Consider the following 50676-nt stretch of genomic DNA (forward strand, 5'->3'; position numbering starts at 1 on the left):
GGCGGATAACCCTTCGCTTAACAAAGGCCATAATGCCCATAGTTTTTAGGCGATCATCGTAGGCATAACCGATGACGAAGCCCGAGAGCATGAAGAAGAAATCGACGGCCAAATAGCCGTGATTGACACACCGCGTGAGGCCGTTTGTGGCAAAATCTTCGCCTATATGATAACAAATAACCACGAGGGCGGCAACGCCGCGCAATCCGTCTAGCAAGTGATAGTGTGGCTTGGTATCGGCAAAAGCTGCCGCAGAGGTGTTGTTTGAGGTCATGGGGCGGTAATCGTGTGAAGATGGTGTGCGAGGTGCCGCGGATTGGGGCGGTTATCGCTTTTGGTCGAAGGCCACGAACTCTTCGTAAGTGGGCGTGCGCCCTGTTGTTACTTGCATCACCTTGTTGTAGATGGCGCGGCGCGAAGGGGCGTTAAACTCAATATGGTCGACATCCGTGGTGCGCATAATACTGTTTTCGCTAGGACGCCAAACGCCAGTGGCATAACGTGCGCCACCTCCTAGGAAAAGCCCTAGGCCTTGATTGGCATAGCGCGTGTCGGCCAAGAACTCGGCCCAAGGTGCCTTGGTGGCATCATTGGTTGTTGAAACGTTCATCAACCAACCCAAAGTGTGACCGTAAGCAAAACGTTCCCTACCGGCATCGTCGATGTCGAGGTTCTGCAAGTCGTATTCGTCGTCGAGCTTGCCGATAGCATGCCCAGCCGTTTCGTGTACGAGGGTGTGTCGGAAGTAGGGGCCATCAACACCGCCATAAAGCGTGGTATAGGCGCAAGCCAATGTAGAACCCCAACCGCCCCAGAATGTAATGCCGCCTGGTTTGGTGGTGTTCATCACCACGCTGATAACAGAGTTCTCTTCTTTATAACCAGGAACGGTCGAGGCGTAAAGCATGGTCTTGTAGTCTAGGTTGTCATCGTTGATAAATCCGCAAACCTTACCGTTCTTAATGGTGCTTGCCAAAGCCGTAGAACCACTTAGGTCGCTGCTGAGTGAAACCTTCTGGACGACGTAGACATTGAAATAAGGCCTAAGCGACTTCATTGGTTCGAGCGCGAACAGATGTTCGGCCGACTTCTTCATCACCTCTTCGTAGGTTCCGTTCTTTATCAAGTCTACGGTAAATCCGTCGCCCATAAGGATGATGTTGTAGCCATTGCCCTTTGTTGCCGTTTGCAACGTGGTTACTTTCCCGTCTAAGGCCACAATTTCGTCGTTCTGTTTAACGAGCGAAGTCTCCTCAACGTCATCGCCGCTTTCGTTACATGCCGTAAACGTTAGCGCAAGAAGGGCAAGGGCGATGTAAGTTAAATGTTTGAATTTATAAAGCATAAGTGTTGTTTTAGCGGTTGAAAAGCGGAGAGGCCAAGACGAAGGCCCCTCCATTGTAGCTTATTTTAGTTGGAAATAAAGGTAAACCCAACTCTCCTCTTCGCCTGTGCTGTACTTGGCATGCTCGATATAGATTTTACCCCAAGTGCCGTTTGAGCTGTAAGAAGAGTAATCGGGTCCTCCGTATAGTGTCAATTCGCTAATCCACGGCTTACCGCTAGCGTTGCCAAGCGGATAAAGGGGATAGGGTTTCAACAGCTTGTCTACAACTTTTTTGAAGTGATACGAGTAGCTGCCTGGTGCAGAAGTGTCTGCCACGATACAGCTTTTTGTCCACGAATCGCTCTTTACTCCGAGCACGCCTGTTGAACTGGTTATGAGCCAGAGGTTCTCTCCAGAGTGCATAAAGTCTTTGATGTAGAAGTTGTTGTTGCCTAAATCCATCACCATTTCTGTCCAAGCGTTGAACAGCGCATAGTTTTTCGAAGCAGGGTCGGCATAAAATTCGGCCTTCTTCGACATGGGGAAGTTAAGCTGTCCAGAGAATACCACGCCGCCATCCAGTTTAGAATAGGGGTCTACATCGTTGCCTTCTAGTTTAAGTTCGTAGCTGTACACATCTTTCAGGGCCACCTTTTCTGGGGCTTTGATGGCAAGCGTGGCGAGCGAGTCGCCAGCAGCGAAAGTCACTTCGGTGGGGATTGTTAGCCCAGCCGATTGCGAAACGATTTTTACAGGTGTGGTTAGTGCTGCGCCAGTGTTGTTTCGTTTAAGTGTTATTGTTGCCGTTCGGTCGTCGGTGTTGGCCGAATCTAACACGCAGATGGTATTGTTCGTGTCGGCAAAACGCACTTGCTGGCATCCACTGGCCACTTCGGGGCCAGGTGTGTAGTCGTCTTTATCGGAGCAGGCCGTGAACAATGCCACGGCAGTTAGCACCCCTATTAGACCTATATGCTTAAATGTTTTCATTCTAAAAGCTGTTATGTGTTATCAAAACAATGTCTTACTTCTTTTCCTCGTGAACGCCCGTGGGGTCGGGATTGTTAACGATGTTCGCGTTATACTGCCTTTCGTAGTGGCTGATGCAGATGTTCATGCGCGGTGCTACGAAACCCGCCTTGGTGTTCCACTGATAGTCTGTGGGATGGTTAGAACCTTCGTAGTGGCGGATGACTGCCTTTTCGAGCCGCTTGTAGTCGAAGAATACGATGCCTTCGCCCCAGAACTCAATACGTTTTTGGCGTAATATCTCATCGTTAAAGGCATCCATGGTTGTGGCGGTGCACTGATAAGAGTTGTCGTCGTAACGATAGGTGTTCAGGTAATTGGTCAATGCCTGCTTGCCAGCCGCCAATCCCTCGTAATGGGCTTTGGCCTCAGCCTCTATGAGGAACATTTCCTCGGCGCGCATTAATGGAATGTCGACGGCTGCCCCCACCTTGTAGTTCTTCATTTCACCGCTGCGTGGGTGGAACTTTAAGCCTGTATAGGCTGGTAGTTTTACCCAGTCGTCGGACTTGTAGAGCGTGGTGTACTTCGAGTAAGCCGCAGTTTGGCCAGCATCTGCGGGGGCAATCCACGTGTTTTTACGCCAATCGCCGTTCTCAATGCCTTTATACAAGCCTGCGTCTATCATGCGGAAAGCCTTGTATTCGAGGTTGTTCACACCGAAAGTGTTTTCGGAAGACATGTTGCCAACAAAGTTTTTCCAGTTCCAATCAGACCCATTCGTCATGTCGCTCGAGTTGATTTGCACGGCCAGCAGCCACGCTTCGTTGGCCGTATTAAAGCCCGTTGTGCTATTAAACCATTCGGCCTTGGTAAGCGGACGATGGCCTTCGCTAATGGCCAAGCGCGCATATTGGGCCGCCTTTTTAAAGCAATCGTTGGCCGATGTGATGCCCAGTTTGTCGTATTTGGCTAGTGCCTCATCGTTTTCGTGGCTCAGTTGCATTTGCAAATCATCGTTGTTTTTCTCGAACCGCGTACCTAGTTGCAACCACAGGCGTGCCTTAATACCAAAGATAACGCCTTGGTCCATCATGTTGGCACCGCTCCTTTTGTAGCCTTGCAGGTATTTCTCAGCCCGGTCTAGGTCGGTCATGATAAAACGATACATCACGTAGAAGGGCGCACGCCTATCTGTTGTCGCCTCTTGTTGCGTGGTGCTCTCGGTACGGATAGGCACAGTAAGGCCGTAGATTTTATCGATAGCAGCCTTTTCATCCAGTTTGCCATACCCCGTTTTCTTATACTCGTAGGCGAAGGCCATATCGTAATAGGCAAAAGCGCGATAGCCAAGTGCGTTGCCAACGTGGGCAAGTTCTTCGGCTGTTGTGTTTTCGTTGATGGCTACCGCGCCCACAGTGAGGTTGGCTTTCTTGATAAGCTCGTAGTAGAAAGGCCACCAATCTGTTGCCACATAATACTCGGGACTATAATTGCGGTCGAAACCCTCATCCTGATAAAAGTCGTAGAGTACATCGTAAACGGGCAGCTCGGCACACATAGTTTCTCTGTCCATTGCTAGGCCCGCATATCCGTAATGTCCGTTTCCTTTGCCCATGCGCAGCATTGCACCAGGTATGGCCTTGCTTAGAGCGGCTGCCGTATTGTCGGTTTCAAACAATTGTTCTTGCGTGAAACCCCGTCCAGGGTACGCTTCTTCTAGGCAGGCAGTTAAGACAGGTGCTGTTAGGCTGAGCAATATGATGTTTTTTATGAATCGTTTCATAAATGTTGTTCCTTTCTTTATTGTTAGAATTTAACAGATATGCCAGCGGATGTTGTGCGCATGGGCGAATAGGTACCGTCGCTTACGTTACCATTGAGACTTGTTCGGGGGTCGAATCCCTTGCGTTTGCTCCAATAGGCCACGTTGTCGCACGAGAGGAAGACGCGCAAACTGCTTAGTTGCAGCTTCTTGATAAGCTGTGCAGGGAAGGTGTAGCCTAGGCTTATCGACTTGAATGTAAGCGTGCTGGCATCGATTAAGAACCTATCAGAGAAGGCGGTTGTTTTCAAATCGCCGTATTGGAAACGAGGTATGTTGCTGTTGGGGTTCTCTCGTGTCCAAGCTTTGAGCAGGTCTTTGTGGTACGCTTGCGGTGCAATCGAGGGTTCGGGGTTGCGCATCATGCCTTCGTACCCGTTGTCGTAGCCCTTGCCACCGAGCGAGTAAATGAAACTAATGTTTAGGTCGAAGCCGTAGGCGCGTACCGAAGTGCCGAAACCTCCGTACACGTCGGGATGCGGACTGCCGCCCAAATAGTAGTCGGCCGAACTGTAATCGGTTGTGGGTTTTAGCTTGCCTGTTGCCTGGTCCGTATAATACCATGTGCTCAACCCTTCTTCGTTTACGCCTGCAAACTTCTTGATGTACCACGTATTGATGGGTAATCCCTCGCCGATATAGCGCGAACCGTCTGAATAACCTGCGTGCCCTTCTTTCTCTAACGTTTTATTTTCTTTGGGAAGATAGCTTATCTTATTGCGGTTGTGGGTGATATTGAAGTTCATCGACCATGTTATGTCCTTGGTGCGGATGATGTCGCCGTCGAGGTTTACTTCGATACCGCGGTTCATCATGTCGCCAACATTGTCGTAGTAGCCATCATATCCCAACGAAGGAGGCACCGAGAACCACAGCAACATGTCGGTGGTTTTGCGCTGATAGAACTCCACGCTACCCGTAAGTCGGCGCTTAAACAATTCAAATTCAAAGCCGGCGTTTATGTTGGTGTTGGTTTCCCACGTGATGTTTCGCTTACCTTTGTTGCTGAAAGCCAACGAACCCTCGCCGTTTACAGCCAACAAGTCGTAGAAGTCTGAGTAGTAGAAGTCGCCAATGGCGTCGTTTCCTTGCTGTCCGAAACTGGCTTTAAGTTTCAGCATGTCTACCCATTTAGGCTTGAACCACTTTTCCTTGGTCATTATCCAAGCACCGCCAAACGACCAGAAGTTACCCCAACGGTGTTTGGGATGGAAACGTGACGAACCGTCGCGGCGGAACGATGCCGATGCGAAATATTTGCTGTCGTAGTCGTATTGCCCGCGGAAGAAGAAGCCTTCGATGTTATAGAGGTCCTTGTAGCTATTTGCCGACACCAGCGTAAGCGCGCCCGACAGCTCGGTGTTCATCTTATAAGCAAAGATGTTGTTCTTTCTTCCCGTAAGGGTAGTGCTGCTGTTGCGTGTGTACTCGTGGCCTAACAGGGCCGAAACGGTGTGTTTCCCAAACTCCTTATTATAGTTGAGCAGCTGTTGCGTGTTGAAAGCGAAGGTGCGATAGTGCGAAACGCCAACCTGTCCGCCACGAGTTTTGTCGAACCCATAATATGGGTTGGCGGCATCGTTGTCGCGGTTTTCGGTGTTATAGATGCTTACGTTGGTTGTAAGCTTAAAGTCTTCGAGGAACGAAAAGTCTGCATACCCTTGCATTCCGTAGGCATTGCTGCTGTTGGTCGATATGTTCAGCAGGTCGTTTTGCAAGGGTGCATCGTTTAAGAAAATCTCTCTCGTTACGCCGTTAACCGCTCCGTTGCCATAGTCGTACATCTTTCCGTTGCGGTCGTACATGATATTGCCTTTGCCATCGCGAAGGTATAAGGGGTAGATGGGAGGTATTTGGTGGGCTGCACCGAATGCATTGCCCGACGAATTAGACTCAGAATGCGTGTAACTGATGTTTCCGCCGAAGGTTAACCACTTGCGTGCTTGGTACTCCGACTTTAAGCGAGCCGAGTAGCGCGTGTAGTCTGAGCCGTAGCAAATACCATTATTCTTCATGTAGCCAATGCTGGCGTAGGTCTTGAAGATGTCTGTTCCGCCATTGATGCCGATGTTATACTCTTGGCGGAAGCCTTTGCGCAGTCCTTCTTTCTTCCAATCGTCGGGATAAAGCATGTACTCTTTGCCGTTGTGCCGAACCACGTTGCCCAGCGTTGCATGTGGGTTTAGCTTGCCGTTTTGCCCAATAAGGTATTCGCCTTGTGGCACACTGTAAACGATGCTGCCCAGTCCACCTTGGCTTCCGGGCTTGTAAATGGTTTCGTTTGCTTTGAGATAGGCCGAGTAAGCATCCATTCCGTCGCCGTAATGAAACTTGTTGTAGATGGCTTTATAAAACATTTCGTAGTACTCGCCGGGCGATTTTACGTTGTCGTAATCAACTTTGGCATCTTCGTTAAAGCCCCACTTGGCGTCTACCGAGATAACGGCATTGCCGCGTTTGGCCGTTTTGGTGGTAATGAGAATTACACCATTGGCGCCGCGTGCACCGTAAAGCGAGTTCGATGCGGCATCTTTCAACACGCTGATGCTCTCTACATCGGCGGGATTGATGTCGCTGTAATAGCCCGAATAGGGAAGTCCGTCGACAACGATGAGCGGCCCGTTGCCGGCATTGAGCGAACTGATGCCGCGGATTTGGATGGTGGGCGACGACGACGGACCGTTTCCTTCGATCATCTGTACGCCCGAAACCTTGCCGTTAAGGGCCGACAAGGGGTTGTTCACTTGTCGCTCGGCTATCTTGTCGGCATTAAGAACGCCGGCCGAACCAGTGAACGCCTCGCGCTTTTGCTTACCGAAAGCCACCACGATAACGTCGTCGATTTGTTTCGCATCCGACTTCATGACGATGCGCATCTCGGACTTGATGGTTGCCGTTACCGTGTTCATACCGATGTACGAAACGATTAACTCGCGTGCCGTTCGTGGTACGTTGTCGAGCGTAAACTTTCCATCGAGGTTGGTGGCCGCGCCCAGCGTTGTGTCTTTAACCTTTACCGAGGCACCGATAATGGGTTCGCCCGACTCGTCTACCACCGTTCCACTGACCTTCATTGTCTGTGCTGCGGCGAAGAAAGCCACAAGGCACAGAATCATTAATGTTGCAGTTCTTCTCATCATAGAGTAAAGTCAATTGTTAATAGTATGTTTTTTGTTAGGTTTGAAAGGCTCGTTCTAAAAAGTTCCCTATGGTAAGGACGCATTGTAACCATAGTCCTCCAATGTCTTCTCTGCCGTGTCACGTTTCTTTCGCGGCTCTTTCAACAGCGTGGCCTTACCGTCAATTTCAACCAAGTCCGCAAAATAATGCCGTGATAAAACTCAAAATACATTGTTAGGTTATTTCCAAAACTTGCCAAGAGCTTTTATATTCATTTCACTCTCTGGATGGCAAATGTAATTAAATTCTGCAAATGCAGCAAAGATTTGGCGAGAAAAAAAGCTTGTTAGTTGAATTTTGTTGGCGTGGCACAATGTGAGTGTTTTTCTTGAAGTTACTTATGTTCAATAGTTTGTGCGGTTGTTAAGGCACACAGAAAGAACGGCCGCCCTGTAATATTAATGAAAATATATGCAGAAGTCGTCTTGACTTTTAATATTTCTAGAGATTGAGAGGAGTTTATGTCTTTGTGCTGTGAAACCAAGATAAACGCCCCGCTCATATACGAAGAACAGGACAACGATATGATGAAAACTGAAATTCTGCCCCATTCGCCTGTGGCAAGACATGGATCTGTCTCAAAAAGGTAACCTGGCGAGAGTTCTTTCAATACGTTCTTTACAAGTTGAAAGCATCTTTCCCATGGCACATAATGAGGAAAAAAATAAAGCGCAATTCTTTATGTTTCATCTGTTCTCATGTCAAAATGGACGTATTTATGTCAAAACACGAAAGATGAACGTTTTCGTTAAGCCAAATGAACAATGCCGAGCTTGCTCGAACATTGCCATGGCGAGAAAACACACTTTTATAGAAACGAGAAAAGAACGTTTTCGTTAAGCCAAATGAACAATGCCGAGCTTGCTCGAACATTGCCATGGCGAGAAAACGCACTTTTCGAGGAACGAGAAAAGAACGTTTTCGTTAAGCCAAATGAACAATGCCGAGCTTGCTCGAACATTGTCATGGCGAGAAAACGCACTTTTCGAGGAACGAGAAAAGAACGATTAACTTATTCACTTATCCACTTGTCTTCTTCTTAACCTGTTCACCTGTTAACTCATCAATCGCTGTAAGCTTTTCAGTAATAAATTTAACATTAAAAGTGCCCTTTTTGCTCACCAATTGCCCACCTTGCCCCAAAAAATCGATTCTCGCGAGGGTTTGTTTTGATGCAGAGAGGGGGTAGTATGCGGATGCGGGAAAATGAATTTTTATTTAACGGGAGCACCAGTTGCACCAGTTTTAGGGCTGTTTTCGGCTGATTTCACTGCGTTTTGGTACTAATTGCACTGCGTTTTGCCGCTAAATGCACTGCGTTTTGCCGCTAAATGCACTGCGTTTTGGTACTAAATGCAAGGTATTTTGGTGCTAAATGCAAGGCGTTTTGGTGCTAAACGCAGGGCGAAAAGCATAAAAATGCACTGCAAAAGTATAAATATAACCCTTGCGAGCCATGAAAAACAGGGCTAAAAAGGGTAAAATAGCTGCTAAAAAGCAGGATTTTAGGGGCTAAAAGCAGGTAATTGGGCCTGAAGAATTTCGATCCAGCAACCAATCTAGAAAAGCAAAATGGTGCAAAATGCAGGTGTTTTTCTTAGAACTGTACACTTTGGAAGACGTGAAAAGCAAAAAACAGTGGCAGTTTACCTACTTTTGAGCCTTTATTTTCGCTAGAACGAAGTAAGAATTAGAACGACTTTGTAAAAATAAAGATAACAATTTAAGTTTTTGAGTTGGTGAGTTTGTTAGTTGACGGGTTGACAAGTTAACGAGTTGACAAGCTGGCGAGATGTTTTTAGTTGACGAGATAACAAGATGACAAGTTGGTAGGCGCAGCCATCTTTTCACTTTTTCACCTTTTCACCCTTTCACTTTTAGGAGTTAGGGAGTCGAGCAGTCGGCAAATCATAGTCAAACAGAATTGCATTTGGAAAATTGTTGTTAGCAGCCTGCAAGACGTGCGTTGCATAGAATGAACAAACCCTTACGCGGAGGAAAAGGAGATTTTCTGTTTGTTTACGATGCTGCTGTGTCTTTTCAAATCCAATTCTGTTTGACTATAACAAGGTGACAAGTTGGCAAGTTGACGGGTTATAAGTTGACGGGTTAACAAGGTGGCAAGTTAACAAGGAGGCAAGGGGAAGGTGTGAAGAGGTGAAGGGTTGAGGAATTGGGGAGTTGAGGAGTTGGCAAGTTAACAAGGTGGTAAGTTGGCCTGTTAACAAGGTGGTGAGTTAACAAGATGGCGAGCTAAAGAGCGTTAGGTATAGGAGCAAGCGAGGATTGCTAGTATCTAGACTTGCTGGTTAAGCCATACCGCCTAGTTTACCAGGGTTACCAGTTATACGCCACTTACTTGTTATACGTAATTTACTTGTTATACGCGGTTTACTTGTTACGTTTGGCCTTCTTGTAATATTCGGACTAACAGCCTTTGCTGCCCTAACCTAAAAGGGGCTCACCACAAATGTGGTACGCCCCATGAAAGCATCGGTGTAAGTAACACGATGTTGCGCCTAGCACATCCGGCCAGGACGAACACACCATGCAAGCACGGTTGTGTATGTTAAGCCATTGGCCTAGCCTTTACGAAATACGTAATAGCGGCGACCTTATTCGGTAAATCCACTTCGGCGCGTGCCCGTTACGCGGTAGGTTTTGCCTGGGTAAGTGCTCAGTTGCACATTAAACACAATGCTGTCTGTGGGCAGGTTGTGCAGGTTATGCCCCTGCCCTTCTAGCACCTTTCCATCGGTAATGCTCACTGTTGCCCCGGCATCGTCGCTGTTATACACGGCTTTCACGTTTTGGCAAGCAAAGGTGCGCGCGCCATAATTAATGGGCGTAACAAGCAACAGGCTCCATTTCTTGCCTACACTCACGTTCACCCACATCTTATCGGCCGTGTTTTCTACCGTGTTATAGGTTTGCAGGTTATAAGTGCTGCCGCCAAACGCGTTTTGCGTAAGCGTTCCGTCGGCGTTCACCTCGTGCACACGCACATCCCAAAAGCCGGCCATCTGCTCCACTTCCGTTCCGCCTGGTTTCTCGTTGGTTTCTACGTCGCAAGCCGAAAGGCCCATCAGGGCGAACGCTGCTGCGGCCATCTGTATGATGTATTTCTTCATAATCATTGCTTTTTATCTGTTCAACACAATGTTGTAAGTGTCGCCTTTGTAGGTTACGGTCCATGTAAACACACCCTTCTTGGCGTTAAAAGTGGCATTGGAGAAAGCGTCTAGTTGGACGGGGGCGCCGTTTGCCTTTACCGAATAGGGCTGAAAAGTGCCGTCTTCGGCCATAAGCAGCAGTGCCTGTATGGTTACGGCGTCGGCCGTTGGCTGTCCTGTGGCTTTCATTGCCTGGTAATATCCGCCCAACAGGTCGTCTACCTTAACCAATCCACTGGCCAGTTGCGTAACGTTTACAACACTCTTGGCGTACGTTTGCTCCACGCCATTGGCATCTACACGCTTTGTGCCGGCAGCCGTGAAGAAGGTTCCGGCAGCCTTATACTTCACCTTGGGGTTGCAAACGGCCACCACACGCTGTGCCTCGTAGGTGTAGCCGTCGGGCGTTGTGCAAGAGTAGTTAATGGGATATAAGCCAGGCGCGTTGGTGTTTACGGCATCCAGCCCGTCCACTTCCATCTTGGCGGTATAGTCTTTTCCCATATAGGTGGCGGTGCAACCCGGGTCTTGGTACGTAGCACCCAATGCCACTTCAATCGTGGCATCGCCTGCCATGTCCATCAAGACGATGGGCGTAACCTTCGAGTCGGTGAAACTTTCATCGCCACATGCGCTCAATCCCACTACGAGTGCCAGTGCAGGCAACAGGTTGATGATATATTTGTTCATTGTTTTTGCAGTTTATACGTTATATAATAAGGTGTTTTGCTTCATTCCACGGCCCTCTCTCAGCGCGGAGAGAGAGACGTGTTGGGACAAAGGCCTCATATCATTTAACATCCCAGAAAACAGGGTCGCTCAGTTTCTTTTCGGGCGGCGTTTGCGCCGGGTTCAGCCTTCGGGCGTGGTTGGGATAAGGCACGCGCTTGGCCAAACCGCCCACTTGTATGTGGTTAACGGCCGGCACAATGAGGTCGCCAGGGGTATAGCCTTCGCCGTCGAACACCTGTTTGGCGGTAAACTTGCTGGTTTGCGGCACGTTGGTACGCCTTATTTCGGACCATGCTTCCATGTGGTTGCGCATAAAGAAGGCGGCCCACTTCTGCATATATATAAGGTGCAGCTGCTCTTCAACGCTCTTTCCGTCGAACTTCACTTTGTCGTTTGCCAAGAAAGCAGTTGCTTCTCCCACTTTCAAGTTCCGCCAAGCGAAGTCTGCCTTCACGCCTTGCTCATAGCATGCTTTGGCTTTGGCAGCATCGTTGTTGAACCTTAGCTGCACTTCGGCCAACAAAAATTGCAATTCGCTTTCGGTAAAGGCAAAGATGGGTTGCGCCTTCATGACGGAAAACTTGATGGCACTGACGTTTTTGTTTTTCCAATCCTGGTTGTTTCTCCATTCTTTCATCGTAGTTTTTGCGCCAGGCAACTGGCCTACATAGCTACCTGTCGCAGCGGTTACGCTTATGGCATAGCCCATGCGTGGGTCGTCGGTATCGCTGTAATATTCCACCAAAGGATAAGCCGCCACATAGTTGTTGGCATTCAACGCAAAGATGGACCCATACCAAGGATTGTACTGATTTTGCACAGGCGAAAACACATCAAACATGATGTCGCCCTTGAAGAAAGCGTTGGCCGCCACCAGGTCTTTCGCCTTTTGCGTATAGTTGGCCACGTCTACGCCGCCGTCTATGAAGCGCATGTAGATGCGCAGGCGCAAAGCGTTGGCAAATCCCTTCCACTGACTTAGTTTCTTATCCATCATGGGGTCGTCTACGGTCATGCTTTCACCGCCGACATTAGCCTCAGCCTTGTCCAGTTCGTCTAGCACGCCCATGAGAACGGTCTTACCGTCTTCCCATTTAGGCGTTGGGTTGGCCTTGCCTTTCAGGGCTTCAGAGTAAGGCGCATCGCTCATATTGTCTACAAGCAGCTGATATGCCCACGCCCTCAGCACGGTGCAGGCGTAGTGGTTGGCCTTGTTTGGGCTCTTCGCCATCACCTCTTGCAAGTCTTTCAGTGCACCGGCATATAGCGTTTGGTAGCACCTGTCGAAGAGATTGCTACCTTCATCAAGGTGCAATTCGGCCAAGTTGTTGTATTGGTTTTGTTCGGGGCGCTGCTCGAAGTACTGCGAGAAGAAGCCCGCGTAGGTGAACATCTGGTCGCCCAAGGCATCGGCGATAGCGTTCTCGGCAGACGGGAACAACTTCTCAGGCGTTACCTGTGCCTCCGACGGGTAGTTGGGATCGTCGTTTATGTCGAGGTTGCAGCCGCTTAACACCATCGTTGCGAGGGCTGCCAGTATTGTTATCTTTTTCATCATGCTGCGGGTTTAGAATTTAACGGAAACGTTGAAGCCGAACTTTCGCGAGCTAGGATTGGCCGACCACTCGCCGAAGTTGCCTCGCAAGTCGTTGCCGAACGATGTTAGCTCGGGGTCTACAAAGGTGTTTTCGGCAGGTGTCCAGAGGAAGAGGTTGTTGCCGAATGCCGACAGGCGCACATCGGTGAGGAAGGTGTTGGCCAGCCACTTCTTGGGCAAAGCCCAACTAAGGGTGATTGCGCGCAACTTAATGTACGACTTGTCGATAAGGTCGCCCGCCCCCAATTCCAATCCGCCATCGTCCCAGAACTTATAAATGCTCGTGGCATTGAGCGGCGTGTTGTTGTCAACATACACGGGTTTGCCTTGCGCATCGGTTCCGTTCTGCACCACAGTGTTGGGTATAATCCACGGGTTGCGGCTGTTGTAAGCCGTCTGCATGGCGTTTCCTGTAAAGTGAGTTATCCTTTTGGTGCGCGAGAACATCTTTCCACCTTGACGTATGTCCACGTCTACCGAAAGGCTAACGCCCTTATAAGTAAAGGTGTTGTTGATGCCCATGGTGTATTTGTAGTTCATGCTGCCCACTATTTGCTGCTTGGGATCGCGGACGGGCAGGCCTTGGTTGTCTACCACGACCTTCCCCGTTGCGGGGTCGCGCAGCGGCACGTAAGCCTTAAACACGCCAAGTTCTTCTCCCACTTTGGCGTAAAGGCCCGTTCCGCCAGTCAATCCGTAGATAGACGACTCGCCGCCTAGCTCTTCGGGCAGGCTGATTACCTTGCTCCAGTTCTTGGTAAAGTTCCAAGTAACGTCCCAAGCAAAGTCTTTCAGTTTCACGGGTGTGCCGCTAACAACGAGTTCAACGCCGCGGTTACGTATCTCACCCAGGTTCATATTCTGGTAAAGATAGCCCGAAGCGGCATCCATGTCGAGGCTAAATATCTGGCGGTCGCTGGTTCGGTTGTAGAACGAGGCATCAAAACTGAGCCTATTTCCAAAGAAAGCCATGTTCAGTCCCACTTCAAACTCGGTGGTCATCTCAGGACTTAGCTTGCTGCCGCCAAGCGTATTGCCCACGGTATAGGCGTTCCAACCGCCATTGGTGAAGGGGAACTTACTTGTTGCCCACCCGCTACTGCTGGCCGAACCTTGCGGATAGATGGTGTTTACCATGTAAGGCAGGGCGTCGTTGCCCGTCTTTCCCCATGCAGCACGCAGTTTGGCGTAGTTAACTGTCTTCTTTACGTTCTCCGGAAGCACCTCCGAGAATATCCAACTGGCCGTTGCGCCTGGGTAAAAATACGAGCGGCTGCCGCGCGGAAGCGTTGACGACCAGTCGTTTCGGGCCGTAAGCGTGAGGTAAACCATGTTTTTAAACGCCACCTCGGCTTGTCCCAACGCGCCCATCAGCCGCTGAGTGCGCTGGTAACTCTTTATCGTAGGCTTGTCGGCAGTGTTGGCAAGGTTGAGCCAAGTGGGTATGGTGAGGTTCGTTATCTCCGAACTCTGGTAGCTGTACTTGCGTTCGTTGCCGTTAAATCCCACTAATGCGTTGACGTGCCAACTGTCGGTAAGGTCTTTGTCGAACGTAACCAGCAGGTCTTGGTTTATCTCTCGGCGGCGTGTGGTTTGCTCGCTCACTCGCCCCGTGAGGCTACGCAGGGCGTCTTCCCAGTTGGGTGTGCCCTTAAACAGGGTCGACATGTTGGGTTCGCCCATATCATGATGCTCGGTACTTGTGTCAAGTCCGAAACGATAGGTAAGCTTAAAATACTTCAAGAAGTCGTAATCCAGTTGCAGCTTGCCGTAGAAACGCTCGCTTTCAAACTCGTTCTTAAAGTTGTTGAGCACGTAATAGGGATTGGTTACGCCGTAGGGCGTGTAGTAATAACCCGGTGTGTTGAAGGGGTTGTTCAGGTCTTTCAGCTCAACGAGGCTGATGTCGCGCGGCGTTTGCATCACATTGTTGTACATCGAGCTCGACTTCTGCCCCGTAGACACGAAGTTGTTGAGTTGGTAAGCATAGTTAAGCGACGTGCTGAACGTGAGGTTGTTCACCTTGTGGCTTGCCCTTGCCGAGAACGTGTACTTGTTATAGCTGTCGGCATTGGTGGGTATGATGCCGTCTTGGCTTATCTGCGACAGGCTGAGGAAGAAGTTGCTCACGTCTGTTGCGCCGTTAAGCGACACGCTATTGCTGTACCGATAGCCCGTGTCGAAGAAATCGCGCACGTTGTTTTTTATCGGCACGTAACTCTTAAAGTTCTGTGTGCCTTCGTAAACCGCTCCGTAACGCAACCACGAACCATCGAAACGCGGCCCCCAGGAGCCGTTCTCATTGTCGGTTTTGTTGCCATACCAACCCATACCAAAGTCGTTTTGCATCTGCGGCAGGCGCAACAGCGTTTCCCACTGCATGCCGCCGTTATATTCTATACCCAGTCCCTTTTGGGCTTTCTTACCCGTCTTGGTGGTGATAAGGATAACACCGTTGGCGGCTCGGCTACCATACAGCGCCGTTGCAGCCGCTCCTTTAAGGATGGTCATGCTCTCCACATCGTCGGGATTCACGGCACTAGCGCCGTTACCAAAGTCGTAACCGCGGTTCAAGTCCCTGTCGGTAGATACCGTGCTGTTGTTAAGCGGCACGCCATCGATAACGTATAGCGGCTGATTGGTGCTGCCCAACGAACTGATACCACGCACGATAACCGACTTAGACGAGCCTGGGTCCGACGAAGAACTGGATATTTGCACGCCCGCCACCTTACCTGCAAGGCTCGACATGATGTCGTTGGTGCGCGCCGCAGCAATCTCGTCGCCCTTAACAGCGGTGGCCGAAAAGCCCAATGCCTTGGCCGAACGCTTAATGCCCATCGCCGTAACCACCACTTCGCCCAGCGTAGTGTTCAGTGGTTCGAGCACAACACGCATATTGTCCTTGGCTGTTACGTCCACAGCCTTCATGCCTGCCGAAGATATATGCAGCTTAGCACGTTCGGGTACGGTAAGCGTAAACTGTCCGTCGAGGTTGGTAACGGTGCCCTGACCCGTGCCAGTAACAACGACAGAGGCCCCAATCACGGGTTGTCCGTCTTCCGAACTGATTACTGTTCCTGAGATTTTCATTTGGGCCAAGGCCGCTCCCATACACAAGAAGAGGCTGCCCAATAGCATAGTAAACCTTTTTCCCATAAAAAATTCTCTCATTAGTTATTATAAAAAACAACACTTTATGGTTGCCTATTGATTATTCAGCGTAGAAGGATGGCCAAAGCCTTATGTTCGAATTACAAACGTTTAATGAATATTGCAAAGCTATGAAAAATTTAAACACCTACCAAATATTTTGCAACTAAAATCGTTATTTTGATTAATATTCGGCAATAAATGCATAAATATATAACCAAAATACAATGTTTTCGCACACATTCGCTATCTTTTTGATAGCAAACGTTTTTGCAATTCTTTCATTTCGCGCGCTTTATTTACCACCAATCCTTTTGCATTTGCACAATAAATTCAGAACCATGCGCAACTTCTTCCTAAATGTTTTGGGCGTTCGGGCGCATTACCTTAATTTTGCATCACCGCTAACGGCAAGGCAAACGCCGCCCATTGGGCCTTCGGGCCACACGCGCCAAACATAAAGACAAAACGACATGGACAACAAAATACCGCAAGAGTGGAACGACATCCTACTCAAAGACGTCAACTTCATCGACCTGATGAAACACCGCATATATAATGTGCTTATCGTGGCCAACCCCTACGATGCCTTTATGTTGGAAGACGATGGCCGCATCGACGAGAAGATGTACAACGAATACGTTGAACTAGGACTGCGCTATCCGCCCACATTCAAGCAGGTTAGCACCGTTGAAGAGGCCGAAGAGGTGATGCAGGGCGTTAGCGTAGACCTCATCATCTGCATGCCCGGCAATGCCGACAACGACGCATTTGCCGTGGCGCATGCCGTAAAAGAGCGGTTCCCCGTGGTGCCTTGCGTGGTGCTTACGCCATTTTCGCACGGTATAACGCGCCGAATGCAAGACGAAGACCTCAGCATCTTCGACTATGTTTTTTGCTGGTTGGGCAACACCAACCTCATCCTCTCCATCATCAAGCTTATCGAAGACAAGATGAACGTGGAACACGACACCAAGGAAGGCGGCGTGCAGATGATTTTGTTGGTAGAAGACAGCATACGCTTCTACTCCTCCATCCTTCCCAACCTGTACAGCTACATCCTTGTTCACAGCAAGCGCATATCCACCGAGGCCCTTAACAGCCAGGCTGCCGCCTTGCGAATGCGGGGCCGGCCCAAAGTGGTTCTCGCACGAACATACGAAGAGGCGATGGAATACTACGACAAATACGCCGACAACATTTTGGGCGTTATCAGCGACGTACGCTTTCCCAAAGACGGCGTTAAAGACCCAGAGGCGGGCATCAAGCTGTTGCGCGAGATACGCCGCCGCGACGAGTTTGTGCCGCTCATCCTGGAAAGCTCCGAAACAAACAACCGCGAAAAGGCCGAGAAAGAGGGATTTCGCTTTGTAGACAAGAACTCGAAGAAGATGAACATCGACCTGCGCCACCTCATGGAAGAGCACATGGGCTTTGGCGATTTCATCTTCCGCGACCCCAAAACGCGCAAGGAGGTGGCGCGCATCGCCTCGCTTAAACAGCTGCAAGACAACATTTTCAACATCCCCTACGACTCGATGCTCTTCCACATCAGCCGCAACCACGTTAGCCGTTGGCTTTCGGCAAGGGCCATTTTCCCCGTTTCGGCCTTCCTCAAAGGCGTTACGTGGCACAAATTAAAGGATGTGGATGCGCACCGACAAATTATCTTCGAGGCCATTGTGCGCTACCGCAACATGAAAAACATCGGTGTTGTGGCCGTGTTCGACCGCATGAAATTCGACCGCTATGCCCACTTCGCACGCATCGGCGACGGCTCGTTGGGTGGAAAAGGCCGCGGACTGGCCTTTCTCGACAACATCATCAAGCGGCATCCAGAGTTCAACAGCTTTCCGGGCGTAAAGGTGCACATCCCTAAGACGGTTGTGCTGTGTACGGATTTCTTCGACCAATTTATGGAGCAGAACAACCTGTACCAAATTGCCCTAAGCGATGCAACCGACGACGAGATACTTCGCCACTTCCTCGCCGCAAAGCTTCCCGACAGCCTAAAAGCCGACTTCACCACCTTTTTCGATGCCACACGTTGCCCCATTGCCGTGCGTTCCAGCTCGCTACTCGAAGATGCGCACTACCAACCATTCGCAGGAATATACAGCACATACATGATTCCTTACACCGAAGATGCCGAAGTGATGCTCCGCATGCTTGCCGCGGCCATCAAAGGCGTGTACGCATCCGTGTTTTATAAAGACTCTAAGGCCTACATGTCGGCCACAAGCAACGTTATCGACCAAGAGAAAATGGCCGTCATCTTGCAGGCCGTTGTGGGTAAAGACTATGGCGGGCGATTTTATCCCAACATCAGCGGCGTGCTGCGCTCCATCAATTACTATCCCGTTGGCGACGAACAAGCCGAAGACGGCATTGCCAACCTAGCCCTGGGGTTGGGCAAATACATCGTGGATGGCGGTCAGACGTTGCGCGTTAGTCCCTATCACCCCAACCAAGTGCTGCAAACAAGCGAGATGAAAATTGCTCTGCGCGACACGCAAGCGCAATTCTACGCCCTCGACACCACACATCTCAACACCGACTTTGCCGTAGACGACGGCTTTAACATCCTGAAACTGGGCGTAAAGGAGGCCGAGGCCGACCAGTCGCTGCACTTCATCGCCTCTACATACGACCCCAACGACAACATCATCCGCGAGGGTCTTTACGATGGTGGGCGCAAGCTCATCACCTTTGGCGGCGTGCTTAGGCACGATGCTTTCCCGCTACCGCAGATTATGCAAATGGCCATGCGCTATGGCGAGGATGCCATGAAACGCCCTGTGGAGATTGAGTTTGCTTGCAACATCAACGCCGACCGTACGGGCGAGTTCAACCTTTTGCAAATACGCCCCATCGTAGATGCCAAACAAATGCTTGACGAGGACTTGTCGGCCATACCCAACGAGCAGTGCCTGCTGCGTTCGCACAACACATTGGGGCATGGCGTTAGCGACGACGTTACCGACGTGGTGTACGTTAAGTACGGCGACAATTTCTCGGCTGCCGACAACTATCGCGTGGCCGAAGACGTAGAACGCATCAACAGCAGCTTTCTGGGCACCGACCGAAACTACATTCTTGTGGGTCCTGGGCGTTGGGGTTCGAGCGATTTTTGGTTGGGCGTTCCCGTTAAATGGCCGCATATCAGTGCAGCACGTGTCATCGTTGAGGTGGCATTGAAGAACTATCGGATAGACCCTAGCCAAGGAACACACTTCTTTCAAAACCTCACCAGCTTTGGTGTTGGCTACTTTACGATAGACACGAACATTCCCGATGGCCTCTTCCGTAAGGATATTCTCGATGCCATGCCCGCCATCGAAGAGACACAATACGTGCGGCACGTGCGCTTTAACCAGCCCTTGCGCATACTGATGGATGGAATGAAGGGAGAAGGAGTGGTTGCTTTTTCTAAGTAGAAAGGAGAAAGTAGTAAGGAGAAAGTGGAAGGTAGCAAGGAGGAAGGAGGAAGGTAGTAAGGAGGAAGTAGAAAGGTAGTAAAGAGAAAGTAGAAAGGTAGTAAGGAGAAAGTAATAAGTAGGAAGGAGAAAGGAGAAGACAGTAAGGAGTAAGGAGAAAGTAGAAAGTTATAAGTAGGAAGTAACAAGGGGGAAGTAACAAGGAGAAAAAAGGAAACAGGGAAGTTTATAAGCGCACAAGACCATTGAGCCAAATTTACTAGCTTAGTTAGGCTGGCTAGATTAACCAGAAATACTAGATTTGCTAGGATTGCTAGATTTACCATGACCACTAGATTAACTAGATAACTTGGATTACTAGTTACTAGATTAGCTAGGATAACCAGTTACTAGATTAACTAGGACTACTGGATTAACTAGAATTACTAGATTCACTAGAATTGCTAGATTTACTAGGATTACCAGCCCATCTAGATTTACCAGCCCATCTAGAATTTCTAACCCATCTACTTTTACCAGGCTTACCAACCCCGAAATCTTACCATATCCTTTACAAATCACACCTTCTCTCCCACCCCATTCTAGCGAAAAACAAGGCTAAAAAGCATGCAATTAGCCACGATTTTCTGCTTAACGCGCTCCCGTTTCACCCCAAATTTAAGGGAATTATTTGCATTTTGCACCATTTTGCCTTTCTAGATTGGGTGCCGGCTCGTCATTTTCCAAGCCCAAATACCCACTTTTTACCCCCAAAAAACCATTTCTTAATGGCCATTTTGCCCCTTTTAGCCATATTTTTAACCATTCGAGAGGGTTGTATTTATACCATTCAAGCGCATATTTATGCTTTTCGGCTCGCATTTAGCACCATTTTGCTTTGCGTTTTGCACCATTTTACCTTGCGTTTTGCACCAAAACGCAAGGCATTTAGCACCAAAACACACTGCATTTAGCACCAAAACGCACTGCATTTAGCGGCATTTTGCACTATTTTTAGCAGAAAACAGCCCAAAAGCTGGTGCAAATGGCGTTCCATTGGAATAGATATTCATTTTGCATCATTCGCAGACTAACCCCATTTTGTACCAAAACAAACTCGTCTAAGAATCGATTTTTTGCGGCAAGTTGGGCGTTTGGTTGAAAAAAACGCAGTAATAACGTTAAAGTTTTTACTGAAAAACGGACAAAGATTGGCCGGTTGAGGAGTTAAGGAGTTAAGGAGTTAAGGAGTTAAGCCAAATGTTTAGGCAGCGTTAGGCTAATAGGATAGGTCAGACCAGTCGGACCAGTCTGACTTGTCTGACTTGTCCGACTTGTCCGACTTGTCCGAAAGCTAGAATGAACTAGAAATCCAGAAACCGCTAGACAACCTTAAAGGGCGTTAGCCATCTTTTCATCTTTAACGCGCAAAAGCCATATCTACGCCGTTATCGCGGCAAGATATGGCTTTCGCTTATGATGTAACTAATGCTACATTAATAGGAGCCTAAGAAAGTGCGGCAAGGCACTTGCCTTGCCACACTTTAAGGCAGCCTGCGCTGCAAAGCAAAGCTAGAAGGCGTAACCTATGCCAACCATCAGCGCATCTACGCCGTAATCGGCGAAGGCATGGTGGTAGGCCACGTTGAGTTTGAAACCCGACAACTCGCCACCAGCACCAAAAGTAAGGGCATTAGAGCCCTTGTCGGCATACTGATAGCCCACCCTTGCAGAGAGCATGCGGTTGTAAGTGTACTCCAAACCACCGGCAAGCAAGGTTTCGCTAGCATCTTTCGGGGTGAAATAACGACACGAAAGGGCGTAAGTAAGCGCGTGTTGCGGGGCGAAATTTACGGCCCAGTCGCCGCCTACGACCACCGAAGTGGGCAGACTCTGGGGTATGCCCGTATCGTTAAACTTCACCGACTTGCCGAAATCCAACAGTCGTGCGCCAACGGTTAGCGTGGTAGGAACAGTTGGACAGATGTTGAAACCCTTTTGATAGGCTGCTCCAACCGAGAAAGCATAAGCGTTGGCACTGGTTGCGGCATGACTTCGGGCGTAGGTTGCAGTGGCATACACGGCCACTTCGGGCGTTACGGCGAACGAATAGCCTAGGTCTAGGGCCATATCGTAGGGCGAAACCTTATCCGGTTCGCCCGTAGCACCCACCGAGGGAACCGTTAGGCCGCCAAGGTAACGCACGCCTGCCATCAATGCCGAACGATTGGCAAAGCGATAGCCCGTGGCAAAGTTGTATTGCATCAGTCGGCCCTCATCGGTTTTAGGCTGTGCCTCGGCAGAGAGGTCGGCCACAAAACGTTTTTCGCCAAAGGTAAGGGCGGCGGGGTTTGTGTAAATGTGCATTTGGTTGGCATTGCCAAGCAAAGTGCCACCCAGGGCTGCGGTGCGCGCATCGGGTGTAGCTTCTAGCACAGGTAGTATGCGACTTTGTGCCGTGGCCTCCATTGCCAGGCTTGCGCCAAGCGCGAGGAATGCCATTGATATCTTATTCATAGCGTGCTGTTTATTTCTTGATGAAGGTGTGTTTGCTTGTTATGCGCTCGGTTTTGAGCAGCAGATAATAGGTGCCAGGGGCAAGGCGGTCGATGCCCAAAGTTACTTCGTGCGTGCGACTGTCGGGCGTTAAGGTTTCGTCGATAAGCTTTTGGCCACGCAAAGAGGTAACGATAACCTGCACCTTACTTACCCCACTGCGCATAAGTGCCTTGATGTAGCTGTGCGCCGGTATGGGATAGATGGTGTGCACGTCGGGTGCGTTCTTGTCGGTAACACGCACCAGGATGGTTGTTGTGGTGCGTTTGCCACCATCGATGGCGGTTAAGGTTATCGTGGCCGTGCCTTTTTGTCCAGGGGTTAGCGTTAGTTGCGTGCCCGTTACCGAGGCTTTTACCACCGCATCGTTGCTAGATGTGGCCGAGAATTGCATCTCGCCACCGCTCATGGCCGTGAAAGCGTTGGCCAAATTGATTTGTGCGGCCTCGCCCTGCTCGAACAGCGACACGTCGCCGAGCGTGTTGTTGGGCGTGGGAGCCGTGTGCGAAACCACCTTATAGGCGAATTTCTGTACCGTCTTACCGCCAAGTTGGTCGGTGAGCGTCACTTCAAAGCCATACGTCCCAACGGAACCTACCTTTATAAAGAGGTCTAAGGCGTTGCCAACACGTTTCATTTCAACGCCGCTGGGCAGCGCGGTGGTGGTGTAGGTCCAGGTGTGGCCGTCTTCATCGGTTACGGGTAGCACCTTATGGAAGTAAGGTTGCGTGTCGAGCAGTCGCAACGTGTCGGTCATTGCGCCGCCAAGTACGGGCGCATGGTTAAGGCGCGTTTTGAAACTAGCCGTTGCATCGGCCGAAGTATTGTTGAAACGGTCGCGCGCCGACATCTTCACCACATAGTCTACATCAGTATCCAGCTCCGTAAACATTTGCTCCAACTCGGTGCCAACAGGCTTATCGTACGAATAACGAGTAAGGCTTTGCACGGGTTTGCTCATGTCGGCCTTCTTATATAGGTGTATGTCGTAGGCAAAGGCCGTGCGTTGTTCGTTCAGCGCATCGGCATCGGCGGTTACTTTCCACGTTATGCGGGCATCGTAATAGCCACGAGTGGCATCCGCAGAATAGTCGGTAACGGTTATTTCTGGTGCGTCGGGTTTCTGCGTTTCGGGGTCGGCCAGGGCAAAATCTGCATCAATAAAGCCCACACCCATCTTGCCTGCGAGGTTGGCATCGGTCTTTACGGCGTAGGGACTAGTGGCCTTTACGGCTCCTAGCAAGCGGCGGCGAAGGTCCTCGTTGGTGAAGTTGGGGTTGGTTTTACCAAACTTCGACACAATCAGTGCGGCGATGCCCGTTACGTGGGGCGCCGCCATAGAGGTGCCTTGGGCGTATGCGTAGTTGTTGTCGTTGGGCAAAGTAAAGTCGGTATTGGGCGTGCCGCCAGTGCTCATTTGGGCAAAAGCCTTGGGCACGGTGCTTAGTACGCCCCTCATTACCTCACCCGTTTCGGTGGTTCCACCCGGTGCAAGGATGTCTACCCACGGCCCTTTGTTCATATAGTCGGTGGGAATACCCATGCTGCTGGTTGCGCCCACGGCCACCACGCGCGGATAAGAGGCGGGTATCATGTCAATGTCGTATTGCGAATCGTTACCCGATGCAAAGATAACAAGACCACCTTTCATGTAAGATTCGGGCTTTTTGTTGCCCTTCGAGTCGCATCCGGCATAGTCGGTAAAATAGTTGATGCCGTCTTTCAGCAAGTCGAACTGCGCTTTGAAGATGCTTTGGAAGTTTTCGTTGTTGAGGTATTTGCTTCGGTCGAAGGCGTAACCCCACGAGCAGTTGCATACGGATGCCCCGTTTTCGGCAGCAAATTCGAAGGCCTTAACGATGTAAGCAGTAGATGCAGTCTCTTTGGTTCCATCGCGCCCGTATATTTCGCAGCTCATCAGTCGCACGCCCGAATCGTCGCTGCCGTTGCCACCGGCCACGCCACAAACGCCCAGGCCGTTGTTGTTTCGTGCGGCAATGGTTCCTGCCACGTGCGTTCCATGTCCGCCGGCCACGATAACGTTGGGGTCGCCCTTACCGCTTTCGGCTGCATAGAAGTTACGTCCGTGTATCTTCTGGCCCGTATTCTTGTCGACACCTTGCCAGGCAGAGGCGGCCAAGTCTTCGTGTTCGAAGTCGACACCCGAGTCCATCACGGCCACCACCACGTGGGGGCTGCCCGTTTCTTTCTGCCAAGCAGGGAACAGGTTTACGTCTGCCCCAGGCTTAAACATGCCATATTCGTTTACGGTTGTGGTGTAATGCCACTGGTATTGTAAGTAAGGGTCGCTAAAATTAAGTGGACCTGTGCCATTGTTTGCAGGTCTTAATTTGTTAGAGGGGATGGGCGCACGCGATGCTGCGGTGTACTTCACCTTGCTGGGCGCAATCTGCACGTTGCCGTGAGCCTTCTCGATGGCAGGGTCGCGGCGTAGTTCGTTGATAACTTCTTCAACGTTCTTTGTGCTGTCGAATTTCACAACAAACCATCGGTCGAGCCCTCTTGCACGTTTCAATGCGGCATATTCGTTGTTCATGTCGAACACCTGTTCCACCTTTACGTCGGTGTTGTCGAACACCTTTGCACGCGTTACGCTCTGCGTTGCAGCACGGGTGCTGGGGTTTACGCCAGGTTTCAGCTTGATGAAAGCCATGCCGGGTTGCCAAGGAAAGGCCTCGTCGGCGGCGGTTTGGGCAGCGTTAGGGTTGTTTTGCGAGGAGAGCAAGTCGTCGCTACAAGCCGAAAACATGCCTAAGGTCAACGTGATACAAGCCGCCAATGTATATATTTTTCTGAACTTTTTCATTGGATGAGTGTCTATAAGTTGAGGGTTTTCTTGATTAGGTCTACATAATGCTTACTCTTATAGTAAGTAATGACCGTACGCGTTTGCTGCGGACGCATGTCGATGAGGTCGGCCTCGCCGCGGAAGTAGGTAACAAAGCCGCTATTGTCGCCGCGGAAATAAGTGTAGCCCTTATCTTCCATGGCGTTCCTTGTAGTGGTTGGCAAGGTATAGGTGTACCATTCGTACACGCCGGGAGTGCCTTCTACCTCGCGATTATACAGCACTTCGCCGCCCATGTAGAACACTTGGCACGAACCAACGGTGCCGCTGAGCTCTGCATCGGCCACCAGACCTGCATCAATGTCTTCGGGCGTAACGCCTCGCCAGTTGAAAAAGTAAATGACATTGGCCAACGAACCGGCATCGTGACTGGCATTTTCGGGTACGAAGAGCAGGCGCGAATACTTGCAGCTGGGGTCTTCTGTGGTGGTTGTTATCTTTTCGCTGTTGAATTGGTTCTCGAAATCGGGTTTCATTCCGCGTTTCTTTTCAAACTCAATCACCTCTTGCAGCTTAAACGACTTGTTGTGCATGCGCTCGGAAATGAATACGGGGAAGCAGGTGGCCTTGCCGTTGCTGCCCACTTTCAGCTCATTCGAGCTCACCACATACTTCATGCAAGGACTCTTATATATGCCGCCAAACATCTTGAAGTTGTTGGGGTCGTTGTAGACGTGCACCAGTCGTGTTTGGTTTTCTTCTTCGCAATAGTATTGCGCTTCGGTGGCATTACGCTGTTTGTTACCGTCTTTAAAGTTCTGTTGTTTCAACCAAGGGTCGTACGATTCTTTTTGGAACTCCTTCCCTTTGGGTGCCTTCAACCACGCGGTAGTAATGAGTTTGCTGTAATAGTTGGGCGTGTAGAATATGCGAGGCGATTGTTCGCCGGGCGAACGGAACGCATAATATATCTTGTCTACGTCTTCTTTGTACGGCAAGAGCGAGTCTATCTCGAAAGCTCTGTCGCGACTGTTGTTCCTTTCGCCTTCAAGTTCGGTGACACGAGCCAAGTTAAAGTTGTCCAAATCCCACACGGGCAGTTGGAATTGCACGTATCCATTTTGCGTTACGCTGAGCAAGAAGTGCTTGTTGCCGTTAGATAGGAACAGCTTTTCGGTTCTACTGCTCTGCGCCCAAGGGCTGTTGCGGTCGATGGCGGTGAGGGTTAGCCTCAACTTGCGTTGCTTTTGGTCGACGTCGTACGTGAGCCATTTGTTGTTTTCCTTGTCAACTTGCTCCACACGCCAATTATCCGAGTTGGAAATAACGTTCAGTTCTACGGCCGTATGCGCCTCATGGTTAAAGATAGCCGTACCATTGCTGCCGTCTACGGCAATGAAAGGCGCCGTGCCAAACTGCGTAACCGTTACCGTTTGCTTACCGCCGGGCGTGGTCAGCACCACTTCGGCTTGGCGTTCGTCGGCTCCTTCGTTGGCCGTAGCCGTCAGTTCGAGTGCTTGCCCTACCTTCTTCGCGGTGAGCCAAGCGTCGTAAGCCCCTTTTTCCACTTGCCATTCGTCGCCAAGCGTTGCAAAGCTTACCGTTTTTGTTTCGCCCTCTTGTTTAAGAGTGAGCGTCTGCGCCTCGCCTTGAACGACGTCTTCCGTTCCGCCCAAGGTAAGGTCTTTCTGGCATGCGCTAGCCAACGATGCCACGATGAGCAAAGCCCATATCTTTATATTCTTATACATAGCGTATTTGTTTTTTGTTAGCGTATGTGTCATTGCTTATCCCAGCCAGGGTTCTGCTTAACGTTCGGGTTTATCTGCACTTCGTTGTCGGGGAACGGCCACACAAACATCTTGTTGCCTGTTTGTATGTCTACCTTGTAGCCCCCTGCGTAGAACGATGCGGGCACTTGATAATACCCCTTGGCACCTTGTATCGTACGTTTGCGAACACCTAGTTTCCAACGGCGCAAATCCCAAAGGCGGAACCCTTCATAAGCCAGTTCGCGTGCGCGTTCGTTCTTTATTTCTTGGTACAGGTCGTCGCCCGTTGCGCTTGTGGTAGGCACGCCACGCGATTGGCGAAGGGTGTTAAGATAGCTTTGGGCATCGGCCGTGTTACCCAGTTTGTAGGCTGCCTCGGCCACAATAAGGTATTGTTCGGCGATGCGGAAAGGCTTAGGAGCCTGATTTCCGTTGGGCACATAGCCGCCCCAATGGGTGCTAGTGAGCGTGGCGTAGTTGGGGTTGCCCTTAAACTTAGACACAACGTAAAGCTGTGTAGACACATTCACGTCGTTTACCGTGGTATTTACAAACTCGAAGTGGATGTGTGCACGGTGGTCGTTTCCGTTGGCAAAGAGGTCGTTAATCACTTCGCGCGTTGGCACGTAGGGCGGTTTGTTGTAGTCGCCCACTTTACTTGGCTGCTTGGCCTCGTCCCAATGAGTTGTTGTGGAAAGGTCGGCGCCATAGAGCGAAGTAACCGTAGGCACTTCGTTTTCTTTGGCCACGTAAGGTTGCCAAATCTGTTCGGTACCCTTATCGTAGAACCACATCTGCGCAAAAGCGTCTTCCGTGGGCGTTACTTTTCCTTCGCTGTTAAGCTTTGCCGTGTAGGGAGCGATAAGCGGATAGGTGTTTTTGTCTACCAATTGTTTGGCCTCTTGGTACGCTTTGTCCATGTCGCCCATGTATAGGTACACGCGTGCACGAAGTGCTCGCACGGCATCGGCGTTTATTTCGGTGTTTCCTGGGCTGGTAGGAACGTCGGCCAACAGCGTTTCGGCCTCGTTCAAGTCGTCCAACACCTGCTTATAGGTCTGCGCGTTGGTGGCTCGTGCGGGCTTGTTTAACGAACCTGGCTCCAATGCCAACACCACACCGAGGTCTTTGTCGGCCGTGGCCGCATCGTAGATCATACCCCATCGCAAGGCCAAGTTAAAGTGATAGAAGGCCCTTGCGAAGTATGCGTTGCCCAAATAATGGCGTTGCGTGGGCTTTTCGGCCGCGCTAACGGGCAACTGGGGCAACTTAGTTATCACCACATTGGCATCTACGAGCGCCGAATAATACGAGTGGTAGATTTCTTGTATCACGCTACTTTCGGGCAAGATGGTCCATCCGTGAAACTCTCCATAAAGGTTTCCGAAGGCTGCATGCGCGTTAAGCATGTCGGCTTGCGCCTCTTGGGGCAACACATAGCCGCCCCCGAACTTGCCGCGAAGGGTGGAATAGATGCCGTTGTCCCATTTGGCGGCATCTTGCATATTGCGAAACGAGGCGTTATAGTCTATATAGTCGGCTGGTTCGCGGTCTAGATTGCACCCTTGGAGCATGGCCGCAAGCGTAAACGCCCATAATAATATCTTCGTTGTTTTCATATACGTGTTCATTATTTACGTGTTGTTGTTAGAGTCCTATCTCCACACCTACGCTCAATTGCTTGGTGTTGGGATTGACACCATACGAAACATTGCGGTTCACTTCGGGGTCGATACCGCGGAACTTGGTAAAGGTAAGCAGGTTTCTGCCAGTAAAGAACACTTTTGCCGTGCGTACGATGTTCTGTCGTCCAAGGCTCTTGCGGGGGATGTCGTAGCCCAAGGTAAAGTTCTTCAGGCGCATGAACGAGGCGTTTTCAAGCATTTTCGAGTCCACGTAGTTGCTTTGGTGGTTGGCTTGGCGCACCCATGCCAACGAGGGATATTCGGTGTTGTCGCCCGGTTTCTTCCAATAGTCGAACAATCTGCGCGACCCATTGAAGTTTCCTTCGCGGTTACGAACGTGATAATCGTTCTCGTAAAACTGCTTATCCATCGAAATCATGTGCTTACCGAGAGCCACGAAGAAGTCGGCGTTGAGGTAGAAACCTTTCCAATAAGCCGAAATGCCCCATCCGCCCGTAAAGGGAGTGTAAGCGTTTACGCCTGTGTTCTGACTGAGCGAAGAAGAATATTCGGACACCACGTCGTTGTCGTCGCGCCGCGTTTGGTTCTTGTCTGCGCCCGGTTTATACCATTCGGGTACGCCCGTTTGGGGGTTCACGCCCTTATAAAGCGGTAGTACAAAGGTTACGGGCTTACCCACCATGTAGGCGAGTTGGCCGCCTGGCTCGTGCCACGACTGACGTCCCTCGAACAGTTCGAGCACTTTATCGCGGTTGTAGTTGAAGTTCACGTTGGCCGAAACGCCCCAATCGCGACCGCGAAGGATGTCGGCACCCAGTTGAAAGTCGATACCGTGGTTCAGGTAACGCCCAACATTATCGTAACGGGTGGCATAACCTTCGTTGCCCGCAGGCATACCCGATGTGTAGGGCAGTGGAACTTCGAAGAGCATGTTGCTCGTTATACGGTTGTAATACTCCACGTTCAGGTCCAGCCTACTTAGCAAACGAGCCTTCACGCCCACAGTGAACTTGCTTTGGTGTTCCCATCCCAAATCGGGATTTCCAAGACTAACAAAGCCAAGGCTCATACCGCCTTTCTTCTGCCCCACTTTTCCTACATACGATGATGTACTGTAAGGAGGTATCGAAGAGTTGCCCTGCGTTCCGTAACTCGTTTTGAAATCTAACTCGTTAAGCCACGATACGTCTTTAAGGAAGCTTTCGCCCTTAGCCTTCCACAACAAGCCTACCGACCAGAACAAGCCGTTGCGCTTGTTGCGCCCAAAGCGCGAAGAGGCGTCGTTACGCAAAACCAAGTCGACGAAATAACGTTCGGAGAAGTCGTAAGACAGCTGGGTAAAGAACGAAAGGAAAGCATAGCTGTTGGTTGCCTCGCCCACATTCTTCTTTTGTGTGGCGTTGTTAAGCAGGTTAAGGCGGTCGTCTAAGATGCCCGAACCCGATGCAGAGAAACCATCGTCGTTATAATTGGTGTATTCATGTCCCAACAAAGCGGTAACGTGATGGTTGCCAAAGCCCATGTTATAGGCTGCCGTGTTGGTGATGGTGAAGTTCGACACCATCGAGTAGCCACGTTCGGCGCTGCCATTGCCGTACGCGCGATAGTAGCTAGGCAAGGTACGCGAACGGCTGTCGCCATAATTCAGCTCCAATCCCACAAGCGAACGCAAGGTTAGATTCTTTATCGGCGTGAGCGTAAGGTTGCCGTTAGCCGACAGGATAAAGGCATTGGTCTTTGCCGGGTTGGTAGAAATAACGTGCTTAGGCGTAGTGATGTCGAGCAGTGGCACGCGTTCCAGTTCCTCTCCCGTCCTCGGGTCGTAGGGCGATGCAAAGGGGGCGTTCATGGCTGCAACGCCACCGCCCACGGCATTGTTGTTGCCGAAGGGCGAAACGTGCGTATCGTCGTATGCTATTTGGGTGTTTATGCCGGCGCGAACCCATTCGGCCAGTTTCGCATCGAGGTTGATGCGGCCGAAGGCTTTCTTGTAACTCGACCCCATGCGCAGTCCGTCTTGGCTCAATGCGCCGCCCGACAGGTAGTACCTAACGGCAGATGTGCCGCCCGATACCGACACGTCGGCCGTGTACATGGGTGCAGGCTGGTACACATACTTATACCATTGGAAGTCGGTTTCCTTGAAATACTTGCTCTTTAAGGCTGCTATTTGGTCGGCGGTGTAAATACCCGTTTCCTGATAATAGCGTAATAGTTCGGGACCGGTCATCAGTTGGTCGAAATAATCGGTGTTTGCCAACGACGAAACGGCGTACTGCGCCCTAAGATTAATGGTGGGGCGCGTCTCTGTTCGGCCGCGTTTGGTGGTAACATACATCACACCGTTGGCTGCACGCGCGCCATAAATAGACGTGGCCGCAGCGTCTTTAAGGAACTGAACACTCTCGATGTCGTTGGCGTTCATGGATTGCAGCACGGCCATACTAACTTGCATGCCGTCGAGGATGATGAGCAAGCCCGTACCTGCGCCCAACGAGCCTTGTCCGTGCAAAGCCATCGACAGGCGCGAAGAGGGTTCGCCCGACGAGGAGAACACCTGTAAGCCGCTCACTTTACCCTGAACGGCATCCAAGGGGTTGGCCACGGGTTTCATCGCAAGGTCTTTGGCCGTTACCTTTACCACAGAGGCCGAGGTGTTGGCTACCTTACGTTCCATGTAACCCACCACAACAACGTCGTTCAACGTTAAGTCGGAAGGTTCCATTCGCACGTCCATCTGGGATGCAGCGGCCAATTCTTGGCTCTTATACCCCATGAAACTAAACGTAAGTTTCTCTCCGTTGCGCACGCTGATAGTAAACTTTCCGTCTATATTAGACACGGTGCCCGTCTTCGGGGCCGACTTTGGGATGATGCTTACGCCAGGTAAGGCCTCCCCGTTTTCATCTACGACGTTTCCCTTCACTGTTATTGTTTGTGCCAAAACCGAACTCAATCCAGTTAGCAAGCAAAGGGTGAACATCCAAAATCTTACTTTCATAATTATCTAGGTTGATTATAGTTTTTCCTATGCCCCACGCAACCGTATGTTTAGTAAGCTTGGCCGCATGGCACCTCCGTTGTAAACCCATTTTGTTTTAGTACAGCTGTCAGTACATTCACAGAGTTAAACCATTCTGCAAATATATGCAATAAATTTATAAAACCAAGCAAAAATGGCGTATTATTTTTTAATTAGTATGCATATTGTTGAAATTATGCGGTTTACTTACAATAATTGTAAAAAGTGTAATGTTGCCATCACCATCCTTTTGCCAGGCAAACGGCATGTTGTATTTTTGCCTTTAAAACAAGGAAAAACAAACTTTTTAAGGCAACTTCCTTCGTTCCACGCAGCTAGAAAATTCTGCCATATTAGAAAGTAATAAGCATGTTGCTTAACCCATAACACCAAAGTCCGCAAAGGTCTACTAGCAAAAAAACGTTTTTATATTTTGTTCCATTGAGAAGATTTACCTATTTTTGCAACACCTAAACGTTTATTGTATCACACTTAATAAAAAAATAACTTCGTATGAAATCATATATAGCAGGCATAATCATCATGTCACTTACCTTGATATCTTGTCAAATCTCGGGCTTGACGTCAGGTTTTTCTCATCTATCAAAGAGAGCGCAAGAACGGGTTGTACATTATAAAGGTGCAATAGATGACATTCGCGATTTCTCAAACATATATGCGATTGGCGTAGAACAAACAAAAGACTACCTTACAAAGCACGAAAAGGTTATCATATATGATTTCACTCCATTTTGCAAATCGGGTCGTTGCGTGTCGCCTTTGGCACTTTCAGAAATCTGCAAAAGGCAAAACATCGACTTGTTGGTTATCTCAAACATCTATGACGACGTCTTTAGTGCGGTGAATAAGAATTTCCCCATACTGATGATAGACACAGATGCCCTTCAAACCAAGTGGCGGGGAAAGTACATTGAGGCTTTTTACTACCCGCTAATCGGTCGGTCGCAAAAAGAAATAAACTATGCAAGCTACCTTTATTTCCATAATGGCACCTACGTAAGGAGCTTTAAAGATTATAGGGAAATAGAGAAAGCCGGCTTATGATTTAAGCTTATGGGCTTGTTGGTTTGTAAGTTTGCAAGTTTTTTTCACAACCAGTGCAAGCTGAACGCCACTAACCCATAAGCGCAAGCATAAACCAAAGGCCGACAAACCATAAAGCAAAAGGCCAAATGTCCGTAAGGCGAGGTAGGCCAATGGCTTTGCACATCCCTTATCGACCTACCATTTAGCTAACGCCCACCTATCGCACAAGTTGACAGGTGGGCGTTTGGATTGTCTTCCATACGCTTGTTAGGAATAAAAAACATGGTGTTTGGCCAGCCCTCGCCAGCCCATGTAAAACCGTAAGTTTATGCCTTCTTAGAGCCCCTGTTAGCTCAATGGCAGAACAAAACGACTATTCATATCCCACTGCTTAGCTGCACACAATCCGTATTTTTTCATTATCTTTGCCTCATGGACAAGTTTACGCCCCGACAACGCCATCGTATCATGGCCTCGATTAAGTCGAAAGACACGAAGCCAGAGCTGCTCGTACGCAAGTATTTGTGGGCGCAGGGGTTCAGGTACCGACTAAACTACGGCCGCTTGCCAGGCCATCCCGACCTGGTTTTGCGCAAATACCGCACCTGCATCTTTGTTAACGGCTGCTTTTGGCATGGGCATGAGGGCTGCAAACGATGGACCTTGCCCAAAACCAACACCCCATTTTGGGAGAATAAGGTGAAACGTAACCAACAGCGCGATGCCGAAACGCAACGCCAACTGGCACGCATGGGCTGGCATTGCCTAGTGGTTTGGGAGTGCCAACTGCGCCCTTCGCTCCGCCAAAACACATTGCAAGCCCTTGCCCACACACTTAACCACATCTTGCTAACCGACTACCAGCAACGCTATGCACTACCCCACCCCGATGAAGACGAGCCAATGATGGCGGCCGAAGAACGAAGAGGTTATTTATAATGAACCCCCGTTGGCGTAATTAATTTAGGGCATTCTGAATTCCGCCAATGGGTTAAGTCACTAAAAATAAACGACATATGCAACTTTTTATCTGCATTTGTTGATTTGATTTGATTCCACCAACGGGTTTATATCGTATAATTATAGTCGGCAAGGAAATGGTTCTGGAATGAACCAATCGGAAATTGGGAGCTATAAGCTACTTCAACTCCCGATTACGAACATTCACCTCTCTGGTAAAGTAGCCTAAACGTTTATGCTCCGCTTTACTCATAGTTGTTTTTGTTTATCAGGTTAACCACAACTTTTACCATAACATCCTTTTCTTCTGTTCGGCTTTCGGCAATCATCAGCGTGAGCGCAACAAGGGTGCTGTCTGCTATGCGCTTGCTGCCGTCAGGATGATAGAGGATATGGTTGCCGTTGAGAAACCAAAGAAACAACGTGGCGGCAATGCGCTTGTTGCCATCGCTGAACGAATGGTTCTTAGTAACAAGGTAGAGTAGCATGGCTGCTTTCTCCTCCACACTGGGGTAGAGTTCTTCTCCGCCAAAGGTTTGGTATATCTGCCCGATAGAACTTTTAAAGGAATTGTCTTTCTCATGGCCAAAGAGAACAGAGCCGCCAAACTTCTCGCGCAACCCTTTGATAGCCTCCATTGCATTATCGTAGGTGGCATGGAACGGCTCTTCTTTTGTGGTCTTATTGATAGTAAGCCGCTCATAGTCGTAGTTGTCGAGGGTGTCCAGAGCGTAAGTATAATCTGTCACCACCTTAAACAGTGCATCGGTCTCGTCGTTAGACAACAATGGCTGGTTCTGAATGGTGCGCCCAAGCATACCAACCAGTTGGCGCAACTCGCCAATCTGTTCCTTGTGCATACGCTCGTTCACGGCGTAGCCCTTCATGAGATATTGCTTTAATACCTTGTTGGCCCAGATGCGGAAAGCAGTACCGCGTTTGCTTTTTACACGGTAGCCAACGGAAATGATGACGTCAAGGTTGTAGTATTTAACCTTACGCGAGACTTTTCTTTCTCCTTCATTTTGAACAGTCAAGTATTCCTTGACAGTTGACTCTTGCTCCAGTTCGCCCTCCCTAAAAACATTACCGACATGCAGACTTACATTCTGTTTGGTGGTTTGAAAAAGCTCCACCATCTGGGCTTGTGTAAGCCACACCGTCTCGTTTTCCAGGCGTACGTCCACCTGCGTTTGCCCATCCTCAGACTGGTATATCACAATTTGATTATTCGAGTGCATAGTTTAATGAATTAAATGGTTCTTTTAACTGCAATTTCTTCTCTTCCTCCTGTTGCAACAGCTTGCTTAGAAAGGTGAGACTCAACACTACATGCTTATATTCAGGAAAGCTCGACAGGCCCACGTAACTTGTTCGCCGATTGCCAAAGCGTTTCTTCGATTATCTTGGTCGTTATCTGTTTCTTCGCCATTGTATCTTTGTTTATTCTTATCATTCTTCATTTTAGGAACTTGGTATTAGCATCATAATCTTCTTCCAACAACTCTTTGAAATCAAAGAGAAGTAGCCAAGCCATTTCCACTAACTGTGCCATAGGTGGTTATGTCTTGTTGGTTATACAGTTGTCGCTCTAATTCCGTTTCCGAAAGTTCTCCTTAGCCATCTATAACGTTTATAACGTTAGTTGTTGATGGTATGCAAATATAATCATAATTTGGTAAATAACATCAGGTTTTGTTGCTATATTTTTTTAATTCAGACAACCTATTTATCGCATCCCACTTCGCCTTATCCGCAAGCACGGGTATATTTTCCTAAATTTCCTCCTCGTTGTAATAACAACGCATGTCGATAACGATCTTCCTTAGCATCTTGCATTGCCATTCGGTGAGGTTGAGGTTGACTGAATGGGGAGGGCTACACACCGCCAGTCGCCTTATTTACTTTTCACAACAGCGAGTTAGTAGGCTAAGCGGCCTTATTTTGCTGTTATGTAAAATATTTAGTGTAAAATTTAACACTATGAGTGCCGTTTTTGCGCACCACCTGCCCGCCTTGCCCCAAAAAATCGATTCTCGCGAAGGTTTGTTTTGATGCAAAAAGGGGAGTGTTGTACATACAGACAAAATGAATATTTATTTTATGACACCGCCATTTACACCCTATTTTGGGTCATTTGCAGCGAAACACACTGCGTTTTGGTGCTAAATGCACTGCGTTTTGGTGCTAAATGCACTGTGTTTTGGTGCAAAATGGAGTGTGTTTTGATGCTAAATGCAGTGCGTTTTGGTGCAAAACGCAAGGTGAAATGGTGCTAAATGCAGTGCAATTTGCCGCTAAACGCAAGGCGTTGCGCATAAATATCCGCTGAAATGGTATAAATAATACCCCTTAGAACTGTTAAAAATAGGACTAAAAGGGGCGAGATGGGTATTGAAAAGTGGGGTTTTAGGGTCTAAAAGGGGGTAATTGGGGTTGAAAAAATACGAGCTGGCATCCAAAATAGAAAGGTAAAATGGTGCAAAATGCAGCTTGCTTTCTTAAAATTGGAGCAAAACAGAAATGCGTAAGGCTTGAAATTGTAGCTAATTGCCTGCTTTTGAAACTTTATTTTCGCTAGAAAGGGGTGGCGGACAGAGTGTGTTTTGTAAAGTATTAATAATTGATTTAACTAAAAATCGGCCACCAGATAAAGGTGAAAAAAATGGTCTCTGATGGCCGATTTGGGATAAACTATGAACTTAAAAAACTATGAACTCAGAAACTCACAAGCTCATGAACTCAGAAACTTATAAACTTATAAACTCATGAACTCACAAACTCATGAACTCACAAACTCATGAACTCACAAACTTATAAACTCACAAACTCATGAACTCACAAGCTCATGAACTCACTCAAAACTTCATAAGCTTATGATAGTCGTTTCGCAGCTTTTGTGCCTTACGCCCGAAGGGACCAGTGGGACACATGTTGGAGTAATAGTCGAACGATACGGCACGCGTTATGCGCGGTATGGCCAATTCGATGTTTAGTTGTTGCGATACACGCGAAATGCTTGCAGGACTGTTATCTTTGTTAAACGTTTCGAGGTCTGTCCAAAACTCGCCCTTAAAGGCAGAGCCATCGCCAAACAAGCCCGTTTCGGCGTGCTTGTAGTAGGTTTCTAAGCGGTCGAGCGACACGTGTCCGACGCCAACGCCATCTTGCAGCATAATTACTTGAAGGTTGCACTTGGCCAATTGCGACATAAAGGTTTGCAATTGTTCGGGCGTGCTTAGTGTGCTGTTCCAAAAAGCGGCTATGGCCACGGGCTTATTGTTAAGCTGGTGCAAGTGATTTGAGATGCGGTCTACAAAGTGTGTTCTGAAGAGGTTCATCTTCTCTTCGGTGTTGTAGGCGTAGGGTTCGGGCTCGTGGGGAATATACCAACCCTTGAATGCTGGCTGTGAGCCGAAGAGCGCATTTATCTCTGTTGCCATGCGGTTGCAGCGGTTGGCATGCTCGTCGAGCCATGTTTCGGAGGTTTGGTTTTTCCAATAAGTCTCGTCGAAGTAAAGGCCAACATACACTTCCATGCCCTTTTCGGCAGCTGCGGCAAGCAATCTGCCCAAGGCATACTTGCTTTTTTGTGTAACGAAAGTTTCGCTTGTGTCGAACCACACTTGTTGGTCGTGTGCAGAGAATTGGGCGATAACAGTACGCATACCAATCTTCTTCATGCCTTCTAGCAGACTGCTCCATTGGTATGGTGCCCAATTGTCTTTTTCGTAGAAGGTAATGAACGAACCCGTAAGGGCTTTCTTGGCATCGGGATTGGGATATTGTGTTTCGTCTAGCGGTGCCATTCCGCTGTCTTTGGCGCATGCGGCGAATAGGAAAGACAGCAATAGAACTAAAATTGATTTATGCATATTATTTTAATTAAGGAGTTATTTTTAAGGAGTTAGGGAGTTAGGGAGTTAAGGAGTTAAGCCAATAGCATTGGTGATGTTAGGCTAATAGGACAGGTCTGACTTGTCCGACTTGTCCGACTTGTCCGAAAGCTAGACTGAACTAGAAATCTAGGAACCGATGGACAGCGTTAAAGGGCGTTAGCCATTTTTTCACCTTTTCACTTTTTCACCCTTTCACCTTTAAAAGGCGTTAGCCATTCTTTCACCCTTTCACCTTTTCACTTTTAAGAGGTTTCATCTTACGACGCAAGCGGCGAGAGCATATCACGCCCCTCTCCCCTTGGAGAGGGGAAAGGGGGTGAGGCTTTTATTGCATCTCATCCAACACCAAAACGGGCTGCTTGCCATCGAGGTCTTGTTGTGCGAAGGTGGCAGTAAGTTCGCGTTCTTCGCCAGGGAAAAGCGTGATGAAGTTGTCGCTCCATATTGTGGGTAGCACCTCTGCACCGCCTTCGCCTTTGGCAATGTATAGGCGATGCATAAAGGCTAGCTGTGTGGAAGGGTTCTTCACCTTAATGGTCATGATCATGTCGCCGTCGCGTTGTGTTGTTTGCGTATCGAACTTCAAGGGCACCTTGGGCAAGCGCGTTAGCTCGCGGAAATCGTTTTTGCCGTCGGCCGTTTGCCAATAGAAGTTGTCCGACATGATGCGACCTTGCTTGTCTACCAGTTGTAGACGAACGAAATGCACGTTGCTTACGCCCTGCGGAATGGGCACGGCAAACAGTTCGGTAAAGCAGTCGGCATCAAACGCATGCTGTGGCACCGTTTGTTGCCAAGCCACGTTGAGGTTGTTGTCGTACACTTTCACGTTCACCGTAATGTCGGTTTGTGGTTTGTGCATCGTGTTGATAACGCTCACCATGCGGTTATGCTCGTTCATCTGTATGTGTAAGGGCTCTAATGCCTTCTTTGCATAGTAGTACCCTGCGTTGGGATTGAGGAACCAATCGTATATTTGCCATAACACCTGCGGCCACGTAGCATTAAGTTTCCAGAGCATTACGCCCGTGGTTATGTCCCACATGCGGTGGTTGGCTGCCTCGAACATGGCCCGATAGCTGCCCGCGTTGATGTATTGCGCCCAACGGATGTAGTCTTCGGCCGACGAGGGCTGACCAAACTGCTGACGGATGGCGTTGTCGTAGGGTTTGAAGGCATAACTTGACGGCGGACAGCAGATGGAGTCCCAAGCATCGTGGTAGGCCCAGACCTTGTCGAGCGGATAGTGTGCATTGCGCGGACCCTTACCCAAATCGAACACATACTTCTTCATACTCTCGAGCGTAGATACGGCAGGAACACCCATTTCGTTGCGAAACATCTGGTCTTTTACCTCCAACACCTTATTATAATAATAGGGATGAGGGTACCAAGTGTAGTCGGGTTCGTTCTCATCGGTCATGCCTGTGGGCAGGTCGGGCTTGATGTAGGGCGTAAGTTTGGCTACATCCCAACCATGACTAGACGTTGCAATGAAGGGGCGAGTGGGGTCGTGCTGCTTAATGTAGGCACGTAGAGGTACGTATAGTTCTTCGCGCACCATCGTTTCAATCTGCATACACCACAGCGCCAACGAGGGATGGTTGCGGTAGCGTTTCACCACATCGTACATGTTGCGCAGTGCAAGGCGCGTATCGGTGGGATTGTTGAAGGAAGGTTCGCCGGGATAACTAGTCCAGCATTGGAAAAACACCTCCCACATCAGCAGTCCGTACTTGTCGTAAGTTTCCATAACAGCCTCTGGGGGCGAGGGCATGTCTTCGTTGGCAATCATGTTTACGCCGGCATTAGCCAGCAGTCGGGCCTCGTCGTACATGCGCTTGGGGTTCATGTCGAGCAGCATGTCGGGCTGAATAAAGCCGCCGCGACAGAAAATGCGTTGGCCGTTTACCCAGAAAATGCGGCCATGTTCGCCATCGCGTTCTTTCAAGGTAGAGGTTATTTGGCGTATGCCGAAAGTGGTAGACTGCGTGTCGGACACCTTACCGCCCACTTCAAACGAGAGGTCTAGGCGATAAAGATGTTGCAAGCCATAGCCATTGGGCCACCACAAGTGGGGATTTTGCACGTTGAGTTGGGCAAACTCTTCGGGCGAGAAGTTAACGGTGAGGGTTTTTCCGGCGGGTATGGTGACGCGCTTTTCAAAGGCGATGGTGGGCATTTGGCCCGGCATCTGCTTTTTATAGGTGTGGAAGTCTATCTCTTTTAGTAGGTTGATACGCCCGCGCAACACACCCGTTTGGGGCTTGTTGCTTGCGTTTCGCAATTCTGCTTGCACAGATATGCTGGCCTTTGTGGTGTCGGGCAGGTTTAGGTTGGTAACGATGTAGGGGTTTTCAATCTTCACATCATCGGTGTAAGTTAGGTACACGTCTTGATAAAGCCCCATGTTGCGGTCGCGTACCACGGGCGAACAGTCCCAACCGGCCATGAATTTGAGGGTTACATCTCTGAAAATCTCTTCTCCTTGACCTCTACCTTGCCCGAAAGGGGTGAAGAGATAGCCCGGACGAGGCGTGCCTACGTTGTCTACTTGGTATATCTTTACGGCCACCACGTTGGGCTTGTCTGCCGAAACAAGGGCTGTTATGTCGTATTTAAAGCGCAAGAACATGCCGGCCATCTGCGTTTTGTTGGCCACTTGCTTGCCGTTCACCCAGAGGTCGGCGCGATAATTGATACCATCGAAGTTGAGCCACACGCGCCTTCCGCGTTCGCTGGCGGGTATGGAGAACTGCGTGCGGAACCAATAGGGGTGCTTAAAGGGGTTAGGCACGCCCTTAATGTGCGAGTACTTGCTAAGTCCCAATCGGCGGTTTAGATCGTCGGAGGCATCGGGTATGCGTAGGTCGTTGAGGTCGAAGTGCGGGTCGGGGTACACATTCTCTTTCACCAAAGCCCCCAATACGCTTGTGGGTACGGTGGCATTGTGCCAGCGTTGGGGCTTATAGGTGCGTAACGACAACACGTTGCCCGCTTGTGGCACGCGTGTTGTGGACTGCATTTGCCATTGCGTTAGCAGCTGCCGACCGTCTTTTAGGCTGTTGTTAGCGGCGTGCGCCATAGTGAAACAGCACAGGCTTACGAGCAAAAACTTTATTCTCATTATGGAAATGGGTTGGGTTAAGAGTTAGACGAGGGCGCGCATAAGGCATGCCGCACCCACAAAACCTGCGCTGTCGGCCAACGATGCCATAACGATGGGGGTGCGTTGGGCGGGCAACGGACAGATGTGCGCCTGCAAACTGTGCATCATGGCAGGCATAAAGAAGGGATGGGCGGTGGCAATGGAGCCACCAAGCAAAACCACATCGGGGTCGATGAGGTTTATGCACCAGGCTAAGGGCACGGCTAGATGTTGGCCAAAGGTTTCCCATGCGTCGAGCGCATGGCGTTCGCCTTGCTGTGCACGCAGGTAAACTTCTAGCGAAGAGGCGTCGGTATGGGCTATTTGTTTGTAGATGTTGGCCACGCCCTGCCCCGAAATGACGTCTTCGATGATGCCTTTACCGTGGGGCGAACACCATATTTCGCCTGCTGTGCCAGTGGCACCATTCCATATTTTGCCGTCTACCACCAGCGCACAGCCAATGCCCGTGCCAAGCGTGAAACCCAGAACAGTGCGTTTGTTGCGCGCCGCACCGAACACGGCCTCGCCCAATACCAGGCAATTGGCATCGTTATTGAGTGCCACAGGTAGGGCAACAGCTTGTTGCAGTGCCTCGCGCAAGGCGAAATGTTGCATGGTGGGTAGCTGCGGACAATCTAAAACCAAGCCCAGGTCGAGGTCGAGTGGCCCCGTAGAACCCACGCCTACGCCAACAACGTCTTGTTTTTGAAGTCCGTTGGCATTCATCACTTGTCTAATAGACTGTGCGATGTTCTCCACAATCTGTTCTTTCGGCAGATGACTTTGCGTGGCAATCTTAACCGGCGTGCCGATAACGCGGCCGTCGGCAGCGTCTATGGCACCTGTCATTATCTTTGTTCCGCCTAGGTCTACACCTATAATGATGTTGTTCATTGTTGTTTTAAGTTTATGAGAATTGAGCAAAGAAAGCCTCACCCCCGCCCCTCTCCAAGGGGAGAGGGGAGTGATTTGCATTGATACTACACTGCATACTACATTCATTCATGTTGCCACAGCACCGATTCTTGTGCTTATCAGCACAAAGGCAGCATTGTATTTTACTTCCCCTCTCCCCTTGGAAATGGGTGGAGATGAGGCCTAACTTAGATGTTTTCCTTTCCCCCACACAGCCACAGCCATGACGTATGCAAAGGCAACGACATTTACTGCCATGCCCCAAACCATGCCATGGGCGTTGCCAACAGCCCCAACAAGCCAGCCAATAAAAGCTCCGCCCACAATAGCTGTGCCTAAAATGCCTGAGAGCATGCCGTGATCGTGGTTGAAACTGTTGATGACGGCACTGAATAAGGCCGTGAACGACACACAAGTGAAGTAACCCACAAGGGCAAACGACACCAAGGCCACGCCTTCGCTGCCCATCATGGCCACCACCAAGGCCACCACGGTGAGGGTGCTATGCACGATGAAGACCGCACGTTCGCTTACCTTACGCATCAAGGCCGATGCCACCAGCCTGCCCACGGCTTGCAAAAGCCAGAACAAAGCCACGATGAGGGCGGTTTTTGATGGGAAGAGTTGGTGCATAAATGTTGATTCGGGCCAAAACGATTGGTCGTTGCTGAGGTGGTGAACGTTGTTCATAAAGGTGATGATGTACGACGAAACGCCCACTTCGCCGCCTACATAGAGAAAGATGCCCAAGGCATAAACCAACACCAAAGGGTTGCGACAGAGATGGAAAAACCTACCCAGGTTTAGCCGTTCGTCGGCATTGGTGGTGGTCTTTGGGAAGTGCGCGAATGCTACTACAACGAATATCACGGCATTAACCACTGCCAGGAGCAGGTAAATGGTGGTCCAACTGAGGTTGTTGGCCTGCAAAACGGGTACGATGAGCGGACTAAGTGCGTAACCCAAAGCACCGATACCAATGATGAGGGTTAGGTTAGAAGTGTAGCGCGATGGTTGGTCGAGCTCCCGAACAAAGGGATTGCCCGCTATCTGCACAGCCGTTACACCCGTGCCGATGAGAAATACAGACACGATAACCGCCCAAGCCGCGGCACTGAGGTAGCAAAGGGCAGAGCCTGTGCCCATCAATGCCGTGCCCAAAAGCAACACAGACTTTGCCCCGAAACGGTCGGTAAGCAGTCCAAAAGGTATCGACGTTAGTCCATAGGCCAAGAAGAAGGCCAAGGGCAACAGGGCGGCCACACCTAGCGACACGCCATATTGCACCTGAAAACGGTCGATGGCCACGCCTATAACCGACGTTAGAAGGCCAAACACCACGTATATCAAGGCCGTGATGCCCAAAAGCATGGTTTGTCTTTTCCCACTGTTGCCCATCGTTCGCCCTCCTTTCATTATTCGGTTACGGTTACTTTTGCACCGCGCGAAAAGCTGCCTGCCTCGAAACCATGACGTTTGGCATACTCGTCGATGAAGAGCTGTAAGGGCAGGATGCTTAAGATGGAGAACAGGTATTCGTCTTGTTCGTCTACGTAAACGGGCAGTATGTTGTCTGTTACATGCTGTACGGCATCGTGCGAATTGGTGATAAGCCATACGCGTCCGCCAAAACCTGCAATGTCTTCGGCCATCTTCAGACTTTGTTCGAGCGTGCGACCCTCGGATGCAAACAACACCGACTTAAAGCCAGGAGCAACCATTTCCATTGGTCCGTGCCTGAATTCGCCGCCCAAGATGCCTGTTGCAGCGATGTGGGTGGCCTCTTTAAACATCAAGGCACTTTGGCTAGCGGTGGAGAACGATGGGCCACGGGCGATGATTTGCAACGTGGTGAGGTCGCCAAGGAAGTCGAGTCCCTTGTCCAGCCATTGGTCGTGGCTTGCCAACATGTCTTCAAATTTGGCTTGTAAGCCTGCCAATTGGCGTTGCGTGTGGGCGTTCCAGCGGTCGCTAAGATACAATCCCAAGATGCAAGCGGCCAGGGAAGTGAGCACATAGGTCTTTGTTGAGGTCATCTCTTCGCGGCCGCCCTTGCACAATAGGGCCACATCCGCCTTTCTTGCAAGTGCGCTATCCTCTTCATTGACAATGCCTACGCAGTACACCGACTGCGGCAGACGCTCTAAAACCTCTTTAATCTCGTAGCTTTCGCCCGACTGCGAGGCGCAAACCAACAGCGTGGGGCGGTTGAGCAGCGAGAGATTGTAGTGCAACAGCTCGCTCGTGTTGATGTAATGGGCGTGAATGCCCTGTTGGTTGAACAGGCTTGCGGCTGCAAACGAGATGAAGAACGAACTGCCCATGCCCGTAAACACCACGTCGTGGATGTTACGTTGTGCGATGGCCTCCCTCGTTTTGCGCAAGAGTTCCATGCCTTCGGGGGCTGAATAGAAGTGGATGATGTTGCCTATGGCAGCAGGTTGTTCCAGTATTTCGGTAAGAAACTTATTGGTTGACATATTCATTAACTGTTGTGCAAGCATGTACGCGCAAGGCGAAGATGCCTGCAATGAAACATTACAAATGGCGTTTCGCCTTATTTTGTCTTCATCATGCGCATAACCCACTGGCCTTTTGATAGGTCGGTGCAGTGCGAATAAGTTACGTAGAGCTGCCCGCCGAGCACGTATTGGAAGGCGCAGGCATCGTTTTTATAAAGTACGGGGTTGTTGGTTACGCGCTGGTAGCCGCGGTCTACCTCCTTAGACGAGAACGCATTGGTAACCCATTTGGTGTGGGTGTCGTCGCTAAACTCTTCTACGAGCAGGTAATATGTGCCGCCATGATAGGCAACGGAGGGTGCGGCAAGGGTTTTGTTGGATGTAACCACCTCGTAACTCTTCTGCTGTGGCAGGTCGGCCACGCGCTTACTTTTCTTTACCAGCACGTTCCAACGTGGGTTGTTTTTCGATCTTTCGGTACCGTTATAATAGAAAAGATAAAAAAAGCCGTCGTTCTTATTAAAGTAGATAAAGGGGTTTTGGTTTTGTTCTCCATCGGCGTATGGCACAACAACGCGCTTGTTGTCGAAGTCGATGCCGTTTTCGCTCTCGGCCATCACGATGCGACTGTCTTTATTTGGACCCTTATATTCGGCGTAAAACATGTAGAACTTGCCATCGCTCATCACCACAGTGGGCCATCGGCAGTTGGCTGCGATGATGGGATTGGCCTCGTACTTCACCCAGTCGGTGAGGTTATTGCTGCGCACCAGTCCTGCTTTACGAAAATGTACGTCGTTTTCGTAATGGTCGAGGCCATAGTAGCCCCAGTATTTATAGCCGTCTTTGTTGGCCTCGACTACCGAGAAAGTGTGCACGGTGCCGGCATCCCAGCCGCATTTGTCGCCTTGAATAACCAGTTGGTCGTCTACTACTTGGGGATAAACCTTGCTTTGAGCGTTCGCTCCAACTGTGGCCACGGCAAGCGACGCCACGGCCAGAAACATTTTCATTGTTCTCATTTCTTATCGTTGTTTTTTGTGTTAAATGCAATTCTTTTGTTCCTTGCATCTTGCACACAACCACCCCTGAGAACAGTTGGAGGGCCTCACACCATGAATATGTCGATTTCGTTTTCGCTCAGTTGTTGAAACTCTTCTTCGCTTAGATGCTTGGTTGTGATAAGCTTATCTATGGCGTTGAGGGGCGAAATAACGCCCAAACTGCGCCTGCCGAACTTGGATGCATCCACTAAGAGGAACACTTCGCCGGCCGATTCCATCATCACCCTACTTGTTTTGGCCTCGTTGATGTCGGGCGTAGTTAGTCCGATGTTCATGTCTACGCCGTCTACACCCATGAAAAGCTTGTCGGCCGACACCTTTCTGAGCGTGTCGTCGGCCAATGGACCCACCATAGTGGCGGCCATTTTGAGCAGATTTCCGCCCACAACGATAACCTCTACGCTGGTATCGCTTAGGTCGCTGGCAATGTTTAAGGCGTTAGTGATAACCACCAGTCGCTTAAAGTTGCGCAGTTCTTTGGCCAAAAGGCTGGTTGTAGAGCCCGAATCGAGGATGATGGTATCGCCTTCGGCCACAAAAGTGGCGGCCTTGCGCACAATTCTAATTTTCTCTTCGAGGTTAATCTTCTCCTTTTCGTTAAGCGCTTGGCCTGGATAAAGCCGGTTTACCTTCACCGCTCCACCGTGGGTGCGTTTCAACAAGCCACGCTTTTCTAGCAACAAGAGGTCTTTTCGCAGAGTTACAGGTGTGGTATTCAGTTCGTCTACCAAGTCTTTCGTAACAATTCTTCCCTCTCGTTCCAGCCTTTCGGCAATCGTTCGCAGTCGTTCTTCCTGAAAAACGATGTTGTCTGCCTGTGTGTTATGCTGCTCCATAATTCGATGATGTGATGTTGTTCTACCTCGCAAAGATACACAATTTGCTTTGTTTTTGTTTCGCATTTGTTGTTTTTTATATCGTTTTCGACAGCTCGACGAGCATGTGCGAGCCCACGTCAACGGTTTTCAGCAACGTTTGCGAGGTGTGGTTGTTGTGCAAGATGTCAAAGAGCGCATGTCGTTTGCCAGTCCGCCTGTACGCATTTGGCACAACGGCTTTCAACGACTGCAACGTTATTTGTTGTGTTTTGGAGATTATTTCTTTCGTTTAAAGCTCCATCCCCAGCCTTCTCCCGAACCGGGTGCAGAGGTCGGCGCCTTTTGCATTTGCCAAAGAACAAGCTCGTCTTCGGTGAGTTTCATTATCTGATACACGCCCGTAGCCGTTGCGGCAGGCTGCGTACAGCCCACGGCATGGTCTAGGATGTAGGGGCTTTTCACCGTTAGCGTGCGCTTTTCGGCATCTAGTACGAACGTACCTTTAACGCCAGCGTCGCCTGCCACATGGTGATAGGTGTAGTTAACGCCGCCGTTGAGGTCGAAAACCATTTCTCCCTTGATGTCGGGCGTTATCCTTTCGCACTGTCCCCAGCTCGACGAGGGCATCCAGTTATTGGGATAATTCACCAAGTCGCCTGTGGTTTGGTAGCAGTAATCGGGCTTACCCGTCTGCGTATCGGTGTTATACACCCATGTTGCGCCCGTTCCTCCACCCGTTAGTTCTTTCCAAAGCGGTTTCTCCGCCATAGTGGGGTCGGCCGAAGTAACAGTGTATGTCGTGTCGGCACTAACCTCTTGCGCCCCTTCTCCATAGATGGTTACGCTCACGTTGTAGTTTCCGGGCAGCGGGTAGTAAGCCGTTGCGGTGTCTCTGCCAGGTGCAATAACCTGTCCGTTACCCATATCCCAGCTATAAATAAAGCCATTGTCGGCCCAAGCCCTGAAAATGGGATTGTAGGGATCGGCATTGTTTATCGTTATATGTGGGTTCGAAGGGGCTGGCCCCATCTTCCCCGTTTTGCTTTCTTGTGGTTCGCAGGCGGCGAAACATATCACTGCCACCGCAAGAGCGAACATACTATGTTTGGCATTCATTGTCGTATGTTTTGTTTGGTTGTGTTAATAACTTCAGTTGACGAGATAAGTGGCCGCAGGGCAACAAGGCATTTGGCTTAACTCCTTAACTTCTAAAGATGAAAAATGGCTAACGCCCTTTAAGAGTTGTTTAGCGGTTTCCAGTTCATTCTAGTTTTCGGACAAGTCGGACAAGTCGGACTGGTCCTATTAGCCTAACGTCACCCATGCTATTGGCTTAACTCCTTAACTCCTCATTAATACGGATTTTGTGTAAGGTTCGGGTTCAATCCTATCTCCGATTGCGGTATGGGCAGATAGCGTTTGTTGTCGGTATAACCCTCAATCAAGTTGCCGCGCCCTGTGCGAACAAGGTCCCAATAGCGATGGCTTTCCATAGCCAGCTCCACGCGTCGTTCGTGATAAACAGCTTTCAAGGGGTCGCTCTTGTAAGGACTTTCGCCCAACCCCACACGTTTCCTCACGGCATTAAGTGGCGTTTGCCAGTCGCTGCCATTGTGTGCGGCAGCCTCGGCCTGCCAAAGCAGCACGTCGGCGTAACGTATCACGCGCACGTTGAGACTTGCCGCATCTTCCATAGACGGACGTTGACTTTTGGGTAACGTACCTTTGCGGCGACAATAACCCACGGCAGGCGCATCGGGATTGTGCACGGGGTCGTAGTTGGTGTAAATGGTTTCTTCGTCTTTGGTTCCCTGCCACAACACGGCGCCATGCTTAATGATAGTCCATTCGCGACGTGGGTCGCCCGGTTCAAACTCGTCGTAAAGGTTCTGCGTGGGCTGGTCGAAACCCCATCCGCCGTTGCGGTCGTCGCGCGAGCGTTGGTATATCTCAATCATACTACCCTCGTTTTCGTCGCCCCATTGCGTCATGTTGAAGTCTTTAAGCTGAACATCAAACACCGACTCCACGCCGTTGTCGGTGGCAATGGTAAAGAGGTCGCCGTAATTGGGTTGCAAGCTATAATCGCCAGAGGCCACAATCTCCTTGGCCAAGGCCTCGGCCTCCTTCCATTTCTCCTGCCAAATGTAGCATTTGGTAAGGAAGGCGGCAGCCGAACCCCACGTGGCGCGCCCCAAATCCTCTGCGGGTTGGTTCTTCTTATGGGGCAATTCTTGCATGGCGGCCTTGAAATCGGCCTCCACAAAGGCCCAACATTCCTCCATCGATGCCCTTCCGCCCTTGTATTCGGAGGGTTTCAACAGATGGTCTACCAACGGAACAGCCCCGAAAACCTTCATCAAACAGAAGTGGTAATACCCTCTCATAAAGCGTGCCTCGGCTATGAAACGGCGTTGGGCGGCCTCGCTGATGTTGGCATTGCCCTTAACGCCTGCGATAACTCGGTTGGCGCGGTTTATTCCTTCGTATTGTTGTTGCCACGCCGTTGAGAGTTGTTCCTGTTCGGGCGAGGCGCGAAAGTGTTCTATGTCGTACATCTCGGGCTGGTCGCTGTCTCCGCCGCCGCCTTTCGTTGCATCGTCCGAGGCTACGTCGCCGATGGCCCAATCAAGATATTGTATGTAACTCATCCAGCCGGCCGGGTCGTATGCGCCCACGAGCGTGCTTTTTGCCGCATTCTCATTGGCAAAGAACGTATTCTGGTCGATGCTGGGCACAGGTGTGTCGAGAAAACCTTCGGGGTCGCAAGCTGCAAAGCCCATTGCCATCGGCATGATGATATATATAAGGTGTCGCTTCATTTTCGTTGCGGTTTAGGTTGTTGTGTAATGTAATGGATGTAAAAGGGAGGCTGAACCGCGGTTTAGAACGATAGTTCTAACCCCACCGAGTAAAGTCGGGGTGTGGGATAATAACCGCGGTCCACGCCAATATCGAGAGGGTCTTCCCCGCCTCGCATGCCTATTTCGGGGTCCAGACCCGTATATTTGGTAAACGTATATAGGTTTTGGGCATTGAGATACACGCGTGCCTTGGTAAGTTTGGCCTTGCTAACCCATGCGGCAGGCAGCTCGTAGCCCACTTGCAGCATCTTTATGCGCAGGTACGAGCCGTCTTCCAGGTAGCGGTCGCTTTGCAATATCGAGTTGTTGCTGTCTGTTCCGCCCATGCGTGGGTAGCGCGCATCGGTTTGTGTGCCTTCGCCGTGCCAACGGTTAACCATGTCGCGCGAGAAGTTGTAGCTCAGGTTGCCTGTGGAAAGGCTGTAAGTAGACGGCCCATTGTACAGCTTGTTGCCGTAAACGCCTTGTAGAAGTAGGCTTAGGTCGAACCCTTTATACGATAAGCTGCCGTTGAGCGAGTAAGAGAACTTGGGCAGCGGACTTCCCAAATAGGTGTAGTTCTCTGGTGCCATCAAGTCGTCTTTGTTCACCGTTTTGTAACGAACGTCGCCCGGAGCCACGTTCTTTTGCGCCTTTTGTGCATTCACCTCGTCCCAGTTTTGGAACAGTCCGTCGGTTTTCAGTCCATAGAACTGCGCCATCGGTCTGCCCACGACGGTGCGTGTAAGGTACACCGAGTTCATGAAACGCGCCCCTTCGATGTAGGCATCGGCGCCCAGGTCCAGCACGCGGTTAGAGATGGTGGTGAAGTTTGCCCCCACCGAGTAGCCCAAGGGATGGTCGAAATTGCGATACTGCAACGACAGCTCCAATCCGCGGTTGCGCATTTTGCCTGCGTTTTGGAATGGCGGTTCGGCAATTCCCACCTGTCCAGGTACGGGAACGCGCAGCAACATGTCGCTCGTAGTCTTGTCGAACACCTCGATTGTGCCCGAGAGCTTACCTCCTAGCACGGCGAAGTCGAGCCCGAGGTTGGCGGTTGTGGATGTTTCCCACTTCAATTCGCTGTTGCCTGTGCTGTTAAAGCTAAACCCCGGCATCAGCTTTCCGCCAAACACATAGTTAGAACCTGCCGAGGCAAACGTGGCATACGAGTAGGAATCAACACTGCCTTCGTTGCCTATCTGTCCCCAACCGGCACGCAACTTTAAGTTGCTAAACACCTTTTGGTCTTTCATAAAGGGTTCTTCGGTTACGCGCCACCCGGCCGAAACCGATGGGAACACGCCCCAACGGTGCCCGCGTAAGAACTTAGACGAGCCGTCGAGCCTCATGTTCAGCGTTAAGAGGTAGCGTTCCAAATAATTGTAGTTGATGCGCGCCATGCCCGACAGCAGCTTGTGCTGTGTGGTAATGCCCTTGGCGGCAGCCGCTGCATCTTTGTTGCGCGCGTTGTTGATGAACATCACCGAGGGGTCGTTGCTGGGCACGTTCTTTACCGATGCTTGCAGACTTTTATACGTTACGGCATAACTCTCGCAACCCAACATGGCTTGCAGGGCATGGTTGCCCAGGTGCGTGTCGTACGTAAGCGTATTGGTAAACTGGCGCATGTAAGTGCTGTATGTAGAGTTGGTTATGCTGTTTTCCTTGGAATTTTGCTGTGCCGCGAATACGTAGTACACGGGCGTATAGTTGGCATATTCGTTGTTGGCATACTCGGTAGAATAGGTCGACCGCCATTTCAGTCCCTTCAAAGGCGACACTTCTGCGTAGACATTGGCCAGCACGCGATAGACGATGTTTTCGGGATTGTTGTACTCGATGGTTGCAACGGGGTTGTGAATGTCGCTGAAAGTAGACTTGGTAAAGCTGCCGTCTTCGTTGCGCACGGGTGTTATCGGGTCGCGGGTGTAGGTGGTCATCATCGGACTCGTCCACTCGTCGTTCTCCAAAGTGCCGTTTTGGCGTGTGCGCACCAGCGTAATGTTTTCGCCGATGGTCAGCCAGTCGTTGGCCTTAAACTCGCCATTGGCACGCAGCGTAACACGGTCGAAGGCCGTTTTCTTCATCAATCCGTCTTGCGAAAAGCCGTTCAGGCTGAGGTAATAGTTGGCCTTGTCCGTTCCGCCCTGTACGGATAGGTCGGCGTTCTTCACGGGTGCGTTCTTATGTAGTATGGCATCGAAATAATCAACGGTGGGCAACGAGCGCACGTCTCCAAAAAGCGGCACCTGCCCTAAGGCCGCTTGCATTTCGTTTCGCAGCATTCCCCACGTCGGACCGTCGCAAACGTTGTTCTTACGCCATACGTTTTGT

Annotated in this window: 30 protein-coding genes; 3 read left to right on the forward strand and 27 right to left on the reverse strand. The window is 50.1% G+C overall.

The window, feature by feature from the left end; translation table 11 throughout:
- The 9 genes from HMPREF0670_RS10225 to HMPREF0670_RS10270 all read right to left on the reverse strand — a co-directional run.
- On the reverse strand, positions 1 to 274 hold a 274-nt coding region (locus HMPREF0670_RS10225; RefSeq protein ID WP_044078125.1), incomplete at its 3' end, for an acyltransferase family protein.
- A 51-nt stretch (positions 275 to 325) separates the two neighbouring features.
- A complete protein-coding gene (locus tag HMPREF0670_RS10230) occupies positions 326 to 1345 on the reverse strand; it encodes a M64 family metallopeptidase (RefSeq protein WP_044078126.1) in 1020 nt (339 codons plus the stop codon).
- A 60-nt stretch (positions 1346 to 1405) separates the two neighbouring features.
- Positions 1406 to 2317: a hypothetical protein gene (locus HMPREF0670_RS10235; protein ID WP_009231083.1), complete on the reverse strand. Its 912-nt coding sequence runs from the start codon at positions 2315 to 2317 to the stop codon at positions 1406 to 1408.
- Positions 2318 to 2351: 34 nt separating this feature from the next.
- On the reverse strand, positions 2352 to 4082 hold the full coding sequence (locus HMPREF0670_RS10240) for a RagB/SusD family nutrient uptake outer membrane protein (RefSeq protein ID WP_044078127.1): 1731 nt from the start codon (positions 4080 to 4082) through the stop codon (positions 2352 to 2354).
- A gap of 23 nt (positions 4083 to 4105) precedes the next feature.
- The gene (locus HMPREF0670_RS10245; protein ID WP_044078200.1) at positions 4106 to 7258 is read right to left on the reverse strand and encodes a SusC/RagA family TonB-linked outer membrane protein; all 3153 of its coding nucleotides are present in this window, start codon (positions 7256 to 7258) and stop codon (positions 4106 to 4108) included.
- Positions 7259 to 9916: 2658 nt separating this feature from the next.
- Positions 9917 to 10432, reverse strand: coding sequence for a lipid-binding protein (locus tag HMPREF0670_RS10255; protein ID WP_009231087.1), 516 nt, complete (start codon positions 10430 to 10432; stop codon positions 9917 to 9919).
- A 12-nt stretch (positions 10433 to 10444) separates the two neighbouring features.
- On the reverse strand, positions 10445 to 11164 hold the full coding sequence (locus tag HMPREF0670_RS10260; protein WP_009231088.1) for a BT_2262 family domain-containing protein: 720 nt from the start codon (positions 11162 to 11164) through the stop codon (positions 10445 to 10447).
- A gap of 100 nt (positions 11165 to 11264) precedes the next feature.
- Positions 11265 to 12761, reverse strand: coding sequence for a SusD/RagB family nutrient-binding outer membrane lipoprotein (locus tag HMPREF0670_RS10265; RefSeq protein ID WP_009231089.1), 1497 nt, complete (start codon positions 12759 to 12761; stop codon positions 11265 to 11267).
- A gap of 12 nt (positions 12762 to 12773) precedes the next feature.
- Positions 12774 to 15962 (reverse strand): SusC/RagA family TonB-linked outer membrane protein, encoded by a 3189-nt coding sequence (locus tag HMPREF0670_RS10270; RefSeq protein ID WP_044078129.1) that lies wholly within the window; start codon positions 15960 to 15962, stop codon positions 12774 to 12776.
- 467 nt (positions 15963 to 16429) lie between these two features.
- Here HMPREF0670_RS10270 and HMPREF0670_RS10280 point away from each other — a divergent pair, with 467 nt between their 5' ends.
- Complete coding sequence (locus HMPREF0670_RS10280) at positions 16430 to 19393, forward strand: PEP/pyruvate-binding domain-containing protein (protein ID WP_009231091.1); 2964 nt, start codon at positions 16430 to 16432, stop codon at positions 19391 to 19393.
- Between the two features lie 666 nt (positions 19394 to 20059).
- Here HMPREF0670_RS10280 and HMPREF0670_RS16370 read toward each other — a convergent pair.
- The 6 genes from HMPREF0670_RS16370 to HMPREF0670_RS10305 form a co-directional block, all read right to left on the reverse strand.
- Positions 20060 to 20254 (reverse strand): hypothetical protein, encoded by a 195-nt coding sequence (locus tag HMPREF0670_RS16370; RefSeq protein ID WP_009231092.1) that lies wholly within the window; start codon positions 20252 to 20254, stop codon positions 20060 to 20062.
- A 690-nt stretch (positions 20255 to 20944) separates the two neighbouring features.
- Complete coding sequence (locus tag HMPREF0670_RS10285) at positions 20945 to 21889, reverse strand: PorV/PorQ family protein (RefSeq protein WP_009231093.1); 945 nt, start codon at positions 21887 to 21889, stop codon at positions 20945 to 20947.
- Between the two features lie 10 nt (positions 21890 to 21899).
- Positions 21900 to 24755, reverse strand: coding sequence for a S8 family serine peptidase (locus HMPREF0670_RS10290; protein ID WP_044078131.1), 2856 nt, complete (start codon positions 24753 to 24755; stop codon positions 21900 to 21902).
- A gap of 11 nt (positions 24756 to 24766) precedes the next feature.
- Positions 24767 to 26488, reverse strand: coding sequence for a BACON domain-containing protein (locus tag HMPREF0670_RS10295; protein ID WP_044078132.1), 1722 nt, complete (start codon positions 26486 to 26488; stop codon positions 24767 to 24769).
- A gap of 29 nt (positions 26489 to 26517) precedes the next feature.
- Positions 26518 to 28140, reverse strand: a complete 1623-nt coding sequence (locus HMPREF0670_RS10300) for a RagB/SusD family nutrient uptake outer membrane protein (protein ID WP_044078133.1) — start codon at positions 28138 to 28140, stop codon at positions 26518 to 26520.
- Between the two features lie 16 nt (positions 28141 to 28156).
- Complete coding sequence (locus HMPREF0670_RS10305; protein WP_009231097.1) at positions 28157 to 31156, reverse strand: SusC/RagA family TonB-linked outer membrane protein; 3000 nt, start codon at positions 31154 to 31156, stop codon at positions 28157 to 28159.
- Positions 31157 to 31690: 534 nt separating this feature from the next.
- Between HMPREF0670_RS10305 and HMPREF0670_RS10310 the strand changes: the two genes are divergently transcribed.
- Together HMPREF0670_RS10310 and HMPREF0670_RS10315 are read left to right on the forward strand one after the other, a co-directional pair.
- The gene (locus HMPREF0670_RS10310) at positions 31691 to 32242 is read left to right on the forward strand and encodes a hypothetical protein (protein WP_009231098.1); all 552 of its coding nucleotides are present in this window, start codon (positions 31691 to 31693) and stop codon (positions 32240 to 32242) included.
- 414 nt (positions 32243 to 32656) lie between these two features.
- Positions 32657 to 33163, forward strand: coding sequence for a very short patch repair endonuclease (locus tag HMPREF0670_RS10315; RefSeq protein ID WP_009231099.1), 507 nt, complete (start codon positions 32657 to 32659; stop codon positions 33161 to 33163).
- Positions 33164 to 33429: 266 nt separating this feature from the next.
- On the opposite strand, the gene rhuM is transcribed toward HMPREF0670_RS10315, so the two are convergent.
- From rhuM to HMPREF0670_RS10370, 12 genes are all read right to left on the reverse strand, one after another.
- Positions 33430 to 34425 (reverse strand): virulence protein RhuM/Fic/DOC family protein, encoded by a 996-nt coding sequence (gene rhuM / locus HMPREF0670_RS10320; protein ID WP_009231100.1) that lies wholly within the window; start codon positions 34423 to 34425, stop codon positions 33430 to 33432.
- 1617 nt (positions 34426 to 36042) lie between these two features.
- Positions 36043 to 37059, reverse strand: a complete 1017-nt coding sequence (locus HMPREF0670_RS10325) for a DUF4434 domain-containing protein (RefSeq protein ID WP_009231103.1) — start codon at positions 37057 to 37059, stop codon at positions 36043 to 36045.
- 349 nt (positions 37060 to 37408) lie between these two features.
- Positions 37409 to 40168, reverse strand: a complete 2760-nt coding sequence (locus HMPREF0670_RS10330) for a glycoside hydrolase family 2 protein (RefSeq protein ID WP_009231104.1) — start codon at positions 40166 to 40168, stop codon at positions 37409 to 37411.
- 66 nt (positions 40169 to 40234) lie between these two features.
- Positions 40235 to 41128, reverse strand: coding sequence for an ROK family protein (locus HMPREF0670_RS10335; protein ID WP_009231105.1), 894 nt, complete (start codon positions 41126 to 41128; stop codon positions 40235 to 40237).
- Positions 41129 to 41332: 204 nt separating this feature from the next.
- A complete protein-coding gene (locus HMPREF0670_RS10340; RefSeq protein WP_044078134.1) occupies positions 41333 to 42565 on the reverse strand; it encodes an MFS transporter in 1233 nt (410 codons plus the stop codon).
- Positions 42565 to 43635: an SIS domain-containing protein gene (locus HMPREF0670_RS10345; protein ID WP_044078135.1), complete on the reverse strand. Its 1071-nt coding sequence runs from the start codon at positions 43633 to 43635 to the stop codon at positions 42565 to 42567. The genes HMPREF0670_RS10340 and HMPREF0670_RS10345 overlap by 1 nt, the downstream gene beginning before the upstream one ends.
- A 71-nt stretch (positions 43636 to 43706) precedes the next feature.
- Entirely contained in the window at positions 43707 to 44633 is a 927-nt protein-coding gene (locus tag HMPREF0670_RS10350) for a family 43 glycosylhydrolase (RefSeq protein WP_009231108.1), read from the reverse strand.
- Between the two features lie 86 nt (positions 44634 to 44719).
- Positions 44720 to 45511: a DeoR/GlpR family DNA-binding transcription regulator gene (locus HMPREF0670_RS10355; protein WP_009231109.1), complete on the reverse strand. Its 792-nt coding sequence runs from the start codon at positions 45509 to 45511 to the stop codon at positions 44720 to 44722.
- 76 nt (positions 45512 to 45587) lie between these two features.
- Positions 45588 to 45746, reverse strand: a complete 159-nt coding sequence (locus HMPREF0670_RS17125) for a hypothetical protein (RefSeq protein ID WP_157579618.1) — start codon at positions 45744 to 45746, stop codon at positions 45588 to 45590.
- A gap of 23 nt (positions 45747 to 45769) precedes the next feature.
- On the reverse strand, positions 45770 to 46609 hold the full coding sequence (locus tag HMPREF0670_RS10360; protein ID WP_009231110.1) for a PKD domain-containing protein: 840 nt from the start codon (positions 46607 to 46609) through the stop codon (positions 45770 to 45772).
- Between the two features lie 236 nt (positions 46610 to 46845).
- Positions 46846 to 48315: a RagB/SusD family nutrient uptake outer membrane protein gene (locus HMPREF0670_RS10365; RefSeq protein ID WP_009231111.1), complete on the reverse strand. Its 1470-nt coding sequence runs from the start codon at positions 48313 to 48315 to the stop codon at positions 46846 to 46848.
- Between the two features lie 62 nt (positions 48316 to 48377).
- Positions 48378 to 50676: SusC/RagA family TonB-linked outer membrane protein (locus tag HMPREF0670_RS10370; protein ID WP_009231112.1), on the reverse strand; the 2299-nt coding region annotated here is incomplete at its 5' end.

This window comes from Prevotella sp. oral taxon 317 str. F0108 (assembly GCF_000162415.1).
GTDB lineage: Bacteria > Bacteroidota > Bacteroidia > Bacteroidales > Bacteroidaceae > Prevotella > Prevotella conceptionensis.

Bases quoted from the DNA above. Each gene is read 5' to 3' on its own strand.
- HMPREF0670_RS10290 (WP_044078131.1), bottom strand. From the start codon at position 24,755: ATGAAAAAGTTCAGAAAAATATATACATTGGCGGCTTGTATCACGTTG.
- rhuM (WP_009231100.1), bottom strand. From the start codon at position 34,425: ATGCACTCGAATAATCAAATTGTGATATACCAGTCTGAGGATGGGCAA.
- HMPREF0670_RS10230 (WP_044078126.1), bottom strand. From the start codon at position 1,345: ATGCTTTATAAATTCAAACATTTAACTTACATCGCCCTTGCCCTTCTT.
- HMPREF0670_RS10265 (WP_009231089.1), bottom strand. From the start codon at position 12,761: ATGAAAAAGATAACAATACTGGCAGCCCTCGCAACGATGGTGTTAAGC.
- HMPREF0670_RS10300 (WP_044078133.1), bottom strand. From the start codon at position 28,140: ATGAACACGTATATGAAAACAACGAAGATATTATTATGGGCGTTTACG.
- HMPREF0670_RS10260 (WP_009231088.1), bottom strand. From the start codon at position 11,164: ATGAACAAATATATCATCAACCTGTTGCCTGCACTGGCACTCGTAGTG.
- HMPREF0670_RS10245 (WP_044078200.1), bottom strand. From the start codon at position 7,258: ATGAGAAGAACTGCAACATTAATGATTCTGTGCCTTGTGGCTTTCTTC.
- HMPREF0670_RS10305 (WP_009231097.1), bottom strand. From the start codon at position 31,156: ATGAAAGTAAGATTTTGGATGTTCACCCTTTGCTTGCTAACTGGATTG.
- HMPREF0670_RS10355 (WP_009231109.1), bottom strand. From the start codon at position 45,511: ATGGAGCAGCATAACACACAGGCAGACAACATCGTTTTTCAGGAAGAA.
- HMPREF0670_RS10325 (WP_009231103.1), bottom strand. From the start codon at position 37,059: ATGCATAAATCAATTTTAGTTCTATTGCTGTCTTTCCTATTCGCCGCA.
- HMPREF0670_RS10350 (WP_009231108.1), bottom strand. From the start codon at position 44,633: ATGAGAACAATGAAAATGTTTCTGGCCGTGGCGTCGCTTGCCGTGGCC.
- HMPREF0670_RS10340 (WP_044078134.1), bottom strand. From the start codon at position 42,565: ATGAAAGGAGGGCGAACGATGGGCAACAGTGGGAAAAGACAAACCATG.
- HMPREF0670_RS10270 (WP_044078129.1), bottom strand. From the start codon at position 15,962: ATGGGAAAAAGGTTTACTATGCTATTGGGCAGCCTCTTCTTGTGTATG.
- HMPREF0670_RS16370 (WP_009231092.1), bottom strand. From the start codon at position 20,254: ATGCGAGCCGAAAAGCATAAATATGCGCTTGAATGGTATAAATACAAC.
- HMPREF0670_RS10255 (WP_009231087.1), bottom strand. From the start codon at position 10,432: ATGAAGAAATACATCATACAGATGGCCGCAGCAGCGTTCGCCCTGATG.
- HMPREF0670_RS10280 (WP_009231091.1), top strand. From the start codon at position 16,430: ATGGACAACAAAATACCGCAAGAGTGGAACGACATCCTACTCAAAGAC.
- HMPREF0670_RS10345 (WP_044078135.1), bottom strand. From the start codon at position 43,635: ATGAATATGTCAACCAATAAGTTTCTTACCGAAATACTGGAACAACCT.
- HMPREF0670_RS10295 (WP_044078132.1), bottom strand. From the start codon at position 26,488: ATGTATAAGAATATAAAGATATGGGCTTTGCTCATCGTGGCATCGTTG.
- HMPREF0670_RS10335 (WP_009231105.1), bottom strand. From the start codon at position 41,128: ATGAACAACATCATTATAGGTGTAGACCTAGGCGGAACAAAGATAATG.
- HMPREF0670_RS10310 (WP_009231098.1), top strand. From the start codon at position 31,691: ATGAAATCATATATAGCAGGCATAATCATCATGTCACTTACCTTGATA.
- HMPREF0670_RS10360 (WP_009231110.1), bottom strand. From the start codon at position 46,609: ATGAATGCCAAACATAGTATGTTCGCTCTTGCGGTGGCAGTGATATGT.
- HMPREF0670_RS10330 (WP_009231104.1), bottom strand. From the start codon at position 40,168: ATGGCGCACGCCGCTAACAACAGCCTAAAAGACGGTCGGCAGCTGCTA.
- HMPREF0670_RS10235 (WP_009231083.1), bottom strand. From the start codon at position 2,317: ATGAAAACATTTAAGCATATAGGTCTAATAGGGGTGCTAACTGCCGTG.
- HMPREF0670_RS10285 (WP_009231093.1), bottom strand. From the start codon at position 21,889: ATGAATAAGATATCAATGGCATTCCTCGCGCTTGGCGCAAGCCTGGCA.
- HMPREF0670_RS10365 (WP_009231111.1), bottom strand. From the start codon at position 48,315: ATGAAGCGACACCTTATATATATCATCATGCCGATGGCAATGGGCTTT.
- HMPREF0670_RS10240 (WP_044078127.1), bottom strand. From the start codon at position 4,082: ATGAAACGATTCATAAAAAACATCATATTGCTCAGCCTAACAGCACCT.
- HMPREF0670_RS10315 (WP_009231099.1), top strand. From the start codon at position 32,657: ATGGACAAGTTTACGCCCCGACAACGCCATCGTATCATGGCCTCGATT.